43 protein-coding genes and 1 tRNA gene (2 of these 44 only partly in view) are annotated in these 57,671 nt (G+C 62.0%); 26 read left to right on the forward strand and 18 right to left on the reverse strand.

Features of this window, described 5'->3' with window-relative positions:
* The 4 genes from QPW08_RS06730 to QPW08_RS06745 form a co-directional block, all read left to right on the forward strand.
* A protein-coding gene (locus QPW08_RS06730; RefSeq protein ID WP_284124963.1) for a TrbI/VirB10 family protein crosses the window boundary here: on the forward strand, window positions 1–507 show its final stretch. Its footprint begins 615 nt before the window's first position; the window shows 507 of its 1,122 coding nt (coding positions 616–1,122); the start codon falls outside the window, past its left edge; its stop codon occupies window positions 505–507.
* A 10-nt stretch (window positions 508–517) separates the two neighbouring features.
* On the forward strand, window positions 518–1,519 hold the full coding sequence (gene virB11, locus QPW08_RS06735; protein ID WP_284124964.1) for a P-type DNA transfer ATPase VirB11: 1,002 nt from the start codon (window positions 518–520) through the stop codon (window positions 1,517–1,519).
* Window positions 1,520–1,682: 163 nt separating this feature from the next.
* The gene (locus tag QPW08_RS06740; protein WP_284124965.1) at window positions 1,683–1,991 is read left to right on the forward strand and encodes a DUF4212 domain-containing protein; all 309 of its coding nucleotides are present in this window, start codon (window positions 1,683–1,685) and stop codon (window positions 1,989–1,991) included.
* A complete protein-coding gene (locus QPW08_RS06745; RefSeq protein ID WP_284124966.1) occupies window positions 1,991–3,766 on the forward strand; it encodes a sodium:solute symporter family protein in 1,776 nt (591 codons plus the stop codon). The genes QPW08_RS06740 and QPW08_RS06745 overlap by 1 nt, the downstream gene beginning before the upstream one ends.
* A gap of 141 nt (window positions 3,767–3,907) precedes the next feature.
* Here the strand turns inward: QPW08_RS06745 and acs are convergent, their stop codons facing one another.
* Entirely contained in the window at window positions 3,908–5,857 is a 1,950-nt protein-coding gene (acs, locus tag QPW08_RS06750; RefSeq protein ID WP_284124967.1) for an acetate--CoA ligase, read from the reverse strand.
* Window positions 5,858–6,104: 247 nt separating this feature from the next.
* Here acs and QPW08_RS06755 point away from each other — a divergent pair, with 247 nt between their 5' ends.
* The 3 genes from QPW08_RS06755 (at window position 6,105) to QPW08_RS06765 (ending at window position 9,336) form a co-directional block, all read left to right on the forward strand.
* Entirely contained in the window at window positions 6,105–7,925 is a 1,821-nt protein-coding gene (locus tag QPW08_RS06755) for an alanine--tRNA ligase (RefSeq protein ID WP_284124968.1), read from the forward strand.
* Window positions 7,926–7,993: 68 nt separating this feature from the next.
* Window positions 7,994–8,380, forward strand: coding sequence for a hypothetical protein (locus QPW08_RS06760; RefSeq protein WP_284124969.1), 387 nt, complete (start codon window positions 7,994–7,996; stop codon window positions 8,378–8,380).
* Window positions 8,377–9,336: a FecR family protein gene (locus tag QPW08_RS06765; protein WP_284124970.1), complete on the forward strand. Its 960-nt coding sequence runs from the start codon at window positions 8,377–8,379 to the stop codon at window positions 9,334–9,336. Before QPW08_RS06760 ends, QPW08_RS06765 begins: the two co-directional genes overlap by 4 nt.
* A 6-nt stretch (window positions 9,337–9,342) precedes the next feature.
* Here QPW08_RS06765 and QPW08_RS06770 read toward each other — a convergent pair whose 3' ends face one another.
* Complete coding sequence (locus tag QPW08_RS06770) at window positions 9,343–11,571, reverse strand: CHASE2 domain-containing protein (RefSeq protein ID WP_284124971.1); 2,229 nt, start codon at window positions 11,569–11,571, stop codon at window positions 9,343–9,345.
* Between the two features lie 154 nt (window positions 11,572–11,725).
* Here QPW08_RS06770 and QPW08_RS06775 point away from each other — a divergent pair, with 154 nt between their 5' ends.
* Genes QPW08_RS06775 through QPW08_RS06790 form a run of 4 tightly spaced genes read left to right on the forward strand, consistent with a single transcriptional unit; the run spans window position 11,726 to window position 20,923 of the window.
* On the forward strand, window positions 11,726–13,090 hold the full coding sequence (locus QPW08_RS06775; RefSeq protein ID WP_284124972.1) for a multiheme c-type cytochrome: 1,365 nt from the start codon (window positions 11,726–11,728) through the stop codon (window positions 13,088–13,090).
* Window positions 13,087–15,036 (forward strand): heme-binding protein, encoded by a 1,950-nt coding sequence (locus QPW08_RS06780; RefSeq protein WP_284124973.1) that lies wholly within the window; start codon window positions 13,087–13,089, stop codon window positions 15,034–15,036. Before QPW08_RS06775 ends, QPW08_RS06780 begins: the two co-directional genes overlap by 4 nt.
* A gap of 2 nt (window positions 15,037–15,038) precedes the next feature.
* Window positions 15,039–16,886 carry a hypothetical protein gene (locus tag QPW08_RS06785; RefSeq protein WP_284124974.1) on the forward strand — a complete coding sequence of 616 codons (1,848 nt, stop codon included), beginning with the start codon at window positions 15,039–15,041 and terminating at the stop codon, window positions 16,884–16,886.
* Entirely contained in the window at window positions 16,886–20,923 is a 4,038-nt protein-coding gene (locus QPW08_RS06790; protein ID WP_284124975.1) for a hypothetical protein, read from the forward strand. The genes QPW08_RS06785 and QPW08_RS06790 overlap by 1 nt, the downstream gene beginning before the upstream one ends.
* 6 nt (window positions 20,924–20,929) lie before the next feature.
* On the opposite strand, the gene QPW08_RS06795 is transcribed toward QPW08_RS06790, so the two are convergent.
* The 4 genes from QPW08_RS06795 to QPW08_RS06810 are packed head-to-tail and all read right to left on the reverse strand — an operon-like array spanning window position 20,930 to window position 26,903.
* On the reverse strand, window positions 20,930–21,778 hold the full coding sequence (locus QPW08_RS06795) for a metallophosphoesterase (protein WP_284124976.1): 849 nt from the start codon (window positions 21,776–21,778) through the stop codon (window positions 20,930–20,932).
* Between the two features lie 19 nt (window positions 21,779–21,797).
* Window positions 21,798–23,558 (reverse strand): cytochrome c3 family protein, encoded by a 1,761-nt coding sequence (locus tag QPW08_RS06800; RefSeq protein ID WP_284124977.1) that lies wholly within the window; start codon window positions 23,556–23,558, stop codon window positions 21,798–21,800.
* Between the two features lie 10 nt (window positions 23,559–23,568).
* The gene (locus QPW08_RS06805; protein ID WP_284124978.1) at window positions 23,569–24,450 is read right to left on the reverse strand and encodes a hypothetical protein; all 882 of its coding nucleotides are present in this window, start codon (window positions 24,448–24,450) and stop codon (window positions 23,569–23,571) included.
* Window positions 24,450–26,903: a cyclic nucleotide-binding domain-containing protein gene (locus QPW08_RS06810; RefSeq protein WP_284124979.1), complete on the reverse strand. Its 2,454-nt coding sequence runs from the start codon at window positions 26,901–26,903 to the stop codon at window positions 24,450–24,452. Before QPW08_RS06810 ends, QPW08_RS06805 begins: the two co-directional genes overlap by 1 nt.
* A 109-nt stretch (window positions 26,904–27,012) precedes the next feature.
* Here QPW08_RS06810 and QPW08_RS06815 point away from each other — a divergent pair, with 109 nt between their 5' ends.
* Entirely contained in the window at window positions 27,013–27,930 is a 918-nt protein-coding gene (locus QPW08_RS06815) for a tetratricopeptide repeat protein (protein ID WP_284124980.1), read from the forward strand.
* Window positions 27,931–27,933: 3 nt separating this feature from the next.
* Here the strand turns inward: QPW08_RS06815 and QPW08_RS06820 are convergent, their stop codons facing one another.
* Together QPW08_RS06820 and gdhA are read right to left on the reverse strand one after the other, a co-directional pair.
* The gene (locus QPW08_RS06820) at window positions 27,934–28,473 is read right to left on the reverse strand and encodes a Pycsar system effector family protein (protein ID WP_284124981.1); all 540 of its coding nucleotides are present in this window, start codon (window positions 28,471–28,473) and stop codon (window positions 27,934–27,936) included.
* The gene (gene gdhA / locus QPW08_RS06825; protein WP_284124982.1) at window positions 28,470–29,825 is read right to left on the reverse strand and encodes an NADP-specific glutamate dehydrogenase; all 1,356 of its coding nucleotides are present in this window, start codon (window positions 29,823–29,825) and stop codon (window positions 28,470–28,472) included. The genes QPW08_RS06820 and gdhA overlap by 4 nt, the downstream gene beginning before the upstream one ends.
* A 178-nt stretch (window positions 29,826–30,003) precedes the next feature.
* On the opposite strand from gdhA, the gene QPW08_RS06830 reads away from it, so the two are divergent.
* From QPW08_RS06830 to QPW08_RS06840, 3 genes are read left to right on the forward strand one after another with little or no spacing between them, the layout of a single operon-like run.
* Window positions 30,004–31,572, forward strand: a complete 1,569-nt coding sequence (locus tag QPW08_RS06830) for a toll/interleukin-1 receptor domain-containing protein (RefSeq protein WP_284124983.1) — start codon at window positions 30,004–30,006, stop codon at window positions 31,570–31,572.
* Window positions 31,547–32,341: a nucleotide synthetase gene (locus QPW08_RS06835; protein ID WP_284124984.1), complete on the forward strand. Its 795-nt coding sequence runs from the start codon at window positions 31,547–31,549 to the stop codon at window positions 32,339–32,341. Before QPW08_RS06830 ends, QPW08_RS06835 begins: the two co-directional genes overlap by 26 nt.
* 9 nt (window positions 32,342–32,350) lie before the next feature.
* A complete protein-coding gene (locus QPW08_RS06840; RefSeq protein ID WP_284124985.1) occupies window positions 32,351–33,835 on the forward strand; it encodes a TRAFs-binding domain-containing protein in 1,485 nt (494 codons plus the stop codon).
* On the opposite strand, the gene QPW08_RS06845 is transcribed toward QPW08_RS06840, so the two are convergent.
* Both QPW08_RS06845 and QPW08_RS06850 read right to left on the reverse strand, forming a co-directional pair.
* Window positions 33,829–34,482, reverse strand: coding sequence for a Crp/Fnr family transcriptional regulator (locus tag QPW08_RS06845; protein WP_284124986.1), 654 nt, complete (start codon window positions 34,480–34,482; stop codon window positions 33,829–33,831). The two genes, QPW08_RS06840 and QPW08_RS06845, sit on opposite strands and share 7 nt — an antisense overlap.
* Before the next feature lie 67 nt (window positions 34,483–34,549).
* On the reverse strand, window positions 34,550–36,073 hold the full coding sequence (locus QPW08_RS06850; protein WP_284124987.1) for a tryptophan halogenase family protein: 1,524 nt from the start codon (window positions 36,071–36,073) through the stop codon (window positions 34,550–34,552).
* 243 nt (window positions 36,074–36,316) lie between these two features.
* Here QPW08_RS06850 and QPW08_RS06855 point away from each other — a divergent pair, with 243 nt between their 5' ends.
* From QPW08_RS06855 to QPW08_RS06890, 8 genes are all read left to right on the forward strand, one after another.
* Window positions 36,317–39,712, forward strand: coding sequence for a TonB-dependent receptor (locus QPW08_RS06855; protein WP_284124988.1), 3,396 nt, complete (start codon window positions 36,317–36,319; stop codon window positions 39,710–39,712).
* Window positions 39,713–39,811: 99 nt separating this feature from the next.
* Complete coding sequence (locus QPW08_RS06860; protein WP_284124989.1) at window positions 39,812–40,795, forward strand: glycoside hydrolase family 16 protein; 984 nt, start codon at window positions 39,812–39,814, stop codon at window positions 40,793–40,795.
* Window positions 40,796–40,797: 2 nt separating this feature from the next.
* Window positions 40,798–41,862, forward strand: a complete 1,065-nt coding sequence (locus tag QPW08_RS06865) for a LacI family DNA-binding transcriptional regulator (RefSeq protein ID WP_284124990.1) — start codon at window positions 40,798–40,800, stop codon at window positions 41,860–41,862.
* The gene (locus QPW08_RS06870) at window positions 41,862–43,082 is read left to right on the forward strand and encodes an MFS transporter (RefSeq protein ID WP_284124991.1); all 1,221 of its coding nucleotides are present in this window, start codon (window positions 41,862–41,864) and stop codon (window positions 43,080–43,082) included. Before QPW08_RS06865 ends, QPW08_RS06870 begins: the two co-directional genes overlap by 1 nt.
* Before the next feature lie 225 nt (window positions 43,083–43,307).
* Window positions 43,308–45,542 (forward strand): glycoside hydrolase family 3 protein, encoded by a 2,235-nt coding sequence (locus QPW08_RS06875; protein ID WP_284124992.1) that lies wholly within the window; start codon window positions 43,308–43,310, stop codon window positions 45,540–45,542.
* A gap of 118 nt (window positions 45,543–45,660) precedes the next feature.
* Window positions 45,661–47,247, forward strand: coding sequence for a sodium:solute symporter family transporter (locus QPW08_RS06880; RefSeq protein WP_284124993.1), 1,587 nt, complete (start codon window positions 45,661–45,663; stop codon window positions 47,245–47,247).
* Window positions 47,248–47,379: 132 nt separating this feature from the next.
* Window positions 47,380–47,946, forward strand: a complete 567-nt coding sequence (locus tag QPW08_RS06885) for a phage tail protein (protein ID WP_284124994.1) — start codon at window positions 47,380–47,382, stop codon at window positions 47,944–47,946.
* Between the two features lie 32 nt (window positions 47,947–47,978).
* Window positions 47,979–48,545 carry a phage tail protein gene (locus QPW08_RS06890; protein ID WP_284124995.1) on the forward strand — a complete coding sequence of 189 codons (567 nt, stop codon included), beginning with the start codon at window positions 47,979–47,981 and terminating at the stop codon, window positions 48,543–48,545.
* Between the two features lie 117 nt (window positions 48,546–48,662).
* On the opposite strand, the gene QPW08_RS06895 is transcribed toward QPW08_RS06890, so the two are convergent.
* From QPW08_RS06895 to QPW08_RS06925, 7 genes are all read right to left on the reverse strand, one after another.
* Window positions 48,663–48,815, reverse strand: a complete 153-nt coding sequence (locus tag QPW08_RS06895) for a hypothetical protein (RefSeq protein WP_284124996.1) — start codon at window positions 48,813–48,815, stop codon at window positions 48,663–48,665.
* A gap of 16 nt (window positions 48,816–48,831) precedes the next feature.
* Window positions 48,832–50,688, reverse strand: coding sequence for an asparagine synthase-related protein (locus tag QPW08_RS06900; RefSeq protein ID WP_284124997.1), 1,857 nt, complete (start codon window positions 50,686–50,688; stop codon window positions 48,832–48,834).
* Entirely contained in the window at window positions 50,685–51,176 is a 492-nt protein-coding gene (locus QPW08_RS06905; protein WP_284124998.1) for a lasso peptide biosynthesis B2 protein, read from the reverse strand. Before QPW08_RS06905 ends, QPW08_RS06900 begins: the two co-directional genes overlap by 4 nt.
* Before the next feature lie 2 nt (window positions 51,177–51,178).
* Entirely contained in the window at window positions 51,179–51,478 is a 300-nt protein-coding gene (locus QPW08_RS06910; protein WP_284124999.1) for a PqqD family protein, read from the reverse strand.
* A gap of 4 nt (window positions 51,479–51,482) precedes the next feature.
* Entirely contained in the window at window positions 51,483–52,352 is an 870-nt protein-coding gene (locus QPW08_RS06915) for a sulfotransferase domain-containing protein (RefSeq protein ID WP_284125000.1), read from the reverse strand.
* A complete protein-coding gene (locus QPW08_RS06920; RefSeq protein WP_284125001.1) occupies window positions 52,349–53,332 on the reverse strand; it encodes a phosphoenolpyruvate carboxykinase (ATP) in 984 nt (327 codons plus the stop codon). The genes QPW08_RS06915 and QPW08_RS06920 overlap by 4 nt, the downstream gene beginning before the upstream one ends.
* Before the next feature lie 158 nt (window positions 53,333–53,490).
* Window positions 53,491–53,567: transfer RNA gene (locus QPW08_RS06925), tRNA-Pro, on the reverse strand.
* Between the two features lie 220 nt (window positions 53,568–53,787).
* On the opposite strand from QPW08_RS06925, the gene yajC reads away from it, so the two are divergent.
* The 3 genes from yajC to secF are packed head-to-tail and all read left to right on the forward strand — an operon-like array spanning window position 53,788 to window position 56,733.
* Window positions 53,788–54,111, forward strand: coding sequence for a preprotein translocase subunit YajC (yajC, locus tag QPW08_RS06930; protein WP_284125002.1), 324 nt, complete (start codon window positions 53,788–53,790; stop codon window positions 54,109–54,111).
* A gap of 31 nt (window positions 54,112–54,142) precedes the next feature.
* Window positions 54,143–55,741, forward strand: a complete 1,599-nt coding sequence (gene secD / locus QPW08_RS06935; protein ID WP_284125003.1) for a protein translocase subunit SecD — start codon at window positions 54,143–54,145, stop codon at window positions 55,739–55,741.
* A gap of 11 nt (window positions 55,742–55,752) precedes the next feature.
* Complete coding sequence (gene secF / locus QPW08_RS06940; protein WP_284125004.1) at window positions 55,753–56,733, forward strand: protein translocase subunit SecF; 981 nt, start codon at window positions 55,753–55,755, stop codon at window positions 56,731–56,733.
* On the opposite strand, the gene QPW08_RS06945 is transcribed toward secF, so the two are convergent.
* Window positions 56,734–57,671, reverse strand: partial view of a glycosyltransferase gene (locus QPW08_RS06945; RefSeq protein ID WP_284125005.1) — the 3' portion only. The gene runs 244 nt beyond the window's last position; only the last 938 of its 1,182 coding nucleotides appear in the window; its start codon lies off the right edge, out of view — the gene reads right to left on this strand; the stop codon is at window positions 56,734–56,736.

Consider the following 57,671-nt stretch of genomic DNA (forward strand, 5'->3'; position numbering starts at 1 on the left):
ACGTTGATCCCGGCGGTGCTGGAAACGGCTATCGATACCGATGTGCCGGGCTATGTCCGTGCGGTGGTGAGCCAGGACGTGCGCAGCTTTGACGGCAGGAACGTGCTGGTGCCGCGCTCGAGCCGCCTGATCGGGCAATACCAATCGGGCGTGCAGGGCGGGCAGAAGCGCGCCTATGTCATCTGGACCCGGCTGATCCGGCCCGATGGTGCGTCGGTCAATTTGCAGTCCCCTGCCGTGGGCTTCGACGGCACCACGGGCCTCAAGGGCGATGTCGACGGGCGCTTCTTCCAGCGCTTCGGCTCGGCGCTGCTGCTGTCGGTCGTGGGCGGGCTGTCGACCATCGCCAGTGGCGGTGCCTCGGTGGTGATCGGCGGGGCCGGCAACGGTGCGGCGGCGGCGGCAGTGCAGCAGGACAGCCAGGTCGGCCCGCGCATCCGCGTGCGGCAGGGCGAGCCGATCCGTGTGTTCACTGCGCGCGACCTCGACTTCTCGCCGGTGATGTGAGCCACGATCCATGGCTGCCGACGTCCATCCCTTTGCCAAGTCCGAACCGCTCGCGGCGGACAAGAGCGTCTATCTCGAGGCCTATCTCGAGCCGTTCCGGCGCTGGCTCGATCGCGACACGGTCACGGAAATCCTCGTCAACGGGCCGGGCGAAGTGTGGATCGAGGATGCCGCGCATCCCGGGATGCAGCGGGTCGAGACGCCGGAGATCGATGACCGGCTGGTACAGCGGCTGGCCGAACAGGTCGCCCGGGTCAGCCATCAGGGCATTAACCGCGAACACCCGCTGCTGGGCGCGACGCTGCCTGACGGAGCGCGCATCCAGTTCTGCGGCCCTCCTGCCAGTCGCAGGCACTGGGTCATGGCGATCCGCCGCCATCGCCGGCTCGACCTGCCGCTCGATGCCTATGATTCCGGTCCGCTCAGTCCCCCGGCGCAGGAACGTATGCCCGATGCGCAGGCCGAGCCTATCGCGTTCCTGCGCGAAGCCATCCGCCAGCGTCGCACGATTCTGATCTCGGGCGGAACAAGCACCGGCAAGACCACATTCCTCAACGCCATGCTGGGCGAGATCCCGCGCGAGCAGCGCGTGGTGCTGGTCGAGGATACGCCCGAGCTCAAGCTGCCGGGCGAGAACGGCGTCGGCCTCGTCGCGGTGAAGGGCGAACTGGGAGAGGCCAAGGTCACCGCCAACGAACTGTTGCAGGCGGCGCTGCGCCTGCGCCCCGACCGCATCGTGCTGGGCGAATTGCGCGGGGCGGAGAGCGTCAGCTTCCTGCGCGCCATCAACACCGGGCACCCAGGCAGCTTCTCCACCATTCACGCCAACTCGATCACCGGCGCGCTGGAACAGCTGGCGCTGATGGTGATGCAGACTGGCATCGGTCTCAGCCGCAGCGACACCATCGCCTACGCCGCCAGTGTCATCGACATTGTCGTCCAGCTTGGGCGAGACGAGGATGGCAAGCGGGCCATAAGCGAAATCGCGATGGCCAAGGACTTGCTGGACTGACGGCACCGCCACGACAGCTTGCCCGCTAGTCCGGGCCCGTGTTGCGCCCGGAGACCGGAGAAAATCGTAGGACAATCCCACCGTCTCCCCGGCAAACTCTCAAACCCGATTGCAATTCCGCCTTCAGGGCAACAGGATCGCTCCTGAAGAATGGGAGGGGACCATGGCCGATACGCCTGACAATGACAGCAACCACGCGCGCGCATACTGGCGCGCCAACATCCGGCTGTTGCTGACGCTCATGGCGATCTGGTTTGCAGTCTCTTTCGGAGCCGGGATCCTGTTCCGGCCTTTCCTCGACCAGTTTATGCTCGGTGGTTTCCCGCTCGGCTTCTGGTTCGCGCAGCAAGGATCGATCTACGTCTTCATTGTGCTGATCTTCTATTACTCGTGGAAGATGCATCACCTCGAACAGGCGTTCGACCTCGACGATGACGACGAAGAGGCAGCGGCGATGGAGGGCGATGCGTGATGGAAACGCAGACCCTTATCTACCTCTTCGTCGGGCTCAGCTTCGCGCTCTACATCGGCATCGCGATCTGGAGCCGGGCGGGTTCGACATCGGAATTCTACGTTGCTGGCGGAGGGGTCAACCCGGTCGTCAACGGCATGGCCACCGCCGCCGACTGGATGAGCGCGGCGAGTTTCCTCTCGATGGCAGGGCTGATCGCTTTCATGGGTTATGACGGCTCGGTCTATTTGATGGGCTGGACCGGCGGCTATGTGCTGCTGGCGCTGTTGCTTGCACCGTACCTGCGCAAGTTCGGACAGTTCACTGTGCCGGACTTCATCGGCACGCGGTACTATTCCAACTGGGCGCGAACTGTCGCGGTTATCTGCCTGATATTCATCAGTTTCACCTATATCGCCGGGCAGATGCGCGGGGTCGGGATTGTGTTCAGCCGGTTCCTCGACGTCGAGGTCGAACTCGGCGTGGTGATCGGCATGGCGATCGTCTTCGTCTATGCCGTGCTCGGCGGCATGAAAGGGATCACCTACACGCAGGTGGCGCAATACTGCGTGCTGATCTTCGCCTACATGGTGCCCGCGTTTTTCATCTCGATGATGGTGACTGGCAACCCGATCCCGCAGTTGGGGCTGGGCTCGACCGTCAACGACGGGTCGGGGATGTACGTCCTGCAGAAGCTCGACCAGTCGCTGCAGATGATGGGCTTCGGGGCATACACCGCGGGGTCGAAGTCGATGATCGACGTGTTCTGCATCACCGCTGCGCTGATGGTCGGCACAGCGGGCCTGCCGCATGTGATCGTGCGCTTCTTCACGGTGCCGAAGGCCAGCGACGCGCGCCGTTCGGCAGGCTGGGCGCTGGTCTTCATTGCGCTGCTGTACACCACGGCCCCGGCGGTCGCGGCCTTTGCCCGGATCAATTTCAACGAGGCGGTGCACCAGACCGCCTATGAGGACGCGCCTGGCTGGTTCACCAACTGGGAGGCTAACAACCTCATTGCCTGGCGTGACAAGAACGGCGACGGCAAGATGCAGATTGCCGCCGGCGATGCCTTCGAAGGCGCGCCGGTCTTTGCCGAGGATACGGTCGGCAATTCGGGCGAGCGGCTTCTCGACAATGCTGCGACCGACAACGCCAACGAGGTCTATCTCGACCGCGACATCATGGTGCTGGCCAATCCGGAAATCGCAGCGCTGCCCGGCTGGGTGATCGCGCTGGTGGCGGCGGGCGGGCTCGCGGCGGCGCTCTCGACGGCAGCGGGACTGTTGCTGGTGATCTCGACTGCGGTGAGCCATGATTTGCTCAAGTCGACGTTCAGGCCGCAAATATCCGAAAAGGGCGAGCTGTTGGCGGCGCGTATCGCGGCGACGGCAGCGATTGTCGTGGCCGGGATCCTCGGCATCTATCCGCCCGGCTGGGTGGCACAGGTGGTGGCCTTCGCCTTTGGTCTTGCGGCAGCGAGCCTGTTCCCGGCGATCTTCATGGGAATCTTCACCAAGAGCATGAACCGTGAGGGCGCGATTGCCGGGATGGTGGCAGGTTTGGCCTTCACCTTCCTCTACATCGCCTACTTCAAGCTGTGGGAGCCCGAGGCCAACGCGGCGGAGAACTGGCTGCTGGGCATTTCGCCCGAGGGGATCGGCGTGGTCGGGATGTTGATCAACTTCGCGGTGGCGATTGCTGTGGCGAAGGTCACGGCGAAACCGCCCGCTGAGGTGGATGCACTCGTCGAGAGTATCCGCGTCCCGAGAGGGGCGGGGACGGCTCGATCCCACTGAGTTCCAGCTGATGAGGTCTACTCCATTCGTCATGCTGAACTTGTTTCAGCATCCCTCTCTCAACCTGTACCGACATCGGCAGAGGCGAATTGGATCCTGAAACAAGTTCAGGATGACGGGATTTTCAGGTCGGGAGTGGTGTCAGCGGTTCTTCCGCCCCTCGATCAGCGCGTCGACCACGCTCGGGTCCGCCAGCGTCGAGGTATCCCCCAGCGAGCCGAAGTCGTTCTCGCCGATCTTGCGCAGGATCCGCCGCATGATCTTGCCGCTGCGGGTCTTGGGCAGGGCCGGGGTGAAGTGCAGGTGGTCGGGCGTAGCGATAGGCCCAATTTCCTTGCGCACCCATTGGCGCAGTTCGGCAGTCAGCTCGTCTGACTCTTCGATACCTTCCATCAGCGTCACGTAGCAATAGATGCCCTGGCCCTTGATATCGTGCGGGAAGCCGACGACAGCGGCCTCGCTGACCTTGGGATGCAGCACCAGCGCGCTTTCGACTTCGGCGGTGCCCATGCGGTGGCCGGAGACGTTGATGACATCGTCGACCCGGCCGGTGATCCAGTAGTACCTATCCGCGTCGCGGCGGCAGCCATCACCGGTGAAATACTTGCCCTTGTAGGTGCTGAAATAGGTCTGCACGAAACGCTCGTGATCGCCGTAAACGGTGCGTGCCTGGCCGGGCCAGCTGCGGGTGATACACAGATTACCGCTGGTGGCACCTTCCAGAACACCGCCTTCGTTATCGACCAGCTCCGGAACGACGCCGAAGAATGGCTTGCCCGCGCTGCCCGGCTTCATGTCGTGCGCGCCGGGCAGGGTGGTGATCATGCAGCCGCCGGTCTCGGTCTGCCACCAGGTGTCGATCACGGGCAGTTTCCCCTTGCCGACGGTGTCGTGGTACCAGCGCCACGCCTCCGGATTGATCGGCTCACCGACACTGCCGAGCAGTCGGATCGACGAGAGATCGTGTCTGGTCACATATTCGTCGCCTTCGCGCATAAGCGCACGGATGGCGGTGGGAGCGGTGTAGAAGATGTTGACCTTGTGCTTGTCGCAGACCTCCCAGAACCGATCGTGGTCGGGATAGTTGGGCACCCCTTCGAACATCAGCGCGGTCGCACCGTTCTGCAGCGGGCCGTAAACGACATAGCTGTGCCCGGTGACCCAGCCGATGTCGGCGCTGCACCAGAACACCTCGCCTTCGCGATAGTCGAAGACATAGCGGAAGGTCGTCTCGGTCCAGACCGAATAGCCACCGGTGGTGTGGAGCACGCCTTTCGGCTTGCCGGTCGAGCCCGAGGTATAGAGGATGAACAGCGGGTCTTCCGCGTTCATCGGTTCGCACGGGCAATCCTCGTCCACGCCTTGCGAATATTCGTGATACCAGTGATCGCGTCCGTCGATCATGGCGACATCGCCGCCGGTGTGGCGGATGACCAACACTGCCTTGGCCGCAACCTTCTCCAGCGCGGCATCAACATTGGCCTTGAGCGGGATGGTCTTGGAACCGCGCAGGCCTTCGTCGGCGGTCACGATCCAGTCGCTCTGGCAATCCTCGACCCGGCCCGCGATGGCATCGGGCGAGAAGCCGCCGAAGATCACCGAATGGATCGCCCCGATCCGCGCGCAGGCCAGCATGGCATAGGCGCCTTCGGGGATCATCGGCATGTAGATGGTGACCCGGTCACCTTTGGCGACCCCCATCTTCTTCAGCGAATTCGCCATGCGGATGACTTCGCGCTGGAGCTCGGCATAGGTGATCCGGCGGACGGTGCCATCGGGGCTATCCGGTTCGAAGATCAGGGCAATCCTGTCGCCCCGTCCGGCGGCGACATGGCGGTCGACCGCGTTGTGGCAGATGTTGAGCACGCCATCCTCGAACCACTTGATATCGACCGGGTCGTAGCTCCAGTTGGCGATCCGGGTCGGCGGCGTAACCCAGTCGAGCCGCTGCGCCTGATCGGCCCAGAAACCGTCGGCATCCTCGAGGCTCCGGGCATACATGGCGTTGTATTGCTCAAGCGTGCAGTTGGTCCCCTCCGATGCGCTTTCGGGCTTGCGGACCCATTCGGAATGGCTGGCTGCGTCGCTCATGGTTTCCTCTCCAGATGCCGTGTCTGGCTGCCAGCCATAGGACAATTCGGGGGGCTGTCGATAGGGTCAAGTCATGCCACGCGGCCAGGCCGGGCAGGCAAGAGGCTTGCATCATGTGTGCACTGCACCAATCTAGCCATCAGGCCCCCTTGTGCCCCTGCTCGACAGGCCCGGATAATGCCGCTAACGAGCGCCGACCAAGGGCGGCTGACGAAGCCGACCAACCACTTAGAAAACGTACCGAGACATGACCGATACATTGATGACACGCGAACTGACGACTGCCGAACTGCGCTCGAAGTATCTCGAGTTCTTCCGCGCGCGCGGCCACGCGGTCATTCCCAGTGCCTCGCTGGTGCCCGATGGAGACGGTTCGGTCCTGTTCACTACCGCAGGCATGCACCCGCTGGTGCCCTATCTGATGGGCGCGCCGCACCCGGCTGGCACGCGGTTGGCCGATAGCCAGAAGTGCGTGCGCACCAACGACATCGAGGAAGTTGGCGACCTTACTCACCTGACCTTCTTTGAAATGCTCGGCAACTGGTCGCTGGGCGACTACGGCAAGAAGGAATCGATTGGCTGGAGCTACGAGTTCCTGACCGGTGAAGAGCACCTCGGCATTTCGAAAGACCTGATCTGGGTCACGGTGTTCGAAGGCGAAGACGGCGTCCCCCGCGATGAGGAAGCCGCCGACATCTGGCGCTCGCTCGGCTTCCCGGATGACCGCATCATCTTCCTCGGCCGTGAACACAACTGGTGGGCGGCTGGCCCCGAGGGCCCGTGCGGACCTGACACCGAGATATTCATCGACCGGACGCAGACGCCATGCGCTGAAGGGGCCGACAAGTGCCTGCCCGGCGTATGCGATTGCGGCCGCTGGTTCGAAGTGTGGAACAATGTCTTCATGTCCTACAACAAGCAGGGCGAGGACTTGCTCGACCTGCCGCGCAAGAACATCGATACCGGCATGGGGATGGAGCGCACGCTGGCGGTCCTGAACGGTGTCGAGAGCGTCTACGAGACCAGCTCGCTCAAGCTGATTGTCGATCGCATGATCGCGCTTTCGGGCAAGGCCCGAGACGAAGTCTATGGCGATGAGCGACTGCTCAAGGCTGTGCGCGTGCTGTCGGACCACCTGCGCACCGCGACCTTCATGATCGGCGACGAAATGAGCGTGCGCCCGTCGAACACAGGGCAGGGCTATGTCCTGCGCCGCATCATTCGCCGCGCTGTGCGTTATTGCGACGTTCTGGGCGTCGAGCCGGCTGACTGGGTCGAAGCGGCCAACCTGGTGATCGACGACTATGGCGATCACTACGAAGAGCTGGTCAAGGCCCGCGAAACCATCCTCGCCGAGCTGGGCGGTGAGAAGGATCGCTTCTCCGCCACGCTCGCCAAGGGCACCAAGATGCTCGAAAAGGAAATCGAGCGGCTGAACGCGGAAGGGAAGACTGTCCTCGAAGGCGATGTCGGCTTCCGCCTCTACGACACCTATGGCTTCCCGGTGGAATTCACCGTGGAACTGCTGGAAGAGGCCGGCCTTGCGCTCGACATGGATCGCTTCGAAGCGGCCTTTGCCGAGCACCAGGAAAAGTCCAAGTCGGAAGCGGCCAAGAGCGGGCTGGCCGACGACAGCGAGGAAAGCGTGCGCTATCACACCGCCACGCACCTGCTGCATTCGGCCTTGCGCAAGGTGCTGGGCGATCATGTCCACCAGCGCGGTTCCAACATCAATCGCGACCGTATGCGCTTCGACTTCAACTTCGAACGCGCCATGACGAAGGAAGAAGTCGCCGAGACCGAAGCGCTGGTCCAGAAGTGGATCGACGAGGACATCCCGGTCGAGACCGAGGTTGTGACCGTCGAGCAGGCGCGCGAAAAGGGCGCTATCGGCTTGTTCAACGACAAGTATGGCGGCGAAGTATCGATCTACCAGATCGGCGATGCTTCGCTGGAGTTCTGCGGCGGCCCGCACGTCAAGCGCACGAGCGAGATCGGCACCTTCAAGATCAAGAAGGAACAGTCGTCTTCGGCTGGTGTCCGCCGCATCCGCGCGTTGATTTCCTGACGGAATTTTCCGCTCCCTTGCCGATGCGCAAGATTATGTGACATACCTGCCTCCGACAGGAGGGCAGGATGGCTGGATTTGTTGTCCGCACGGGAATGATCGGTGCCGGTTTGCTGGGTGCAGCCGTCGCCATGGTACCGCTGCAGGCGGAAACTCTCGAAGAGCTGGATGCGATTTCGGATATCTCGGCCAATGAAGAGGCCGGGATCCAGGCTGCGCGCGACCAGGCGGATCGAGGCGAATTGCTTGACGCGCTCGCCACGCTTGAGCGGGTGCTGGCGGAGTATCCCAAGTCACGCGAGGCGCGACTGATCCATGCCATATATCTGTGTCGGATCGACGATGTGCAGGGCGGGCTTGTCGAGATCGGCAAGCTGAAGACAAAGGACTATGGTAAGGACTTGCTCGCTGAGGCGCGGGCGATGTGCCGCCAGGGGCAAGGAGGCGCGTCGTGAGCTACCGTACTCCCAGAGCCATCGTCGCTGCCCTGTGCAGTACAGCGCTTGTCGTGTCGCCGGTCGCTACCAACCCTGCATGGGCCCAGCGGACCGAAGTGGGCAATGCCGCAACCGTCGTTGGCAGCGTGACCATGAGGGTCGACGGCAAGGGCAAGGATCGCAAGGTCCAGCGCAAGAACCGTATCGCCTGGGGCGATATCATCAGCACCGGCAAGAAATCGCAGCTGCAGATCCTCTTGCTCGACCGCTCGAGCTTCGGGGTAGGGGCGCGAACTCAGTTGCGGATCGACCGATATGTCTACGATCCGAATGAAGAGCGCTCATTTGTCTCGACGCTCATCAAAGGCGCGCTGCGCTTCTTCTCCGGGCGACAGGACGGGCAGAAATCAGGCGAAGTGAATACACCGGCTGGGCGGATCGGGATTCGCGGTACTGCGGTTGACATGCTCGTGGGCAAGCGAGCCATGGAGATCGCCGAAGCGCAAGACTTTGCCCGCAATGTCGATAGCGACAAGGATGAAGCGACGTTCGTCGTGCTGCGGGGACCAGGCGCCAATACCGAAGGCGGACTGACCCCTGGAGTAGTCGACGTAGAAGGTGCCGGGGTCGTGGTAACCCTCGATAGCCCGGGGCTCGCGGCCTATATCCCGCGCGCGGGTGCTGCACCGATCGGTCCTTTCCGCATTTCCGACAGCGGCCTTGCCGACGTGCAGGATGAACTGGCACCGGAGGTGGCCCGCGCTGCCGAAGGGGGTAGCTTCCTTGAGAAGCTCATTCCTTTCGCGATCGGTGCCATTACGCTGGGGGCAATTCTGAGCGGGCGTGACAACGACCAGCGGCAGCCAACCAACCAGCGGCCCAATCCGGATATCCAGGACAGTTCGCAGCCACCGCAGCAACGGCAACCGCAGCCAAAACCGACCTCCAGTCCCAATGATCCGGGCGGCGGCTAACCGATCCTATTTCTCGGTTGCGACATAGACGCCGTCCCAATCGGAGGAAGGCGGAGTAGCTTGCATCCCGGCGATACGGCTCTTGAACAATGCGGCTAGCTTGGGAATGCCAGCATCGGCATAGAGACTCGCCTGTTCGCGTAGCAGCTGGACAGCTTGGTCCCATTGCCGTGTGCGATACGCCTCGAACATTGCCGTATGCGCCTCGACCAGCTGTTGGAACGAAGCGGTTGCGGCCGCGTTCTCGTCACCCAGTAGTGCGAAGATTTGCTCATTGCCCGCGCGCCCGACGACGCGGACCCGATCGATCGGGAACATGGCAAAGCCGTCGAGTTCAGCTGCCAATTGTTCACCCACGATGATCGGTACGCCATATTGCTTGGTCAGCCCTTCAAGCCGCGACGCGACATTCACTGTGTCGCCGATCAATGAGTAGGACAGGCGTTGTTCGGAACCCATGTTGCCGACGCAACACAAGCCTGAATTGAGTCCGATGCCGATGCTGACATGGTCAGGCCACACGCTTCCTTCGACCCTCGGAGCCTCACGGTTCAGAATCTCGAGCTTCGCCACCATCGCCAGTGCTGCCCGCGCGGCATTGCGATGATGATCGGGATCGTCGAGCGGGGCGTTCCAGAAGGCGAGGATCGCATCGCCGATATACTTGTCGAGCGTCGCTTTGTGAGCGAGCAATATGTCGCTCATTGGGGTCAGGAAGCGGATCAGGAAGCCGATCACCTGCTGCGGCGTGTACTGCTCGGAAATACGCGAAAAGCCACGAATGTCGCACATCAGCACGGTCATTTCGCGTTCCTCGCCGCCCAGTTCGAGTTTGCCCGGATCATCGGCAATCTGGCGCACGAGTTCGGGCGACAGGTAGCGATCGAATGCCGAGTGAATGTAGCTACGCTGACGCTCTTCGCGGTAGTACACTGCGACGGTCTGCACAGTGTAGACCAGCAATAGCGCTAGTATGGGGTAGGTCGGATCGAACAGGTAGCGTAGCTGGGTGAAACCGAGCCAGCTGCCTGCCAGCACCACCGCAATTCCGCCAGCCGCAGCCAGTGCTCCCATCACTGCGCCAAGGCGCGGGAGCAACAGGGCAAATCCGATCCCGAGAACGAGGACTAGCAGCAGTTCGAGCCCGAACGCCCAGTCCGGCCGTTCGAGGAAATGGCCGGAGAGGATCTGGTCCATCGCAGCTGCATGGACCGTGACCCCGGCAATCCTCTCGCTCAAGGGAGTTGAAACGAGGTCCTGCAACCCCGCCGCGCTGCCTCCGACGATGACGATCTTGCCCCTGACCGAGGCCGCCAGTTCCGCATAACCGAGCTGACCACCGATGATCGACCACGCGGGCAAGGCTGGCTGGGATCGCGCGGCAGGGAAGTGGACCCACATCTCGCCCGCATCGTTGACGGGGATCTCGATGTCACCGAGCCTCACCGCGACTGCTGCAGAATCGCCTGGTGTGGCTTCGCCGCTTCCATCGCTGGCAAGGAGGTTGGGCGATCCAACATCTGAGACCACCCGCGCAGCCTCCAGCGAGAGGGAGGGTATCAACTGGCCGCGATGGATCGCCACCAGCGGTACGCGGCGCACGATCCCGTCCGGGTCGCTTTCAAGGCTGACGAATCCGTTGCCAGCTGCGGCCTGCTCCAGCTCGGGGAGAGGCTGGAGCGATCCGGCGTATGTAGGGAGATAAGCGGTCGGCAGCGTGCCGTGCAGGGTAATCCCGGCCTTGGGCTCGATATCGCGTCCGCGCTTCTCGCGATCCAAAAAGAACCCGGTCACAACCGGTACGGTCGTGAAACTATCGGCCATCTGTGCGTCATGGGCAGGCATGGTTGCCAGCTCCCGGCCCATAGCGGTGTCTTGCAACCGCGCGGCAATGGCTTCGGGTGAGGTCCGGTCGGGTTCGGAGAACACGATATCAAAGATGACCGCCTTGGCCCCGGCTTTACCGAGCCGCTCGGTAAGCGTGGCGATTTCGGTCCGCGGCCAGGGCCACTGGCCCAGCCGGTCGATCGAGTCCTCGTCGATATCGACCACGGTCACGGCCTGATCGTTGTCTGTCTCGCGTGGAGCGAGCACCTGGTAGGCGTCGAACACCTGCATGCGCACGCGGGCCAAGGGAGCAGGATCGGACATTTGAAGCAGCACGACCAATGCCAGCACGGCAAGGCCCAGCAGTCCTGCCCCTCTTTCTCCCAACCGTCCTAAAAACGCCTTCATGCGTTCGGTCCCGCCCTGTCTCAACTCGGCAGCCTATGGCGCTCGCGAATTGAAAGCAAACCATGTGGAACGATTTGTGTTTCTGGCCCACCATCGTGTTGTTGATGGTGTAAAACCTGTGCTAGCCGTTGGGCTTCAATCTCGGGGGGCGGGAATGACGAGCCGATCGGCATCTGGCAAACGGGTTTTTGCGCAGCTGGCAGCAGTGCTGCTGCTGACGCTGTGGCTCCCTGCATCGCAGGCCAATGGCAATGCCCGCTTCGAAGGGGTCGCCACCTGTGCCGGATCGACCTGCCACGGCCGTGCTGAGGGCAATGGCGCAGTGGTGCGGCAAGATGAGATTGCCACCTGGCAGGAACCCTCTTCGCCCAGCGGTGCGCATAGCCGGGCCTATGCGGTGCTGGCGGGCCGGCGCGGCCAGCAGATTGCGCGCAGCCTCGGCCTCGGTTCGGCGACGTCGGCACCGGAATGCCTCGGCTGCCACACGACTTTTGTCCCCGAGGCCCAGCGCGGACCGCGTTTCCAGGTGACCGACGGGGTTGGGTGCGAAAGCTGCCACGGTGCCTCCGAAGGCTGGCTGCCGACACATTATGCCCGACCGGCGACGCATCAGTCTAACGTTGCTGCCGGCCTCATTCCGCTGGAGCAGCCGCAGGCGCGCGCGCGGGTCTGCCTCGATTGCCACTATGGTTCGGCCAAGATCGGCCAGTTCGTGACCCATTCGATGATGGCGGCGGGGCATCCGCGCATCTCGTTCGAGCTCGACCTGTTCAGCGCGTTGCAGCAACATCACGATTTCGACCTTGACTATGCCGACCGCAAGGGCCGGCTAGACAGTGTCCAGCTCTGGGCGGTGGGCCAGGCCGAGGCGGTGCGGCGTTCGACCAGCCTGTTCGCGCAGCCGGACAAGGGCATGCGCGGCATGTTCCCCGAGTTCTATTTCCTCGACTGTCACAGTTGCCACCGGCCGATCAATGACGGGCCGGAGCGTACGCTGACTTTCGAGACCAATCCGGGCCGCCCGATCCCGTTCGGCAATCCGCCGTTCAACGATGAGAACATCATCATGCTCACCGCGGTTTCGCGGGTGCTGGCCCCGGGCGCGGCGGGCGGTTTCGAAGAAGCCAGCAAGGAGTTCCATCGCGCCATGGGGCAAGGCCGGGCCAAGGCGCAGGAAGCGGCAATTGCGCTGGGCGCGCGGGCGGGGGCTCTGTCCGATGCGCTGGCCAGCCGTTCCTATGGCGAGAGCGACACCTTTGCGGTTATCGCCAATATTGCGCGCGATGCGACGTCGGATCGTTTCACAGACTATGCCGGTTCGGTGCAGGCGGTGATGGCGGTCGATACGTTGCTCAACGCGCTGGTGCGCGAAGGGCGTATCTCGATCGGCGCGGCGGCGGGTATCCGTACCAATATCAACCGCGCCTATGACGCAGTCTCCGGCCCCAATCGCTATCGCCCGGCGCAATTCCGCAGCGCGCTGAAATCCGCCACCGTCGCGATCGGATCGCTCAAATGAGCAAGTGGAGCGGGTTCAAGACGTTGGTGCTGACACCGGCCCTGGTTCTCGCAGCTTGCGGAGGAGGCGGGGGAAGCAGCAACGGCGGCGGCAATTCCGGCAATACCCCGCCTCCGCCGCCACCTGTCGGCAATGCGAATTACTCGGTACCACCCCTCGAATCGCTCAATGCAGCAGACGTCGGCAATGTCATTGCCCGGGCGGCGGCGCAAGCGGATGCGCAAGGGGCCAGTGCGACCATCGCCGTCGTCGACCGGGTCGGCAATGTGCTGGGCGTGTTTGCCATGCCGGGCGCAGGCACGACCGCGATTATTCCTGATGCGCCCAACGGCAACAATGTGGACGCGCAGGGGTTAACGATTCCAGCGGCAGGCGCGGCGATCGCCAAGGCGATTACCGGAGCTTACCTCTCTAGCGGAGGCAATGCTTTCTCCACCCGCACGGCGAGCATGATTGTGCAGCAACATTTCCCGCCTGCACCGAGTACGGCGGGGTTGGAAAGCGGGCCGCTGTTCGGGGTCCAGTTCAGCCAGCTACCCTGTTCCGACCTTTCCGCGCGCGCCAGTGACGGAATGATTGGCCCGCAACGCTCACCGCTGGGCTTGGCGGCCGATCCTGGTGGTTTCCCGCTCTACAAGAACGGTGTGGTCGTGGGTGGCGTGGGAGTGATCGCCGACGGGGTCTATGGTTTCGATCCCAATGTGCTCGACACCGATGTCGACGCAGATGAGCAGATTGCCCTGGCCGGGACCGTGGGGTTCGAAGCGCCGGTGTCGATCCGAGCGAACCGTATCTTCGTCGACGGGACTTCGCTTCGATACACCGATGTCGGTTACAGCCAGATTTCCGATGTCAGCGGTGCCAGCTTTGCCGGGACCGCTGGGGCACTGGTTCCGGTGACAGGCTATTACGCCGGTGGCGGGCTGTTGGCTGGTGCCGCTTATGGCACGGAGGCTTCGGGCATAAGGCAATCGACCGCCGCCGAATTTTCCAATGTCGATGCTTTCGTCCTGTCAAACGGGGCGGGCAGCAATCGCTACCCGGTGCGGGCTGGGACCGACGGCGCGGATATCGCCAACCCGATCACTCAGCCCGAAGCGACCGCCATCCTCGAGGAAGCCTTCACCATCATGAGCCGGGCTCGGGCGCAAATCCGCCAGCCGACCGACAGCCGCGCGCAAGTGACAATTTCGCTGGTCGATACGCGCGGCGAAGTGCTGGGCATCGTGCGCTCGCCTGACGCGCCGATCTTCGGCATCGACGTCAGCTTGCAGAAGGCGCGCACAGCCAACCTGTTCTCCGGCCCCTTCGCCGCTGGCGACTTGCAGGCGGCAGCCGGCGAAGTGCCGCAATTCGTCACCCGGCTTCGCACATTCCTGAGCGATCCCAGCGCTTTGACAGGGACATTTGCCTTTGCTGATCGTTCCGGTGGCAATTTGTCGCGACCCTATTTTCCCGATGGGGAAGTCGGCACCGCCAATGGCCCGCTGTCGCGCCCGATCGCGCAATTCAACCCGTTCTCGACCGGGCTGCAATCAGCGCTGGTGGTCGGCAACCTTGCCCAGCACCTGGGCTTCGTCACCGGCGCTGCGGCGGTCGATACCCCGCGCTTCTGCACCACGCTGCCGCAAGTGGCGCCCGACCATCCGCGCATTGCCAACGGCATCCAGATCTTCCCCGGCTCGGTCCCGATCTATCGCGGCAATACGCTGGTCGGCGGGATCGGGGTTTCCGGCGACGGGATCGACCAGGATGACATGATCAGCTTCCTCGGACTGCACAATGCGGGCCAGAGGGTCGGCGGCGAGGGCAATGCGCCCAAGGACATCCGCGCAGACCGCATTTCCGTGGTGGTGGGCAACCGGCAGGTACGGTTGCGGTACGTGAATTGCCCCTTCGCGCCGTTTCTCGACACCGCCGACAACAACGTCTGCGAGGGGCTGTAGGCGTGTCGGCAATCCTGCTCCCCCTGCTGGCACTGGCGCAACCCGAATTGCCGCCGACTGATGCGGAGCTACCGGCGGAGGAGGTGAAGGGTGAACCCGCGTGGGAGGAAGAGCCGCCACCGGTCGATCCCGAGATCATCGATGGCCGCCGCCGCCCCGACTACACCGGCCCGCTGCCGGGCCCGGTGACGCAGGACAATGAAGGCGCGGTCCGCGCGCCGCCGCCCGAGGCCTTTCCAACCGACCAGATCCCGATCCCCGATCGCTGGCGCCTGATCGAGAGCCTCGGGTTGGCGAAGGAGAAGTGGTGGGACCCGTACAACCAGAACACCTACAAGGGTGACCGGCCGATCAACCCCGACAAGGTGCCATGGCTGCCGATCGAGGGGCACGACTGGTTCTTCGTCGTCAACGCCGTCAGCGACACGGTGATCGAGCCACGCACCTTTCCGATACCCGTGGGCGTGCAGACGACCGAGGACCCGGACCGGGTCGATGTGTTCGGCGACAAGCTGTCGACAGTATTCGCGCAGACCTTCATCGTCGGGGCTGCGCTCTTGAAGGGCAGCACCAACTTCAAGCCACCCGATGTGGAATACCGCGTCACGCTGGCGTTCAACATGAACTATGTCGACGTGCCGGAGCGGCGGGTACTGTTCGTCGAGCCGTCGAAGCCCAGCCACCGTTTCGATCACTTCGTGGGCGTGCAGGAGCTGTTCTTCGACTACCACTTCCGCAATGTCTCGACCCGGTATGACTTCGATTCCGTACGGATCGGGATCCAGCCGTTCCAGTCGGACTTCCGCGGCTTCCTGTTCAACGACCAGCAGTTGGGCGTGCGTTTCTTTGGCACACGAGACAATAACCGCTTCCAATACAATCTGGCTGCCTTCTGGCGGCTGGAGAAGGACACCAACAGCGGCCTCAACGCCGTGCTGCAGACCCCTCGCGATGACTTCCTGTTCGTCGCCAATGTCTACCGGCAGGATTTCCTGATCCCGGCGCTGACCAGCCAGATCACCGTCGCCTACAACCGCAACCGCGAAGGTGACGACATCCAAATCGACGACAACGGATTTCCCGTCCGACCGGCGCTGCTGGGGGACTTGCGCGGGCGTGACTATGACGTGGTCTACCTTGGTTACAACGCCGACGGGCGGATCGGGCGGATCAACGTGACCGCCAGCGCCTATGCCGCGCTGGGCGAGGACCGGAACAGCTTCTTCACTTCGGAACCGACCGACATTCGTGCTTTCTTCGGTGCGGCCGAACTCAGCTACGACAAGGACTGGATGCGTTTCCGCCTCTCGGGGGCCTATGCCAGCGGCGACAGCGATCCCTATGACAACGTCGATACCGGCTTCGATGCGGTATTCGAGAATCCGGTCTTCGCCGGGGCCGACACCTCCTACTGGATCCGCCAGACCATTCCCTTCGCGGGCGGGGGCAGGGCGGTTTCCGTCAATGGACGCAACGGCATCCTCAATTCGCTGCGTTCTTCCAAGGAACAGGGGCAGTCGAACTTCAACAACCCGGGGCTGATGCTGGTGGGGGCCGGGGCCGATTTCGACCTCACGCCCGAATTCCGGCTCTCCGCCAATGCCAACCACCTGTGGTTCGAGAATACCGCGACGCTGGAAACCCTGCGCAACGAGGGCTCCATTCCGAAAGATATCGGTTGGGACCTCTCCGCCGCTGCGATCTGGCGGCCCAAGGCAACGCAGAACATCGTCGCGCGGCTTTCCGCCGCCGCGCTGGTTCCGGGGGCCGGGTTCAAGGACCTGTTCACCAGCCTCGGCGGGCCGAGTCATTACTACTCCATCCTCGCCAATGTGATCCTGACCTACTGATGCCTGCCTATCGCCATATCGCCCTCGTGCTGGCCCTCGCGGTGTTCACCCTTGCCGTGTTCGGCGGGCAGATCCGCGCGGCCGAAGGCGAGAAGGCGGTCGAGCGCGACTACAGCCGCGTGATCGTGCCACCGGCCCCGGCGCGGCAGTCTGTGGCAGATATGGACGCCAAGTCCGAAGGCTGCGTCTCGTGCCACACCAAGTCCGATGCGCCGACCATGCATGTGACGCCTGCCGTCCGGCTCGGCTGCACGGACTGCCACGGCGGCGATGCCAGCGTGCGCGGGAACCCGAACCTGCCGCATGATCACCCCGATTATGTCAGCGCGCGCGACCTCGCACATGTGCTGCCGAAATACCCGGAAAGCTGGCACTTCCCGTCCTCCGCCAACCCCAAGCAGAGCTACGCGCTGCTCAACCGCGAATCGCCGGAGTTCGTGAAGTTCATCAACCCCAGCGACTATCGCGTCGCGCGCGAAGCCTGCGGGGCTTGCCACATCCAGACCATCGAAGCGGCTGAGCGCTCGATCATGGCGACCGGTGCTATGCTGTGGGGCGGGGCGAGCTACAACAACGGCATCCTGCCCTACAAGAACTACCTCCTCGGCGAGGCCTATACCCGCGAGGGCGAGCCGGCCAAGATCGTCGCCCCCGGTGACCCGCCGGGATTGGTCACGGAACGTCAGCAGGCACGCGGCGCGCTGGCTGAGCTGTATCCGCTGCCGACCTGGCACGTGATCCCGCCGGGTGACGTCTTCCGGGTGTTCGAACGCGGTGGGCGCACGATCAATTCGCAGTTCCCGGAGATCGGCCTGCCCAACCCCTCGGGCCAGATCCAGCGGCTGGAGGAGCCGGGACGGCCCGATCTCAAGCAGTCCAACCGCGGCCCGGCCACCGGGCTGCGCGTCGCGATCCCGGCGCTCAATATCCACAAGACTCGGCTCAACGACCCCTTCATGTGGTTCATGGGCACCAATGAGCAGCCGGGCGACTATCGCCACTCGGGCTGCGCCAGCTGCCACGTCGTCTATGCCAACGATCGCGAGCCGCGCCATTCGCTGGGCTATGCCCAATACGGGCGTGACGGGCAGTCGATCACCGTCGACCCGACAATTGCCGGCAAGCTCGAGCCCGATGATCATGACGACGGTCACGGCGCGCTGCGCAAGCCCGGCGAGGACCATGACGATGGCGAGAAGGGCGGCAAGAAGGAGAAGGGCCACCCGCTGAAGCACGTTTTCACCCGGGCCATTCCGACCTCGCAATGCATGGGCTGCCACATGCACCAGCCCAACGTCTTCCTGAACAGCTACCTCGGCTACACCATGTGGGATTACGAGAGCGACGCGCCCTTCATGTGGCCGAAGGAGCAGAAGTATCCCACCGCCGAGGAAGTGCGGACAATCCTCGACCGCAACCCTGAGGGCGCCGCGCCGCGCGGCAAGTGGGGCGATCTGGACTTCCTGCGCAATGTATATGACTTAAATCCTCAGCTGAAGGACACACAGTTCGCCGACTATCACGGCCACGGCTGGAATTTCCGTGCCATCTTCAAGCGCGACCGCGAGGGGAACCTGCTCGATGCGCAGGGCAATGTCGTCGCCCCCGACGATCCCGAGAAGTGGCGCAAGGAAGGCGAGGACACGTTCGTCCAGCCAGGCACCAATCCGGGCAAGACCGTCCACCTGATGTCGATCCACGCCGAGAAGGGCATGCAATGCGCTGACTGCCATTATGCGCAGGACAGTCACGGCAACGGCCTCATCTATGGCGAGGTCGCCAATGCGATCGAGATCGGCTGCAAGGACTGCCACGGCACCGCCGATGCCTATCCCACGCTGCTGACCAGCGGCCCCGCAGCTCCGCCCAAGGGCAATGATCTCACGCTGCTGCGCAACCCCGATGGCAAGCGCCGCTTCGAATGGATCGATGATGCGGGGGGCAGGCGGAAGCTCATCCAGCGCTCGATCGTCGACCCGGATCTCGAATGGGAAGTGAGCCTGGTCAAGAACGTGGTCGATCCGGCCAGCCCGTTCTTCAACGCCAAGGCTGCACGGGCCAAGCTGATGAGCCGGGCCGGGGCGGAGACCGGCAAGTTCGAATTCGGGACCGGCATTGCCGAGGAAGACCGCGCCCACCGCGAGCCCGAGATGGCGTGCTTCACCTGCCACCTGTCATGGACGACCAGCTGCGGCGGGTGTCACCTGCCGATCGAGGCCAACTGGAAGAGCAAGGTCCATCGCTACGAAGGCGAGACCACGCGCAATTTCGCGACTTACAACCCGCAGGTGGCGCGCGACCAGATGTTCCAGCTGGGCAAGCACCAGACCACCAAGGGCAACCAGACCGCGCCAGTGCGTTCCTCCAGCGCGCTGGTGCTGAGCTCGACCAATATCAACCGCGAGCGAATCTACATCCAGCAGCCGCCGGTCTCAGCCATCGGCTTCTCGAGCCAGGCCTTCGCGCCGCATTTCCCGCACACGGTCCGCAAGACCGAGACCAAGACCTGCTCCGACTGCCACCTGTCCGACAAGGACGATAACAACGCCATCATGGCGCAGCTGCTGTTGCTCGGCACCAATTACGTCAATTTCACCGGGCTCAACGCCTGGACCGGGCAGGAAGGCGGCTTCTCCGCCATCCGCGTGACCGAGTGGGAGGAACCGCAAGCGGTGCTCGGCTCCTACCTGCACAAATACGCTTACCCGGACTACTATCGCCAGTTCGTCGAGGACAATGGCCGCGAGCTCAAGGACTGGACGCGCGGCAAGACTTTCGACGAGGACCTTGGCGGCGAGACCCGCGCCTTCGAACAATTCGCCAATGTCCACGAAGGCACCAGCGATCGGGTCGGCTGCCTGCAATTGCGCGGCGAATACATGTTCGTGGCCGAAGGGAAGGGCGGCTTCCGCGTCTATGACGTCGCTTCGATCGCCAACAAGGGCGTGTCGGAACGGATCATCACCGCACCGTTTTCGCCGCTGGGGCACAACACGCGGGTGAAGACCACCAATGCCACCTGCATGGCGCTGGCGACCAACCAGCCGATCAACCCGCTACGCAATACCGAGGCGATGCGGCAGGCGAACCAGGAGCAGCCGTTCCTGCCGATCTATTCCTACGCTGTAGTGACCGATGCGGTGGAGGGGCTGGTGCTGGTCGACGTCAACACGCTGGCAGACGGGGAATTCCGAAACAACCGGCTCCGGCGCGAGAAATTCGCCGATGGAGCCGATGCATGGAACCCCGATGGCGTACTCGCCGGTGCGCGGCACGTGCAGCTTGCAGGCGAGGTTGCCTATATCACCGCCGATGTCGGATTGGTGGTGGTCGACCTTTCGAACCCGCTCGATCCGCAGTTGGCGGCTGTGCGCGAGCTCCCCGATGCCCGCGCCAGCGCGATCCAGTTCCGTTACCTTTGGGTGACCGATGCCGAGGGACTCAAACTGTTCGACGTGACCAAGCTGCGTGATCCCGTAGCGGTGCCTGAAGCGAGTGTGCCGCTGGCCGATGCGCGGCGGCTATACCTCGCCCGAACCTACGCCTATGTCGCGGCCAAGCAAGAAGGGCTGGCGATCATCAACATCACCAATCCGCTGAAGCCCAGCGTGTTTGCCAAGGTGACGCTAGACGGGCGGCTCAACGATGCCGAGGACGTGATCGTCGCCTCCACCAATGCCTCGCTGTTCGCCTATGTCGCGGATGGCCGCAACGGGCTGAAGGTGCTGCAGCTGACCAGCCCTGACAGCCAACCCAATTTCTACGGCTTCAGCCCGTCGCCAGCACCCGAGCTGATCGCCTGGGCGACGACGCCCGATCCGGCAATCTCGCTCAGCAAGGGGCTCGACCGCGACCGCGCGGTCGATGAGACCGGTGGCCAGATTGCGGTGTTCGGCCGGCTCGGCTCGCGGCCCTTCAAGCGCGACGAGATGGAAAAGCTGTTCCTCACGAAGTCAGGCGTGCCGTGGAAGGTCTCGGACGAGCCGGATCTGAGCGCATGGGTCAGCGACGGGGTGCCCTACAAGACCTCGCCCTGACGCGTTCTACTCGCGCTCGGCGAACATCTCGAACATCATTGGTTGCAGGTGCGGCTCGTAGGTCGCCAGCGTCTTCCACTCGCCAACGAATTGGTGATGGGTCACCAGCTGGCCGTCATGCCATCGGTGCAGGGCATAGCCCGGCGGCTCCTTCGACACGAGATCGCGCCGGTCGGGGTGATCCTTGTCCACCGGTCGCAAGTCGAGCGCGATGGTCGGGGCGACCGAAGGCGTGACGCTGAGCGGAATCCCGCGAAAACTGGTGTAGAACGGGCGGTGCAAATGCCCGCAGCGGATCGCTGCGATCTGGTGCTGGCCGGTCACCACTTCGCCGAAGCGGGCGATCCACGCTTCATCGGGGCTCGGGTCCATCCAGTCGATGCCTGAGATCACCGGCGGGTGGTGCATGAAGATCAGAGTCGGTGTGTCCGGCTGCTCGGTCAGACGGTCTGCCAGCCACTGCGCCCGGTTGTCGCAGAAGGCACCGCCGTGGCGGCCCGGCTCGAAAGTGTCGAGGCAGATGACCCGTAGCCCCTCGCGCTCGATCACATAGTGGACGAATTCGCCGTCTTCCGGACAATCCGGGAATGCCTTGCGCAGTGCACCGCGGTTGTCGTGGTTGCCGGCCATGGGGAACACCGGGAAGGGGCAATCGGCAAAGGGCGCAGCGAGCAAGCTATAGCTTTCCGCGTCACCATGCTCGGTCAGGTCGCCGGTCAGCAGCAGCAAATCGGGCGTGTTGGGGTGGCCGAGCAGGTAGTCGAGCGTGGTGCGATAGCGGCGATAATTCATCTCCGCTTCCCCGGCACCGCGCTCAAAGCCGATATGGATGTCGGTCAGTTGCGCGATCAACATGGCCTGCTCCCTCCCGCCATCACTGCCTCATCCGTTCGAGTATGGCGACGATGTCGCGGCGCTTGTCCGGGTGGTCCTTGGGGGCAGGGCCGTTGGGTTTGTGATAGGAATGGCACATTGCGCAGCTCGAAGGGACTTCTGCCTTCACCGCATCCTCGCCCAGATGGCAATCGCGGCATATTGCGAGACCGGGCAGCAGCAAGTCCTCCGAAGTCTTTGACTTTTCTGCATTGTGGCAGTCGGCGCATTCCTCTTCCTTGTGCGCGTCGTGGCTGAAGGCACCATGCATCAGGAAACGGTCGGGCAGGTTGACCGGCATTACGTCGGGCCGCCCGTTCTTCGTCGCGGGCAAGTGGCATTCGCCGCACACGCCACCCGCTGCCAGCGCGCGGTTGACGCCGACCAGCGATCCGCCGGGGCGACCGAAGTTGGAGTAATACCGCCCGCCTTGGGCGAATTCACCGGGACGCTTGCGTCCGGTAGCGACGGGCGGGCGCGGCGCACGGTCCATGGCCAGTAACTGCGCACGCATCTGCGCGACGTCACCATGGCGCAGGGTGCGGAATATGCCGCCGACACGGTCGAACACCAAGCTGTGGCAGCTCTCGCAATTGTCCTCCATCTCGATGGGCTTGAAACCGATCCCGTCGGGATTGGGGGTGTGGCAATTGGAACAGGTGAGGGGCTCGCCATAACCGCGACCGCGCCCCAGGCTGATTGCCATCCTCGCCGCACCACCTTGCGCTGCAAGATGGATGTCGTGCGGGAATTTCAGCCCGTTCATTTCGCGCGGCTGGTCGGCCAGCGAGATTCGCACCGGATCTTCCTGCATCAGCCTGGTGAAGACCGCCGGCTTGAACTGAGGGTGGGCAGTGCCGAAATCGCTGGCATTGCCGAGCGCGGTATCAGTGAGGCGCGTATCGAGGCTGTCATGGCATTCGGCGCAGAACATCTGGCTCGCCGGTTCCATCCGGGTCGGGCCTTCATGCTCGGTGTGGCAGGTGGTGCAGGCTCCGGGGCCTTCCTTGCCGAAGACGCCAGCGATCTTCCACAGCAAGGCATCGCCGGTGCCAAACGGCGCGCGTCCCCTGGCAATCCGCGGAGCCTCAGCATGGTCGGCGGTCTCTTCATGGCATGAGAGACAGGTCTCGTCGCGGACCGACACGAAAGCATCAACATGGCAGGCCTCGCAATTGTCCTCCAGCCCATGATGGGCCAGGCTGAGGCTGCCAGTGCTCCAGCTGGCGTCCAGCGCGACCTGGCCCGGCTCATCATAGTCGGAATCTATCCGTTCGCGGGTCAGGTGGGTGAAAACGGGGACGGCCAGCAGTACCAGCAGGATCGCAAGCGAGAACGCCCATGACAGCGCACGCTTGCTCGGCAGTGCACTGGCCAGCGCGAAACTGCGCAAGACATCCACACTGGCGGCATCGCCCTCAGCCTGGCGGACGGTGATGCCGATGGTACCATCGTCTTCCTGCGCGATCACCAGTCGGGAAGAACCCAACTCCAGCTCTGCCCCTTCGACCGGATCGACGCTTGCGGAAGTGACTGTCCGGCCATCTAAGCCGAAACCGAGCGTGCCGACAGACTCGACTGCCAGCTTTCCACCAGCCGCTGGCTCGATGGTGACATGCCGCTGTTCGACGGCAAGGTCGGGCAAGTGGATATCGTTTTCGGCCGCGCGGCCGATGGTCAGCGCACCTTTCTCGATCTCGCGTTCGCGCACGATTTCGCGCCCTGAGGCGGTGTGATCGATTGTGCGGATCAAAAACGCCATTTCTGCCGCCTCACCAGTAGTAGAACACGCTGACAACATGCGCGGTCAGCGCGGCCAGCAAGGCGATGGTGGCGGGGACATGCACGAACAGCCACACCTCGAGCAGGGCCTTGGTGCGCAGCTGGCGGCGAATCTGGCCGAGCTGGGCGGCACGGCGGCGGAGCAGGGCACGGACGCGGTCTAGTGGGTCGGCGCCATCGCCCTGCAAGCGATAATTCTCCGGCAATGCTTCGAGTGCGTGCGTGGTTGCGCAGCGGGGATAGCGCCCGGTCAGGCGAGCCCACGCGCTGTGGGCGAAAGTATCCTGATCCAGCGCAGCGATTACGAGATCAGTCTGGTCCCGCTCAAGCGGCTGGGCTGCTTGCTCCAGCTGCCGGTCGATCGCGGCCAGCGCCTCGACCATCTGGGCGCGAGTCATTTCCTTGCGGTTCGAACTGAGCTGTGTCGGCAGCAAGGCATAGGCCGTGACACCATAGATCCCAGAAATGATGACGATAATCATCAATGCCCAGGCCAGCGTATGGACATTCCAGCCGAGTTGGAAGCCGGTGTGCAGCGTACCGATCACGATCAGCGCGAGGCCGAGATAGACATGCGCAGAGGTCCACGCCTTCAGGCTCCAGCGACCTTCGGTGATGTTGCGCTTGCGGATGCCCAGCAGGCTCAGCCACACGATCAGCAGCAAGCCGATCGTACCGAGGGTATAGCCGTACCAGCTGCCGCCATTGTGGCGCGGTTCCACGTCGACCAGTGCGTAACTGAGGAAGGCCACAACGCACAGCGCCGTCGCAATCTTGAGCCAGCGCCAGCGCCGATGCTTGAGGAAGCTGACATGGTCGGCATCGCGCCGCCGCTCGTCCTCGCGAAACCGTCCCTGCGATACGCTGGCCATTACTCGACGTCCTCGGTCAGCTTGGTGACGGAAAGGAACTTGTCCGGCGCTACGCGGATCGCCGCGCCGGTCGGGCAGGCCCGGACACATGCCGGCCCGCCTTCGATCCCCGCGCACATGTCGCACTTGATTGCCAGCTTGGCCTGCTCGGTCCCGACCTTCTCGGCTTCCTTCTTGCGCCAGCCATAGCTCGCTTCGCCGGGGCCGGGGCCACGGCCGAACAGCAACCATGACAGCAGCCCGGGCTTCTTCGGCGGTTTGGCATCCATCCGGATCACGCCATAGGGGCAGTTGCGCTGGCAATTGCCGCAACCGATGCAGGTGTCATCGATGAAGACTTCGCCATCGGGCCCGCGCTGGATCGCGTTGGGCGGGCAATCGGCCATGCAATGCGGGTGCTCGCAGTGGCGGCAGCTGGTCGGAACGTGCAAGTGAGCATAGGTCCGCCCGGCCTCGCGATCGAGCCGAGACAATCCGTCATGGCTGTCTGCGCAGGCCTTCTCGCAATTGTCGCAGCCGATGCAGAGCTTCTCGTCGATCAGCAGCACATCCGTTGCTTCACCAATCCCCTCGTCCACGAGGAATTGCGCGGTCTCCGAATACATGTCGCCGGCGCTGTCGAAGCTGTCCTTGCGGCTCTCGACGAAGGCGTTGACCTTGCGGCGGCTTGCCATGTCGGCGGCTGCTTTCTCGCGCAGGCGCGGATTGCTCTCTAGCAGCGCAACGAACGCTTCGCCCGGCAAACGGATGACTTCGGACTTGATCGCAGCTTTCACGCTGGCGGTCCGCGGCATGCCGTCAATCGCCGCCATCTCGCCGAAATAGGAGCCCGCCGGGAGATAGGAGAGGAACACCGGGCGTCCGCCAATCTCCTTCTCGACCAACATCGATCCGAGCCGGACGATAAAGACATCCTTGTCGTCATCGCCTTCGGCCACCACCGTTTCTCCGGCCCGGACCTGCTGGATATCTGCCGACGCGACCAATGGCGCGACATCTTCCTTGGTCAGGCCCGATCCGAACATCTGCAGCAATTGGCGCTCGATGGAGATCGCCTTCACTTCTTCTGCCGCTGCCGGCGACGTCGCTATCAATTTGAGTGCGGCAGTTCGCGAGAGCTCTATGGCGACGACAGGTTCCGCCGCGCGAATTGTCGCACCGCGCCTGCGGCCGGAAATCAGGCCGACTTCGCCAAAGATCGAACCTTGTTCGATCGGTACCGTGATCGAGGGGTCATCGGGATCGACCTCCACCAGCACCGAGCCTTCTGCAATGGCGAAGAGAGAGGATCCGGGCTCGTTCCGGGCGAAGATAGTCTCACCGGTCGCAAAAGCCTGTACCTCGCTGTCCAGCATCAGCTCGCGCAACTGCAGCTGCGAAAGACCCTGCAGGATGGAAACATTGCTACCGAAGATGGTGAGCCACTCGTGCACCGGGCGAGTGCCTGGCAACCGAGCGAATTTCTCCGCCAGGATCGGCTCATCCGCCGGCTTCAGCTGCGCATTGCCGTTGAGGAATTCGATCACGTCGTAGCCCTGGTTCATACAGTGCTTGATCAGGGGATAGCCAGCCAGCGCCCCAATAACGTGAATGCCGCCCTTGGTGGTTTCAAAGGTCGGGGTGAGCTTGGGAAAGGCACTGCGATCCTCGCTAGTGAACTCTACGCCTATTGCCTCGACAAAGCCGCGCGGTGGTTGCGAGCCGGTGCGGGCAATGATCCGGTCGCAGCGGATCGTCTCCTGCCCGTCGCGGGTATCCAAGACCAGCTCGCCCGCACGAATCTCAGCGGGAGTCGTCTCACAGCGAATGATGATGCGTCCGGCTTCGCCTGCTTCCTCCAGCAGTTTGACGTTCGCTGGTTTTGCTCGAGCAAATTCCGGACTTCGATTCAGGATGGTGACGATGTTGCGCTGGGCCGGATCGGCTGCGAGGCCGAGGGCATTCTCGATCCCGGCATCGCCCGAACCGACCACGGTGATATGCTCGTCGAAATACTCGCCCGGATCATCGAGCTGGTATTGGATATGCGGCAGGTCGGCACCGGGGGAACGGAGCTTGTTGGGATTGCCCTGTGTGCCGATGGCAAGGACTACTGCCTCAGCGGCTATTGTATCGCCGGTCTTGAGCTCGATCGTGAAATTGCCGCTTTCGCCTTCGATCGCCGTCACTTCGGCGTTGAGCATTACATTGATGGATTGCCCGGCAGCCTGTTCATCCCAGGTGTCGAGAATGACTTCGCGCTTACCGGCCTCGAAAACCAGGTCGCTGCGCAGCACAAGGTTGGATGGCGTCGCCATCACGTGCTTGCCCTTCTGGTACTTGTAGATCGTGTCGGAAAGGTGGTCGGTCTTCTCGATCAGGACATGGCTCATGCCCAAGGCAGCAGCACGCGCGGCAGCGCTCAGGCCGGCCGGTCCCGATCCGACGATTGCCACGCGAAAAGCGTCCGCCAATCCATCCCCCTTTCCTTCCCGATGGACCCGCACACCGGCATCATAGGGTAAAACGTCCCTCGTGCCAGAGTGAATTGCCGCTCATGAACAGGGCTGCTACGCCAAATACATGGGAGCGGAAAAGGACAGGGCGGCAAGCAGGCCCAGCCAATCAAGGATCGGTATTGCGGTGCTGGGCGTCGCGGCCGTAGTGGCCGTGGTTTCAGTCGGTTACAACCTGCGGGGCGATGGCGGTGCTGCGGATACCGCCGGCGCTAGCCAGGAATTCCCGACATCGATCGATGAGCTGCGGGCAGCAGCCGACGCTTCACCGAGCGACGCCAGGCCATGGCAGGAACTCGGGTTCGTCCACTTCGAGCGTGGCGAGTTTGCCGAGGCTGCCGAAGCCTATGAGGGTGCTGTAACTCGCGATGACGGGCAGGCGGTGCTTTGGTCTGCACTGGGTGAAGCGCGGGTCATGGCGAGTGAACGCGATCCTTTGCCGCCAACCGCTCTGGAGGCGTTTCGCAAGGCGTTGGCGCTCGATCCGGAAGACCCGAGAGCGCGCTACTTCCTGAATGTGCAGAAGGACCTCGAAGGCGACCACCAAGGCGCAATCAAGGGTTGGCTGGATCTGCTGGCCGACACCCCCGCAGGTGCGCCATGGGAAGAGGACCTGATCCGTACCATTCAGCAAGTCGGGACTATAAACGGTATCGATGTAAATGCGCAGCTGGGAACCGCGATGGATGCGCGCCAGATTGCCAAACCTTCGAGCTTGCCCGGCCCGACGCAGGAGCAGGTCGCTGCAGCGGGCGCGATGCGTCCGAGCGACCAGCGCGAAATGGCCGAAGGCATGGTCGCCCGGCTCGAACAGCGGCTGAAGGGCGATCCCGGCAATCTCGACGGTTGGCTGATGCTGATCCGCAGCCGCATGACCCTGGGCGAACCTGACAAGGCCAAGGCAGCGCTCGAAGCCGCGACCCGGGCCAATCCTGACCATGCAGCCAATTTACGGGCGGAAGCCGGGAAACTCGGCGTTCGCTAGCCTCTAAAGGTGGCCCAGCTGTTCGAACAGGAAGGCGAGAAACGACAGCACGAGTCCGGCCAGGAATATCCGGTAGGACCAGCCCAGCAGGCGGTACTTCTTGCGCTGAAGCACGTTGCCGTTCTGGTAGATGTCGCGAAGCATCAGCCGGAACATGCGCTCGTCGGTCTGCAATTCATCGATCACGCGATCGGCAAACTCTTCTTCCTCCATTCCTGAAAAGACGCCGAAGAACAGGATGTTGGGATCGGTGTCGGATACGGGCCTGGAGCCGAATGTCGGCAAGACAGCCATCACCGCAAGGCAAGCCGAAACGAAAGCGAATGTACCAAGCAGGACCAGCGAAATGGGAATCGGTCCACGGCTGGCTATGCCGACGGTGAGCGTGAAGACCACGAAGGATGCGCCCATGAGCAGGTTGGCCTTCTGGTCGGCCATCTGGCTCAGCTGCAGATTGGCGATGGATACCGTGCGCACCAGATGGACCGCCTGCGGGGCGAAAGTGCGCTGGGTGTCGGGAGCCTTTGGGGTTTCCTCGTTCATACCACGCCGAACGCGAGCATGGCATCAGCCACTTTCTTGAATCCGGCGATATTGGCACCTTTCACATAGTCGACATAGCCGTCACCCTTGTCGCCATAGGTGACGCATTTCTCGTGGATGCCTTCCATCAGATCGGTCAACATGTCGCCCAGCCGACCGTGGTCCCAGGATATGCGTTCGGAGTTCTGGCTCATTTCCAGGCCGGATACGGCCACACCGCCTGCATTGGCCGCCTTGCCCGGACCATACATGATCTTGGCATCGTGGAAGACATGCACGCCTTCCAGCGTCGTCGGCATATTGGCCCCTTCGGAAACCGCGATCACACCGTTGTCGACCAGTTCCCTGGCCTCTTCTTCGTTGAGCTCGTTTTGCGTGGCGCAGGGTAGGGCGAGCTCGCATGGCACGTTCCAAGGGCGCTTGCCATCATGGAAGGTCGCATTGGTGAAATGATCGGAATACTCGGAAATCCGTCCGCGCCTCTCGTTCTTGAGCCGCTTGATCCAGTCGATCTTTTCCTGGTCGATACCGTCGGGATCGTGGATGAACCCGCCGCTGTCGGACATGGTCAGCACCTTGCCGCCCAGCTGCACGATCTTTTCCGCCGCGTGGGTCGCGACATTGCCCGAGCCTGAGATCACGGCGGTCTTACCGTCGATATCGTCGCCCTTGTGCTTCAGCATGTTGCGGAGGAAATAGACCGCGCCATAGCCGGTCGCCTCAGGCCGCATTTGCGAGCCGCCATACTCCGTCGCCTTGCCTGTCAGCACGCCTTCCCAGCGGTTGGTGATGCGTTTGTACTGCCCGAACATGTAACCGATCTCGCGCCCGCCGACGCCGATATCGCCCGCCGGCACGTCGGTATCGGGGCCGATATGGCGATAGAGCTCGGTCATGAAACTCTGGCAGAAGCGCATCACTTCGCTGTCGCTCTTGCCCTTGGGATTGAAGTTCGAGCCGCCCTTGCCGCCGCCCATGGGCAGGCCGGTAAGCGAATTCTTGAAGGTCTGCTCAAAGGCGAGGAACTTGAGCACGCTTTCGTTGACGCTGGGGTGGAAACGGATACCACCCTTGTAGGGCCCGATGGCGTTGTTGTTCTGGACCCGCCAGCCGCGCTGGACGCGGATGCAGTGATTGTCGTCTTCCCAGCATACCCGGAAGCTGACCACCCGGTCCGGCTCGGCGATCCGGCGCAGGATCTGCGCTTCGTGGTACTCTTCCTTGTCCGCAATGAAGTCGAAGATGTCCTGGGCGACTTCCTGTACCGCCTGGACGAACTCCGGCTGGTGCGGATTGCGCTTTTTCACGCCGTTCATGAACTGGTCGAAATCGACGTGGTCCGAAACTGCCATGATCCTCCCCCTCGGTCATCATCTAGATTGCCAAGCGACCACTGCCACTATCTGCCCTATCGGCGACAGGTGCAAGGCTGGGAATAATTCTGAATCCTTCCCGCTTGAACAGGCAGCTTGCATTTTGCGTCGAGCTCGCCTCAACTGGTTAATACTTCCAACAAGCCGGGGTGGGGTAGTGGAAGACGAGACAGGGGATGAAAACGTCGCGCCGCAGTTCAGCGCGTTTGTAAGTTATAGCCATGCGGACGCGGCGATCGTGCGCAGGCTGCACAGCCAGCTCGAATCCTATCGCTTGCCGAAAGGGTTGGGCGAGGTCGCTACCCTAAATGCAGAACGCGGCAAGCTGGGAAGGGTTTTCCGTGATCGCGAAGACTTCTCTGCCGCAGAGAACCTATCCGATGCGGTTTGCGCGGCACTGGATCGGTCGCAGGTGCTGGTTGTCGTTTGCTCGCCCGATGCGAAGCAATCGAAGTGGGTGGGGCAAGAGATAGCCTATTTCCGGGCCCACCGTCCCGGCATGCCGATCCTTGCAGCCCTGGTGCGGGGGGAGCCATCTGAAGCGTTTCCTGCCGCGTTGACGGAAAGTGGGGCTGAACCGCTTGCGGCCGACCTACGCAAGGAAGGCGACGGCTGGAAGCTGGGCTTCCTCAAGATTGTCGCCGGGATTGCCGGTGTCCCGCTCGACGCGCTGGTCCAGCGCGACAGCCAGCGCCAGACCCGCCGCGTGATGGCCGTCACGGGCATGGTGGCGGCGCTGGCCTTAATCATGGCCGGCATGACGATCATCGCACTCCAGGCGCGCAACGAAGCGCAGGCCCAACGGGCTGAGGCCGAGGGGTTGGTGGAGTACATGATCACAGATTTGCGGGAAGACCTGCAGGGCGTGACCAGCCTTTCGGTCATGGGCAGGGTCAACAAGCGAGCGCTCGAGTATTATGCCAAGCAAGATCTTTCGACGCTTGCCGCTGAAAGCCTCGAACGTCGGGCTTTCCTCCTCCACGCGATGGGCGAGGACGACGAAAAGGCCGGCAAGCTCGACGACGCACTGGCAAAGTTCGAGGAGGCCTTCCGGACGACCGAGGCATTGCTCGACCGCGACCCGGGCAACCCGGACCGGATATTCGGGCATGCGCAGAGCCAATACTGGGCCGGCTACATTGCCTATCTCCAGAAAAACTGGACCAAGGCGTCGCAATACTGGAGCGGCTACAAGCGCCACTCGGAGCAACTGATCGAGGGCGGCAGCGCGAATTTCCAATGGGTGATGGAGGCCGGATATGCCGCCGGTAATCTTTGTACGCTCGAGCTGGACAGGAAAGGGTCGCTCGAGCTGGCCGAACGGGAATGCCAGGAAGCGATCGGGCGGTTCGAAGAGGCTTGCAAGATCAAGCCGGGCCAGCGCTCCTGTATCGAGGCACAGGCCAATCGCTATGCCTGGCTGGCAGACGTTTCAGGCAGGCGTGGCGATTTCGGCAAGGCGTTGGCGACGCGCCTGAAGGGGGAAGCGCTGATTGAAGGATTGAGAGCGTCCGATCCCGACAATCTCGACCTGACAGACCTGTGGGTCGCAGCCCAGATCGCCATAGCGCGAACCGAGCGCTCGTTGGGGCGGGGGCAAGCCGCCAGTCGCCGATTGCAGCGGGCACGGCAGGAGATGCTGAGGTTGATTGCGATCGATCCCGACAACGCCAGCTGGCGCTCGAAACTGGAAATGATCGATGAAACAGGAGGTGGGAATGAGTGACCAGATTGCGCTTTCAGAGCTCAAATTACGCGAGATCGCCGCAGAAGATATCGGGAGTATGGGTGTTGGCACCCTTTTTTTCGAAGGCGGCGACAATGGCCCGATACATTCGTCCGGCGCAAGTTCATGGATCACATTCGTCCCGTTCGGCAATTACGAAGATCATGTCCCAACGCGAGTGTCGGCGCGCTTGCTGGAGATCAAGGGCAATGTTGCGAACCTCGCGGTCGAATTCACCCATGGTTCGGAACGTGCATCAACCAATCCGCCGCAAACCAAAGCTGAGCTCGACCTCTTGCTCAAGGATGAGTTCAACAAGGACGCTTTCAAGGGTCGCAAGCCAATGGGACCGCGCCCACCTGTGCCGCCAATCAAGGATCGTGAAACTTCGCTTTCGCTTGCGAGCGATGAGTGGACCTTGGTGATCATCCGGTTGCCCCACAATGCCAAATACCAATTCAATCGGCGCGGAGCCCCCTTTTCCGCGATTGGGGAACACATCAGTCGTTTCGGTGAAACCGGCAAGCTGGACACAGCGGGCAACATCATCAGTCAGCGAAAGATTGTCGAGAAAGACAGGGCAGGCAATGAAGTGATTCACGATGGCTGCAAGACGGCTTATTTTGTGATCAAGGGGATGGAGAACACCATTACGCCCTTCAACGTCCATCTGGACATAGTGGGCAAACACTCGACAGGTGAGGACTATCATATCCCCATTATCGTTGACCCCGATGTCAGGCACCCGGGTGGGAACGGGGATCCTTGAGCATTTGATATGGGGACTGCCCATACACAGATCCTTCGTCTCGCCCGTGCCGGCAATCCGGTGCGGGCGTGGCGCTTGTTCGAGGAACGAGGGCTGGGCGAGACTACAGAAGACCCCAAGGTCCTCACCCTCAAGGGTCGGTTGCTCAAGGACCTGGCCCGACTGGCTGTAGGGGATGAGCGGCAGAGCCGCTTTCGCGAAGCCTCGCAGGCTTATCGCGCTGCGTTTGCCATCGATGGAGACAGCTACCCGCTGATCAACGCCGCCATGCTGGAGTTGATGGCCGGTGACATTGCCAGCTCGCAGCGGCTCGCGCGGCAGGTGCTCGAATTGCTCGAGAGCGACCCGGAGCAAGGGGAGAACGCCTATTGGCGCGAGGCCACGCGCGCAGAGGCGCTGCTACTGCTGGCGCATCACAAGGAAGCCGAGTTATCCCTCCGTGCCGGGATCGCGCGACTTCCACTGGCATGGGAAGACCATGCCGCGACGATCGGTCAATTCGAGAGCATCCTGGCGGAGCAGGGAGCGGACAACGGGTGGCTCGATTCCTGTCGACCTCCGAGCGCGCTGCACTTCTGTGGCATTATCGGACTGGACGAAGGTGACCCCGATCTTGCCGACATGCTGGCCGCTGCGCTCGATGACCTCAAGCCCGGCTTTGGCTTTGGTGCCTTGGCGGCCGGTGCCGATATCCTGATTGCAGAAGCGCTGGTCGCGCGTGGCGCTCGCCTTCATGTTACTTTGCCCGGTTCGGTTGAGCAATTTCGGGCGGTTTCAGTGGAGCCCTATGGAGCCGGTTGGGGGCCGCGCTTTGACGCGCTGCTTGAGCAGGCTGAAACGCTCGACATACTCGACGCCGCGATCGATAATCATGACCTGCCGCTGGCTGAGGCGGTGGGCATGGGCGATTTGATCGCCATGGGGCAAACCCTGCGCCATGCGAGCATGTTCAGGAGCCGCGCCGTTGCACTCACCATTGTCGGTCAGGGAGAGCTTGCCCGGCCACATATCGAGGCATGGACGAAGACCGCGGTGCCCTTGCGACGGATTGAAACACTCCGGGTCGCGAGCCCCGTACGATCGCTGGGTGAAGCGGGAGAGCAAGACTTGCGCATGCACGCAGTGGTTGCTGCTTCGGCAGTCCCGGCGAGTGACCTGGCACGGGACCACGGCCTCGTGCCGGTAGTCGGCGCATCAGATGTGATGCTGGCAGATGTGGAGGCTGCGCTGCGCCTGATCGAAAGCCAACCCGACGGCCCCTGTGCCATCTCTATCGGGCTGATGTCCGAAACAAATATCGACACCGCCCTTGTTGCACGAACCAGGCAGATGCTGGCTGCGGCACCGGCGGGATCGATAGTAGCTGACCGTCAGTCGGCAATGATTTGCCAGGCATCGAACCCGGATCTCAGGCTCGAGGAACTGGGGGAGCTGTCTTCGCTCTCAGGTCCCGTTTCGTTGTGGTCGCTGAGCCCGGCGAGGCCCGGTCAGTAGACGAGTTCTTCGAGCAAGCGGCGCGACCGGATGGCGAGCTGTGCTTCGCTACGCTCGACGATCCCGCGCCGTTCAAGCGCGCTGATGGCACGTGAACCTGTCTCACGGGTGGTCTGTGCCGTGAGAGCCAGCGCGGAGATGACCGGGGGTGGGGCAATATTGTCACTATTGCCAGCCAGACGCAGGAGCTCGCGATAGACGCGGCCGCTGGCCGACAATGTTACCCGCGCCGATAGGCGGTCGAGCACTATGTCGAGCTGGCCGGAGAAGATTGCCGCAAGGCCCGGCCCAAGGTCGGGATGCGCGTCCATCAGCCGGCGAAGGTCACGGGCTTCTACCTGCAGCGCGGCCACCGGCCCGAACGCGCGCGCATCATAGCCAATGTCGTCTTCGTCAGGAAAGGCACCGACCAATTCCCCCGGACCGAAAGAAGAGATCACCGTCGCCTGCCCATCGATGGAAACCGCCTGCAACTGCACTGTGCCGCTCAAAATCAGCCAAAGCTGCGAATTGCGGTCACCCTGGTGCATGATGAATGTTCGTGCCGGATAGTTACGTGCGACCATGGCGCCGGCCAACGCCGCAGCAGACGGTTTCGAACAACCGAGGACTGCCTGCAAAGCCGATGTTCGTTCGTCGGTGTCCATGCGCCCCTGCCATCAAACCCAGCGCATCATGCAAGGAGCGTCAGGGGTGGTCAATTGCCCGCAACGCTCAAGCGGCTTCCTTCGCCGGGCAGTATTGCGCCAGGAACTGTTCATGGCTGGGCATGCTGTCCACGGCAAACCGGATCGATTTTTCCATTTCGTCCAACTCGGCCTTGGTCTTTGCCAGGTGCAGCGTGTCGGCAATGGCATTGTGGCCGATCATCGGAATCCGCTGGCCCATCATCACCGCGGCCCAGCTTGTCTCCGTGAACAGTTCGTCTTCCTCGCGGAAGATCTGGCCATTGGCCTTGAACAGCTCGATCTTCTGCGTGAGCGTATCGGGCACATCCATCGTGCGGCAGTAGTTCCAGAATTCCGAATCGGTCCTCTCCGTCGCCTTGTAGTGCAGGATCAGGAAATCGCGGATGCGCGCGTATTCGCGCTCGGTCAGGCGGTTGAAGGTGTCGCGCTGGGCATCGGTGATACCATCGAGCGAAAGCATCGAGATCAGCTTGTCGACACCGGTGTTGATCAAGTGGATCGAAGTCGACTCAAGCGGCTCCATGAAGCCGGCAGCAAGGCCGAGCGCGACAACATTCCTGTTCCAGAATTTCTTGCGATGGCCGGTCACGAATCGCAGGTGATTGGGATCGGCAGTCGGTTTCCCTGCCATGTTCTGGACAAGGATATCGGTGGCTTCATCCGCTTCCATGAAACTGTCGCAATAAACATGACCATTGCCATTGCGATGCTGCAGCGGGACTTGCCATTGCCAGCCAGCGGGATGCGCGGTGGCCTTGGTGAAGGGCGGGGGCGGGCTGCCGTCGTCGCGGTTGCAGGGCAGGGCGACTGCGCGGTTGCATGGGAGCCAGTGCGTCCACTCGGTGTAGCCTGTCTCCAGCGCCTGTTCGATGAGCAAGCCGCGGAAGCCCGAGCAATCGACGAACAAGTCGCCTTCCAGGACCTGGCCGCTGTCGAGCTGGACGGAGATCACATCGCCACTTTCGGGATCGAGCTTGGCGTCGACGATCTTGCCTTCCTGTCGGACTACGCCGCGAGCTTCAGCATATTTGCGCAGGAATGCGGCATAGGCGGTGGCGTTGATGTGATAGGCGTAATTGACCGGTGGCAAGTCATCGCGGGCACCGTTGCGGGTGTAGTCCTGCGTACGCGAGAAGCGTCCGAAATAGGCCGCCATGGTTTCCACATTGAAGACCTGGAGCGGGCGCCTGTCGCCTTCCTGCCGGAGCCTGTGCCAGACTTGATGGAATGAAATGCCACCCATGGAATAGCCGTAGGCGCCGAATGGGTGGATATAGCTGTCACCGACCTGGCCCCAATTGACGAACTGGATACCCAGCTTGAAGCTGCCCTGGACTGCAGCGAGCATTTCATGCTCCGGAATTTCCAGCAGTTCGTTGAAATTGACGAATGGCGGGATGGTTGCTTCGCCCACGCCGACGGTGCCGATCGCTTCGGATTCGACCAATGTGATGTCGACGAGATTGTTATTCTTGAGTCGCGAGAGCGCCGCAGCTGCCATCCAGCCAGCGGTGCCGCCGCCTACGATGATGATATTCTTGATCGCCATGGTGGTTCTTCAACTATCCCCGTTTGCGGCAAAGGCTATCGCGCGGCGCGCCTCACTGCAATCGTGCGAAAAGGTATGCCGCCTAACGATTGTTGCTAGCATGCAACAGGGCCATTGTGAACGTTCATTTTGAGGCTTGTGAACGATCACAATTAGGTCTAACTGAAACTCGAGGAGCAGCATATTCATGCGCTCCGTGGGGATTCTTGTACCACAGAGGTACAGGATGGAACTTGAGGGAGGATGGCTTTGTCACGCCGCACCACTGATACGAATTCCGTTTCGCGCCGCGTTCTTGCCCTGGGGACTGCTTCCAGCATCGCACTGTGCGCGACGCTGGCGACGCCTGTATATGCGCAGGACGCCGAGGAGGAGCCTGCGGCCGAGGGTTCGCAGGATGATTCGAACATCATCACTGTAACGGGCTTCCGGGCCTCGCTGCAGAACTCGCAGTCGCTCAAGCAGAATGCCGACACGTTTGTCGATGCGATCACGGCGGAAGATATCGGCGCGCTCCCGGATCGCTCGGTCGCCGAGGCGCTGCAGCGTGTTCCCGGCGTGAACATCGGCCGGTTCGAAAAGACCACCGACCCCGACCGCTTCTCGGTCGAGGGCACCGGCGTGATCATTCGTGGCCTGCCTTACACGCGTTCGGAACTGAACGGTCGTGAGATTTTCTCGGCAACGGGCGGTCGTGTCCTCAGCTTTGAAGATGTTTCGCCGGAGCTTCTGGGCCGCGTCGAAGTCTTCAAGAACGTCACCGCCGACATGGTCGAAGGTGCGATCGCTGGTACGGTAAACCTCGTCACCCGCAAGCCGCTTGACAACCGCGGTGTCCACATCGCCGGTTCGATCGAAGGTAACTATGGCGACCTGCGCGATGAGTGGTCGCCGACCTTCAACCTGCTGGGTTCGGCCACGGTTGATTCCGACAAGGGTACGCTGGGCGTCCAGTTGGCCTATTCCAAGTCCAAGCTGAAGAGCCGCACCGACGCGACTCAGATCGCCGACCCTTGCTACCGCGATCCGTCCTACTCGGGTGACTGTTTGCGCGTGCTGACGCTGACCTCGGGTGGCTTCAGCAACCAGAACTTTGACGAAAGCAACTTCCCGCCGGCTGGCGCGGTGGTTGTTCCGAAGGGGGCTGGCGTCCGCACCACCGACCTCGATCGCGAGCGCGAGGCATGGGCGGCTGTTGTCCAGTACGAAAACCCGACCGGCGACTTCCTGATCACCATGGAATGGCTCCGCTCGGAAACGAGCTTCGACACTGAAGAATTTGCCTTCATCGCGCCGCCTGCGGCCGATGTCGATGGACTGTTCCCAGTGCCGCGCGCGGGCAGCACGTGGACTTTCGATGACAATGGCGTCTTCCAAAGCGGTGTCCTGACCCAGCGTCCGGGCGATGCTTACGCCACGCCGTTTGGTTGGGGTGGTCTCAACGTCGAAGCTCTGCGTTTCGTGCGTTCGACCAAGTCGGTGACGGAAGACTTCTCGTTCGACCTTGACTGGAGCATCACGGATCGTCTGCGCGTGAACTTCGAAGCCCAGCATATCGACGGCAAGCTTCGCCGCGATTCGGTCTTCGGTGCGACACGGACTTGGGCAGATGTTGCTCTCGATCTCTCGGGTAATACGCCAAGCGTCGAGTTCCTCGCGCCCATGGGTGCGCCCGACGACTATTTCACCAGCGGCTTCTACAGCTACTACTGGTTCGGGCTCGACAGCCGCGAGAAGAACGAAGGTGAAATGGACAGCCTGCGCTTTGATGCCGAATACGACATCAGCGACGAGGGCTTCTTCAAGAGCGCCCGTTTCGGTGCCCGCTGGGCCGATCGCGACCGCACGACCCGGAACACCAACTTCAGCACCTGGGGTAACCTGTCAGCTCCGTGGGCTGGCCGTGCGGGCTGTGCTCCGTGGGGCGAAGGCCCAGGCTGTTTCCAGGGTCCGGGGCCGTACGTCCCCGACTGGTCGGGCTTCACTCCGGGGCGCTTCTACACTGGCCTTCCGGGCCAGGAATTCGCGATCGCAGGCGGTGTCTACACCGATGAGTTTCCGGACTACTCGAGCTTCCGTGCACCGTTCGGTGACGGGTTCCAGCGGGGCAACACGCCGATCCCGGTTCCGGGTGGCGGTTCGTGGTTCTTTGGCGGGGATGACTTCCTCGGCGAATACCTGGCCGGCATCACCGACCAGCAGATCGAAGAGATCCAGGCAGCTGGTGTTTCACCGGAGCGCTTCAACTACGGCGTAAACGGCCGTACGCGCCAGGATCCGTTCAACCCGCTGCCGGGCAACACGGTCCCCTGTGACATCGAAGGCTTCTTCTGCCCGACCGAAGTTTCGACCGTGGGTGAAATCACCAAGGCGGCTTATGCCCGGATCGATTTCGGGACCGAGTTCAGCAATGGCTGGGTGCTCGATGGCAACTTCGGCATGCGTTACGTCGAGACCAAGATCGATGCGCCATCCATCATTGCATACCCTGATCCGGGTCGCTTCGATGATGTCGGCAACGGCGGTAATGGCGACGGTGTCGTGCAGGTTGCCGAAATCCAGACGAACTGTGCTGGACCGGTGCGCATCCCGGGCGCCGTCAGGGGCTATTGCGATCCAGCATTTGCACCGCGGCTTGCTGAATTCGCCGCAGCTCACACTGGCGAGTTCATTCGCCTAGATCAGAAGATCACCTTCGATCAGTGGCTGCCGAGCTTCAATGCCAAGCTCGATGTGGGTGGCGGTTTGCTGTTCCGCGCGGCCGTCTCGAAGGGTATTTCGCGGCCCGATTTGCAGCTGCTCGCAATCAACGGCGCAGTTGGTGACAACACCGGTGCCCTGCTGGAAGCCGGCACGCTCACTACGGGGCCCTTGTTCACTATCCGAACGGGCAACCGCAACCTGCTCCCGGTGAAGTCGTGGAACTTCGACCTTTCGGCCGAATGGTACTTCGACGATGTCGGATCGCTTACGGCTTCGGTCTTCCTGAAAGACATCTCGGGGATCGTGAGCAATGGCTTCGAGGTCCGCGAACTGAACGGTGCCTCGTCGCCGACAGCGGAATATGTCTTCCAGGGTCCGTTCAACGACCAGAGCGGCCAGCTCAAGGGCTTCGAGATCGCGTATCAGCAGACGTGGGACTTCCTCCCCGGCTTGCTGAGCGGGTTCGGCGGCCAGTTCACTTATACCTATGTGGATGGCTCGGACTTCTCCAACCCGAACCTTGCTGCGGTGGGTCAGTCGTCCGTCACTACCGGTACGAATGAACTTGGAGGCGGTGCGTTTACGGCGGGTCAGCCGCTCGCCGGCATCTCCAAGCACACGATCAACGCGACACTGTTCTACGAAAAGGGTCCGTTCGCTGCCCGTGCAGCCTACAACTGGCGTTCGGCATTCCTGATCACGCCGCGGGACGACATCATTCCGTTCTCGCCGATCTGGCAGGAATCCACTGGTCAGCTCGATGCTTCGGTCTTCTATGCGGTGACCGACAACATCAAGGTGGGTGTCCAGGCCGTGAACCTGCTCGACGAAGTGACCCGGACCTCGCAGGTCGTGAACTTCGACGGATTGCGGGTCCCGCGCTCGGCGTTCCGCAATGACCGACGCTACACCTTGATCGCTCGCTTCGACTTCTAAAGTCGATGCAATAGAGGGACAGGAAATGGGCGGGCCCTTGCTTGTAGCGAGGGCCCGCTCTTTAATTTAGGGCTTAAGGCAATCGGGAGGGACAATCCGATGACCAAAGCATTCCGCCTTCTGGTCGCGTTGACTCCGGCGCTTGTTTTGAGTGCCGGCTGCAATGCCGCGGGAGACGATATGGTCCAGCCTGCGCAAGATGGCTGGGAGATGGTCTGGTCCGACGAATTTGACACCGACACAATCGACCGCAGCAAGTGGGACTTCGACATCAATTGCTGGGGCGGCGGCAACAACGAGCGACAGTGCTACACTGATAGTCTGCGCAACGCGGCGATCGTTGACGGTGTGTTGGTGATCACTGCGCTGAAGGAAGAGTCGAAAGGTCCTGCCCTGCCGTTGCACATGCGCGCCGAAGCCGATGATCCGGACGCTACGGCGACCAAGCCCTATTCCAGTGCGCGCATGGTCACTCGCGGCAAGGCGTCCTGGAAATACGGCAAGTTCGAAGTTCGTGCCAAGCTGCCCCAGGGACAGGGCACCTGGCCGGCAATATGGATGTTGCCTGAAGGGGATGCCTACGGCGGTTGGGCCAAGTCAGGGGAGATCGACATCCTCGAAGCGGTTAATCTTGGCGTGGAATGCGCGGCTGAGAAAGGCTGTGAAGAAGGTGGCGAAAACACCATTCTCGGCACGCTTCATTTCGGCGGTGCCTGGCCCGACAATGATTTCGCCAGCACGGAGATCAGCTATCCGGCTGTGCTCGACAGGGAATTCCACACCTACGGTGTGATCTGGGGCGAAGGCATCTTCGTCTGGACAGTAGACGGCAAGCCCTTTGCCACCAAGCGCGCGGAAGACTGGTTCACCACCAAAAGCGACGATCCCAATGCGCCGTTCGACAAGCCGTTTCACCTGATCCTCAACCTCGCCATCGGGGGCGGCCTGCCGGAGGAGCGCGCGTTGGGTGGCGTCGATGAAAGCGGTTTTCCCAAGACCATGGAAGTCGACTGGGTTCGTGTCTGGCAATGCGGCGAGGACCGCGATAAAGGCACGGCCTGCATCCTCGGGAGGGATGAGTAAAAATGGCCAGACGGCGACAGGCAGTCACGATCAAGCACGTGGCGGCGGATGCGGGCGTGTCCTTGCAGACCGTCAGCCGCGTCATCAACGATGGGCCCAATGTACGGCCCGAAATGAAGGAACGCGTCCAGGCGTCGATCGACAAGCTGGGCTATGTCCCTTCGATCGCTGCCCAGCGAATGAGCGGCTCGCATTCCTACCTTATCCTCGCACTCAATGACCGAGAGCGGACCATTTCGGAATGGGCAGCGCGGCAGGGTAGTGACTGGGTCAACCAGATGTTGCTCGGCGGCATGCTGCGCGCCAACGAGCTGGGCTACAGAATGATGGTGGAGCTGGTCGACACCCATGCCGACCAGATCGAGCGCGAGCTCGCCAGCACCATCGCCTCGCTTCAGCCCGATGGTGTCATCCTGACCCCGCCGCACTCTGAGAATCGGCAGATTACCGAGATGCTGGCGAGCAAGGGCATCCCGTTCGCCCGGATCGGTTCAACTGCGCCGGGGCCGGGCATTGCCATGACCATGGGCGATGAAAGCAATGCCGCCATGGCGACCGATTACCTGGTCAACCTCGGCCATGAACGGATTGGGTTTATCTCCGGACTTTCCGAATACTCGCTAAGCGGATGGCGCGTCGATGGCTGGACCCGGGCAATGACAAAGGCTGGCCTGCCAACATCGGGATTGCTCGCCAAGGGCGACTTCAGTTTCGACTCGGGGATCAAGGCCGCCCGCCAATTGCTCAGCCTGGCGAAACGACCCACCGCCATCATCGCCAGCAGCGACCAGATGGCCATGGCAACGCTGAAAGTTGCCGGCGAACTGGGCATAAATGTGCCGGCTGACCTGTCTGTCATCAGCTTCGATAACACTCCGATCGCCAATTTCACGCAGCCCACGCTCACAGCGGTTGATCAGCCAATTGCGGAAACGACATCGCGAGCGGTCGAACTGCTGATCGAGGCTGCTCGTGAAGGGAAAGTGCCCGACGCTCCGGTGCGTGTTCGCGGCACGCTGGTAGAGCGAGGCTCGACTGCCCCGCCGCGTCGGCACGACAACGATTGATGCCAGGGACAGGGGCTGTGCCGGAAACGCGCCAATCGACGCGCTTCCTGCTTCTTTATGCCCTCGCTGCGGCGGGCGGCGCGGTCGCCTACGTCCCGTTCCTGACCGTGTTGCTCCCGGTGCGCGTTACAGCGTTGGCCGGTGAGGCTGATGTCAGCTGGCTTGCCTATGTCACGCTTGGTGGAGCGCTCACGGCAAGCGTGGCGAATATCCTGTTCGGATGGCTCAGCGATCTGACGCGCAATCGCGTTCGCTGGATTTTGACCGGTTTGGTGCTGTCGAGCAGCATGTTGATGGCCATCCCGGTTGCACAAAGCCTGACCGTTCTGATCGGCACGATCGTGCTGTGGCAGCTGGGGCTCAACATGATGCTTGCGCCGCTTGCAGCCTGGGCGGGTGACTGCGTGCCTGACGGTCAGAAGGGTTTGCTTGGCGGCTTGCTGGCTTTTGCGCCGGCGCTCGGCGCCGCTTCTGGAGCGCTGGTAACAATTCCCGGGCTGGCCGATGCCGAAACTCGTCTCGTAATGGTGGTTTGCCTCGTGGCCGCGCTGGTGCTGCCGGTCGTCTTGTTCGGACGGCCGAGACCGATGCCGCAATTGATGGAGGACAGTGCGCCTGGCGGCGAGCAGAGCGATCGTCCCGTCGCGCTCAAGAGCCGCAGCGCTGTCTTGCGCATGTGGCTGGCTCGCTTGTTGGTGCAGATCGCAGAGGCAGCATTGTTTGCCTACCTGCTGTTCTGGTTCCGCTCCATCGATGCCGGTATGGGCGATAACCACACGGCACGGATTTTCGCGATCGTCCTTGGCATCGCGGTGCCACTGGCGATCTTGGTTGGGCGCTGGTCAGATATTCGCGACCGACCCATCCTGCCATTGGCGCTGGCCTCTGTCCTATCGAGCGGAGGCTTGATCGTAATGGCGCTCGCGCAGACATTGACAGTCGCGATCGCCGGCTATGTGCTGTTTGGCCTCGCCGCTTCGGTTTTCCTGTCTTTGCATACCGGACAGACCTTGCGTGTCCTGCCGCGCGCTCGGCATCGCGCACGTGATCTGGGCATCTTCAACCTGACCAACACCGTGCCATCCTTGATCATGCCCTGGCTGACGCTGGCGCTGGTCCCGGTGTTCGGGTTCTCGGGGCTTTTCTGGCTCCTCGCAGCCCTTGCTGCGCTGGCTGGTGCCCTGCTGGCGAGTCTCACCCGACTTTCACCGATTTCGTAATTTTGGGCCTTGCAATTGAGAGGCGGGCCTGTAACGTTGAGAACGTTCCCAATTCGGGATTTGGAGGGGATTAGGATGCTTTGCCGTCAGTGGCTTGTTGCGACGTGTGCTTCGATTGCGCTGGTTGGGTGTGCCGGGACTGGGTCGATTGAAAGCGCTGCGTCGCCGGCGGTTGAGACCGTACAGCTGAATGAAGAAGAGCAGGTAGCCGCGTTGCTTGCGCGCATGAGCATAGAGCGCAAGGTCGGCCAGCTGATCCAGCCGCAAATCAATTCCTTCACAGCTGAAGACATGGAGCGGTATCGTTTCGGCAGCTACCTCAACGGCGGCAATGGCGGCCCCTATGGCGATGAGTTCGCGCCTGCCTCTGAATGGCTGCGCCTCGCGGACGAGATGTGGGTTGCTTCGACACGGCCTCTGCCTGGTGACGAGCCGATTATCCCCACCATGTGGGGGACGGATGCGGTCCACGGCCACACCAATGTCGTCAAGGCGACCATCTTTCCGCACAATATTGCCCTCGGCGCAACCGGCGATCCGGAGCTTGTCCGGCTGATTGGTGCAGCTACCGCAACCGAGATCGAGATTACCGGCATCGATTGGAATTTCTCGCCGACCGTCGCTGTTGCGCGTGACGATCGCTGGGGGCGGACCTACGAAAGTTATTCCGAGGATCCGCAGGTCGCGGCCAGCATGGGCAAGGCTTTGCTGGAAGGTTTGCAGGGCTCCAGGGGTAGCGACGATTTCCTCGGCAAAGGCCGGGTGATCGCCACGGCCAAGCACTTCTTTGGCGATGGCGGGACTGCGCAAGGTATCGATACCGGCGACGTCAACGGCGATATCGAAGAACTCAAGAAGATCCACGCCGTTCCTTACCCCGTTGCGGTCGATGCCGGGGTGCAGGCAGTGATGGCCAGCTTCAACTCCATCAACGGCGTCAAGATGCACGGGAACAAGCCGTTGCTGACAGATTACCTGCGCGGAGAGCTTGGTTTTGACGGACTCGTGGTTGGTGACTGGAACGGCCACGGCCAGATCAAGGGCTGCACCGTCACGGATTGCCCGCAGGCGCTGCTCGCAGGCCTCGACATCTACATGGTGCCCGACGATTGGAAGCCGCTGCTGGAAAATCTAGTTGCGCAAGTGAACGATGGCACGATCCCGATGGCCCGGCTCGATGAAGCGGTCGGACGGGTACTCAAGGTCAAGTTGCGTGCGGGAATTCTTGGTCCGGATGCCAAGAAGCCATCGGCGCGGGCCAATGCCGGTCGCTACGACAAATTGGGCTTCGCTCCCCACCGGGCCGTCGCGCGCGAAGCGGTGGCGAAGTCACAGGTCATCCTGAAGAACAATGGTGTCCTGCCGCTCAAGGCCGGAGCTTCTATCCTCGTCGCTGGCACGGCAGCCGACAGCATTGCGCAGGCTTCGGGTGGCTGGACACTGACCTGGCAAGGCGGTGCCGAGCTGACTAACGCCGATTTCCCGGGTGCAACGTCGATCTGGGCAGGCATCGAGGAGGCGGCAAAGGAAACCGGCGGAACAGCCTCATTATCGGCTGACGGTAGCTTTACGACGAAGCCCGATGTTGCCATCGTCGTGTTTGGCGAACAACCCTATGCCGAATTCGCAGGAGACCGAAAGACGCTCGTGTTCGATGACCATGAGGGTCTCGAATTGCTTCGCAAGTTCGGCGAGCAAGATATTCCAACCGTTGCGGTTTTTCTCTCCGGTCGCCCGCTCTGGATGAACCGGGAGATCAACGCTTCGACTGCTTTCGTGGCATCCTGGTTGCCGGGCAGCGAGGGGGCTGGCGTGGCCGATGTCCTGTTCGGCAAGCGGGAAGCTACCGGCCGCCTATCGTTCAGCTGGCCGGCTGACTGTGGCGGCACGCCGGTCAATTCACCGGCTGGTGCGCAGTTCCCGTTTGGCTACGGCCTTTCGCAAAGCGATGCGCAGCCCGTCGGGGCGCTGGATGAGACCTGCGGGTACCTCGATCAGGGCCAGTCGGCGGCCTGGTATGACATGGGGCGCCTTGCCAATGGCATCACTGCAATTGCCGGTGGTGCGGCTCTGCCCAACTTGCGCGGAGAGGGCGGTGGGGTCGTTTCCCGCGGGGTCGACAAGGAGCGGCAGGAAGATGCGCGCGAGGTCACATTTGGCCCGGGCGCAACCTTGTCAATGGCGCAGGAAGGCGAGGGCGGAGGAGACTTCCGCATCCTCTACAACCTCGCCAACGCGCCAGCAGGATCGGTCACGCTTACGGTGGGTGGCAATACCGTTGACATCACCCGCCAGCTGCAGCTCAGTGCAGGCAAGGGTTGGCGTGAAATGATCATCACCGAAGACTGTGCGCCGGGGCTTGGCAACAGCCTGTCGATTGGCACTGACGCGCCAATGGTGATGCGGATTGCGAAGATTGTCCGGCAGGACATGCCGGAAGGGACGGAATGCTCTTTCTGAGGAAGGGCGGATGAATTCGAATTCCAATGGACGCTGTGCGGGATTGCGCTAGTCCATTGCCAACAAGGGATTGAGGCTCGGCCGTTGAATGCCGATGCCCGTGGGGGAGGAATAGGTCGTGACGCTCGAAACCATCGATATCGTCATCATCGCGCTGTATGCCGTCGCGCTGCTCGGCATTGCGTTGGTGGTCAGCCGCGAGCCAAAGGGGCACGAAAAGAATACCGAAGACTACTTCCTCGCCGGGCGCGCGCTGCCGTGGTGGGCAATCGGCGCGTCGCTGATCGCCTCGAACATTTCGGCCGAGCAGATCATCGGCCAGTCGGGGCAGGGCTATGCCGTCGGCATCGCTATTGCCGCCTATGAATGGCAAGCGGCTATCGTCCTGATTATCGTCGCGAAATATTTCCTGCCGATCTTCCTCAAGCGGAAGATCTACACCATGCCGCAATTCCTCGAGCAGCGGTACGGAGAGGGCGTCAAGACCCTCATGAGCGCCTTTTGGGTCGCGCTTTATACTGCGGTCAACCTGACGACCGTCCTGTGGCTGGGCGGCCTGGCTGTCACCTCGTTGACGGGTTGGGGCGTCATGGGGGCGATGAGCGCGCTGGCCGCTTTTGCCGTGCTCTATTCGCTATATGGCGGTCTCAAGGCGGTCGCGCTGACGGACATCATCCAGGTCGTCATCCTGATCCTGGGCGGCCTTGCCATCACCTGGATTGCGCTCGATGCGCTTCCGGGGGCTGACGGTGCGATGGCAGGTCTTGGCTTGCTGATGCAAGAGATGCCGGGCCACTTCGAAATGATCCTGGACGAAAGTCATCCTGCTTACGGCGATTTGCCGGGCATCTGGACTTTGCTGGGCGGGCTGTGGGTGCTGCACTTCAGCTACTGGGGGTTCAACCAGTACATCATCCAGCGCGCGCTGGGGGCTGAGAGCCTGCCGGAGGCGCAAAAGGGCCTAGCCTTCGCTGCCTTCCTCAAGATCCTGGTTCCTTTCATTGTCGTCATCCCGGGGATCGCCGCGGTGATGTTGGCACAGGGCGGCATACTCGATGGGGCGGCGCTAGCCGAAAAATCGGACCGTACCTATGGGGAGCTGATGAGCTTTGCACCCGCTGGTCTGCGCGGACTGGTGTTTGCCGCGCTGATCGCTGCGGTGGTTTCGTCTTTGGCGTCGATGATGAACTCGATCTCGACCATTTTCACAATGGACCTGTATCGCGCGGCCAAGCCGGACAAGCCTGAAAAGCACTATGTCATGGTCGGGCGTGTTGCAGCGTTTGCTGCCATGGGCCTTGCGCTACTGCTGGCACGTCCGTTCATCGGGGGCTTCGAAAGCGGGTTCCAGACAGTCCAGGAATACACCGGTTTCATAGCGCCGGGGGTGGTCGTCGTCTTCCTGCTCGGCTTCTTCGACAAGCGCAGCAATACGGCGGGTGCCTTCACGGCGCTGCTGGGTTCGCTGGTGATCAACGTCGCGCTCAAGTTCGGCATGCCGGACGTGCCGTTCATTATCCGTATCTGGGGTGTTTTCCTTGTCGCGCTGGTCGCCGCTGCCGTCGTATCGCGGCTGACTGCACCGCCTGAGGAAGAACGGACAGTGAAGCTGGGTGATATCGCCTTTGCCACCACTATGCTGTTCAACACTCTGGCGTTGCTCGTCGTTGCGATGCTTCTGGGCCTGTATATTTGGCTTTGGTGAGAAATTAGTCGAACTAGCCTGCCTAGAAATTCGTTACATTTGACGCCTTTGTCCTATTTCTGACACTTTGCCAGTGTCATAAACAACCAGAACGTTCCGCAATTCTGCGGGAAGATTTGGTGGGGAGGACTTATGTCAATTTCAGATCCGACGCTTGGCGAGATTTCAATGTTCGGTGCCAACTGGGCACCACGGGGCTGGGCGCTATGCCAAGGCCAGTTGTTGCCGATCAGTTCGAATCAGGCGCTGTTTTCGATTATCGGGACGATTTATGGCGGCGACGGCCGCACCACTTTCGCCTTGCCGGACTTTCGCGGTCGTGCGCCGCGCGGCCAGGGAACCGGGCCGGGCTTTGCGCCGGTCATGATTGGCGAACGCAGCGGTCGTGAGAACGAAACGTTGTCGGTCATGAACATGCCGAACCACAGCCACCCGCACACGCACACTGCCAGCGTTCATGGCGAAGCGCGGCTTGCCAACGAAGCGTCACCGACCGACAATGTGTTCGCTCTCGCCAACGCCAATATCTACCATGATGTGGACTCGGGACAGCAGGATGTCCTGATGCATGCCAACACCGTCACTCTGGCACAGGATGCCACACCAGCCGGTGGCAGCATGCCGTTCTCGCTGATGAACCCTTATCTTGGGGTCAATTTCATCATCGCCCTGACCGGTGTCTATCCGAGCCGGAGCTAATCCAGCCGAGATTGCGAGAATGAGGAAATCACATGTCTATCTATGATCCAACAATAGGCGAGATCACCATGTTCGGCGGCACGTTTGCGCCGCGGAGCTGGGCGTTCTGCAACGGGCAACTTCTGCCCATCTCGAACTACACGGCACTGTTCTCCATCATCGGCACCATCTACGGCGGTGATGGCCGCACTACGTTTGGCCTGCCGAACCTGCAGGGACGGACGCCGCGCGGACAGGGTACCGGCCCGGGGCTTCAACCCGTTGCCATTGGGCAAGCCAGTGGTGCCGAACAGATATCCCTTTCGGTCAACAACCTGCCCAGCCACACGCACCCGCATACGCATGCGGCGTCGGTTCATGGTGAAGCGCGGCTCGCGGATGAGTCAGCCCCGACAGACAATGTCTTCGCGCTGGCAAATTCGAATATCTATCACGATGTCGACGAGGGACAGCAGGATGTCCTGATGCATCCCAACACGGTGACACTGACGACGGATTCGACACCGGCAGGGGGAAGTATACCTTTCTCCAACCTCAATCCGTTCCTGGGGACGAACTTCATCATTGCTCTCGAGGGAATCTTCCCCAGCCGTTCCTGACGGCTTCGGCACAAACTAAAAAGGAGCGGTGCCCGATGGCCCGCTCCTTTTTTCATGTCCAAGCATTGGACAAGATATCGCATCCAATCGGGGAGCCCGCATTTGCGAGCACCCCTATCAGGATGGCGGAGTGTAGTAGATAAGGACTTCCTGCGTGAAGGTGGCAGGTCCCGTCGCCGTCTGGTCGGCGTCGAGGCAGGTCAACTCCGGCTTGCGATAGGGCCGCTTGGCGCTGTTTTCGAGCTGCTTGCTAGAACCGTGCTGCGTCATGGATCCCCCGTGGAGTTCAATCGAGTTGCTTCAACCATTCGGAAAGCACATCAATCCTTCGAGCCAGTTCGCGGGAATACGCATCGTTCCCAGTCAAACTGCCTTCGGCGGAAGACCCGTTATTTTTAAAACCGCCAAGTTTTCCGTAACTTTCGCAATCAAGGATAGACTTGAGTCGGGATGGCAGCAAGTCGTAATTTACAAAACTAACCGGATCATTGGTGGGTCTTGCATTCTCGCGCACCGGTCCCATCGATTTGCCATGCCAGATAATGCTGTCTGGCAAGCGGCCGATCTGTGAACGGCGGTGGAGCAAGCGCCCGGTTCCGGCCTGATGCTTTTCTATGCCCGGGATAGCGAGGTATGTTTCGATCAGGTCCCTGTCGAGCAGGGGCCATCGATATTCGATGCCGTAGCTGGCCGCCATGGCGGAGCAGGATTCAAGTCGGCCGGAGACATAGGCCCGAAAGGCCCGGCGCAATACAGTCTCGTTGGGTGTTCTGCCTCCGGCAATTGCGCCTCTTCCACGCTGGAAATCCTCTAGCGCGTGCTCCTCTCTGTACGCCCTAGAGAATGGTGTTGCATCGAGCTGGGCCAAGAACGCCTGTGTTGCATGCTGCGGGGATGCCAGGCGCTGCCGCACGAAGCGAACCAGGCCTCGCCCCCGGCTTGTCGGAGTGTCGCCCAAGGCGCGCAAAAAAGCCTGAAACTGACCGTGTGCAAGTAACTCGGCCAAGACTTCGCGTCCTCCCGAAGTCACTATTTCATCTCCGCCGAACCCCGACAGCAATGTCCGGACCCCGTGGTCGCTGCAGGCTTCATACACCGGCGCATGGAATGTGGCGTTGGCATGCTCTGCGGGAAACCCGAGCATCGCATTGCAGCGGTCCATCGTTGCGAGGTGCCATGCTCCCTGAGCTGGCTCGAGGGACACGTGGCCGGACAAACCGCAATGGTGAGCGACGCGTTCCTGGGCCGACGCGTCTTCTTCAAACATCAACAGGCCATAGGTCTGAAATCCCTGCTCCTCGCAAGCGGGGGCAGCGCTGGCCACGATCGACGAAGAATCGAGCCCACCCGTCAATTCTGCACCGACTGTGTGAACTGATCGGGTCCGACGCATCACGGCCTCGTCGAGGCTCGCTCGGTATCGGCCCACCTGTTCTTGCGATTGCTGCGCAGCAAAGGGCTGTGGATCCTCGAAAGCGAAGTAACGATGCGGTTCGCCGGTCTTGCCGGCTTCGATGATCAGCTCATGGCCTGGCGGCAACCGATAGACATTCGTGAAGGCGGTGCGGTGATGGTCGTGCGAATAGCCAAGCAGGAACTTGCCGATCCATGCATCGCTGGGCGTGACGTCGGGCAGTCGCAGGGCGGGAAATAGCGCGGCAGTGCTGGCCACAGCAAAAAGCTCACGGCCGTGATAGGTAAACATCGGTCGTGTACCGATTGGGTCACGTACGCACCATGTCGTGCTGGTGGCGGGATCGAAGATCACGAAGGAAAAATCGCCGATGAGCCGGATTGCCGCTCCGGTGCCCCAGGCTCGATGGGCGGCCAGTACCAATGCGGGATCGGTAAGATCCCTGCGTTCTTGCAGCCTCAGAGCTGCACACAGCTCTGCGCGATTGTCGAGCCGGATCCATCCAACGCATACGCGGCCTGTTTCCATGCATCGCGCAGGCGGGCTCTCGTTGAGGCTCTCTGGCGTATTGTGGCGCACCGCTTGAGCGAACATCGCCTGTTCGCTGCACCAATGTCCCGCCTTGTCAGCGACGTCGAATGGATCGAGCAGGGCTTCCAGCCGGGCCGGGTCGATCCAGTCCCGGGGAGTGCGACTGCCCTCGCCAGTAACGATCCCGGCAAACATCATGGCAGGCTGCGTGGAGCGAAAGTGGCGACGATGCGGTACTCTGGCAAGACAGGTCCCCCGGTCACCACCCTGTCTCCGGCGACGATCCATGCATGTGCTTTCATCGGTGCTGCCTCTGGTGTCTGTTCGCCCGGGGCAAGGCCGAAATGAACGCAGTGAGGGACGCCACGCAGTTTGAGTAGCACGCTCGCAGCCATCGCCTGAGGCAGGCAAACCGATTCCCACGGAGTCAGTGCTGCTGTGGCCCTCACGGAGCGGCCGATGCTGCGGGCAGCCCGGTCAGATGCCTCAGTTACACCAGGTGCCGGCTGACCCTGGCTCACAACCTTACCCAGGACTCGTACATAGAAGCGAAACGGCAGGAACAGGATGGCGAGGCGAGCGAGGCCAAGGAGGACAAGAGATGGCAGGACGAGCAGCTTTTCCGGCCAGCTATAGCCACGGGCGCTCCTGATCTTGTTCCGTAACCGGGTGAGGGGGCCACTCATGTCTATGCAACCCGTTCGATCAGGCCACGACGCAGCAGGTCGGTAAGAAAGGCTTCGATGTCGTTTTCAAGCTCTTCGCGATCGGGTGAATCGAACCTGCTTGCCACGTGATCGATTGCAGTCTTCAGGGAATTGGGCCTTTCAAGCAGCGTCCAAACTGCTCCGCCGACTTCGTCCAAGGCGAAGTAGCAACCTTCGCGCGTGTCCATCATAACGGTCTGGCCGTCCATCTCGACCGCTTCCAGGTGCGGATTGCGCTGCAGGAGCGTATCGGGTGCGGGAGGGGTGGGAGGCTTGGTCATGGCACTACCCGACCAGCGGCCTGCCGGCATCGTCGCAATATCCGAAGCGCTGCATTACCGCGCGGTGGTCTGCAACAATTCGGCCAATCTGGTGTTCGGTCAAGCCTTGCTGCCAGTCACCGGCTACTCCCTTGCGGAAGAATTGCGTGGCCGCCATCGGCTTCTCGCGGAAGCGGTTTGCCTCCTCCTGCGACTGCAGCTGCTCGAACCGGGTGGCGGTGATGGCTGCGGTCAGCTCTTTCGACGAGGGGGTCAAGCCAAGGTGACGGGCGATTCTTCCGAACGACAAATGCGGATCGCCGAGCATGTCTTCATAACGGACGACCAGCATGTCGAAGTCCGGATTGTCGACCCAGCTCGTGACATGCTGCGACCAGCTGAGGAGCACCTGCGGGACATGCAAGGTGATCCCGCCGTCCGGGTCGGATCCCATCTCCAGCCCCGGTTTGCCCATGGCACCGATGGTCTTGTCGACGTCCCAGCCGAGATGGTGCGAGAACGACAGGACTACATCGAGCGGGTTGCGCACGAGGTAGATACCCGGACCGCTCGCTTGCGCGCAGGGCAGCCATTCCCCGGACGGTGTCTTGCGACAGGCATCGTGAATCTTGTGAAACTGGCTGCGGCTGGCGCGTTCCGCGCTCCAGCGGTAGACCGCCGGGCGCAGGTCGAGAATTTCGTCTGGCAGGAGCTCCGACGAGGGAAAGCCCAGCGCCTGGTCGATCCAAGTCCGGTCGCTGGCGATCGTGCCGCCGGCAATGGCGTTGAAATCGGCGGTTCCGGCGTGTTCTCCGGTCAGTTGCGACAGCAGCAGCCGCAACCAGGTGTTGCCTGACTTGGGATAGGAAGCCAGCCAGTGGATCTGCGCGCTCACTCGGTTGCCCCGGCGATCACGAGATCTTGCAGGATATGATCGGCATAGCTTTCAACCGACATGTCTTTCACCGGGCGGCGGACGCGCCTGAAACGGCACTGTGCCGAAAGCGCGGCGGTTCTCGCGAGCAAGGCCGTGTTGTGCCCGAACCGCTGCAGGTCGAGTGAACGGACAGCGCAGTTTCTCAGGACGCTTAGTCGCTCCGCCCCCTTGATATCGGCAATCTCCACGTCTTGCGCCGTATGGACAAGCAACTGGTAGATCGCGCTGACGGGGCGATACGACTGTTCTGGCAAGGCTTGAGGGCAATGAAACCGTTCGAGACCTGGCCGCGAGCGTTGCAATGCGGCAATATCCAGTCCTGCAGAATGAGCACAATCGCGTGGCAGGGTCAGCGTCGGTATTCCCGGCAGAGTCTTGGCATCATCGCTGACCAGCGCGACATGATCAGAAAGCACTTCCATCCCGCGCCTGGCGAGCTCTGCTGCCACTGCAGACTTGCCGGCAGCGGTCGGCCCGATCAGCAGGATTGCTCCCGCGTCTGTGGCAACGCTTGCTCCGCGCAAAGTAGTAAGGCCGGCCAGCATGGCGGCGCAGGGCAGGGCGCTATTGATGACAAAGCTGGCGATGCTGGCGTCGTCGGCGCTGTTGGCCGGTTGATACGCGATCCCGCGCTCGCGGCAGATGTGGAACCGAACAAGACCAGGAACCGTGAAATTGATCCAGCGATCTCCCGCCGTTGCAAACGGCCCGATCGCATCGCCACCTTGGTCGATTGCCCCTGTCTGCCGGATAGCAAGGGACGTCCCTGTGCCATCTGCGCCTGCAACCGGCATCGGCAAGGGCAGGTCGGAATGAATGGCGAAACCGCAGGCCTGATAGTGATGCAAGGTTATGCCAGCCCCGTGCCAATCCGACGATTGCGACAGGATAGAGCGATTGCGACACGGGGCAAGCGCCGAGCGTTTGTCAGATGACATTGTGGGTTTGAATGTAATGTCCACTGGTCGGGAAGACAGGATTGTCCTCGCCGCTGTAGCGGCTCGTTCGTCTCGGCTGCGCCTCGACACCGAACAGGTTCGATCCTGTTCATCGCTAACCGGGGGGTGAGTGCGATATCGAAATGGATGTGATCCACTGGTCGGGAAGACAGGATTCGAACCTGCGACCCCCACACCCCCAGTGTGATGCGCTACCAGGCTGCGCTACTTCCCGAGCAGTGGAGGCGCGGCCTATAGGGTTGCATGCGGCCGTAGGCAAGCTCCGAAACCTACGAATTCATCCGCGCGATTGTGCGCATTCGCGTTGCTCAAATGCACCACTCTTGCTAACCGCCGCGCCAGTTTGGGCGTGAAGCCTTGGCGAGAGGCCTGCGCCTCACCATCTGCCAGCTTCCACCCGCCAAGGGTTACACAATTTTCCGCAAGGGTTTTCCATGGTCGACCTTCTTTCCGCTGCCGCTGCCACGGGCGCTACCCCGCCGTTCTGGATCCAGATCCTGCCGTTCGTCGGTATGGGCCTGATCTTCTGGTTCCTGATCATCCGCCCGCAGATGAAGCGGCAGAAGGAGCACCAGGAAAAGATCGGCGGGCTGAAGAAAGGCGACAAGGTCGTTACCGCCGGTGGCCTGGTTGGCAAGATCGTCAAGGTTGACGAGCACTATGCCGATGTCGAGCTTGCGCAGGGGGTGAAGGTCAAGGCTGTCAAGAGCACCATCGGCGATATCATCCCGCCGGGCGGCGCGGCGGCCAACGACTAGACTGAAGATTAAGGGACGGGACACGAGGCACATGCTCGAATTTCCACGCTGGAGAAAGGTCTGGCTCTGGGGCCTGACGCTCGCGTTTATCGCGGCGGCACTTCCCTCGCTGGTCTCGACCACATCGATCCGTTGGCCTGAGAGCCTGCCGAGCCCGACTGTAAACCTCGGCCTCGACCTTGCCGGGGGTAGCCACATCCTGCTCGAAGCCGAGACCCAGCAGGTGGCGGCGCAGCGGCTCGAGAACATGGAAGAGGCGGTGCGCAATGCGATGCGCAATGCCGAGCCACGGATTCGCATCGGCGATGTCTCGACCGCGGGTGGGCGGCTGAGCTTCCTGCTCGATGATCCTTCCGATATCGACCGTGCGCGCGAATTGCTCACGCCGATCGTGAATGGCAATGGCCTAACCCGCGAATGGGAGCTTACCGTCGTCGATACCAGCCGCATGGTGCTGACGCCGACGCAGGCGGGCCTCGAACAGGCGGTGACCGATGCGATGGACAGCGCTACCGAAGTCGTCCGCAAGCGTATCGACGAACTCGGCACCCGCGAGCCGACCATTATTCGGCAGGGCGACACCCGTATCGTGGTGCAGGTGCCGGGCTTGCAAAACCCGGACCAGCTCAAGGACTTGCTCGGCCAGACCGCCAAGCTGGAGTTCAAGATGGTCGACGAGACCGCGCTTGAAACCGATATCCAGCAGGGCATCGCCCCTCCGGGCAGCCAGATCTTTCCTTTTGCCGCCGGAACCCCGTCCGAAGGCCGGTCGGTCGCCGTCCGTCGCCTTGGCGGCATCAAGGGCGACAATTTGATCGGCGCCCAGCAGAGCTTCGACCCACAAACCAACGAGCCGGTGGTCAACATCCAGTTCGACCAGCAGGGTGGCCGCCGTTTTGCTGACCTGTCGACTCAGAATGTCGGCAAGCTGTTTGCCATCATCCTAGACGGTGAGGTGCTGTCGACACCTTCGTTCCGCGAACCGATCCTGGGTGGCAGCGCACAGATCTCCGGCAGCTTCACCGTCGAAAGCGCCAATGCACTGGCGATCTCGCTGCGGTCGGGCGCACTGCCGGTCGACCTTGCGATCGTCGAAGAACGTACCGTGGGGCCGGACCTTGGTGCCGACTCGATCCGCAAGGGCCTCATAGCGATGGCTATCGGCTCGTTGCTGGTCGTATTGCTGATGATCGCGACCTATGGCCGCTTCGGTGTTTATGCCACCGCTGCGCTGGTCATCAACGTGCTGATGATCCTGGGCATCATGGCGGTCCTCAACACCACGCTGACCCTACCAGGCATCGCCGGCTTCGTGCTGACTATCGGTGCGGCGGTCGACGCCAACGTACTGATCAACGAACGTATACGCGAAGAGCGAAAACGCGGGAGAAGGGTGATTGCGGCGGTCGAGAACGGCTATCGCGAAGCAAGCCGCGCCATTTATGACGCCAACATTACTAACTTCATTGCCGGTGTGCTGCTGTTCCTGTTCGGCTCCGGCCCGGTTCGCGGGTTTGCCGTGGTTCTTATCATCGGCCTGTTCACCAGCGTCTTCACCGCTGTCACCATGACCCGCATGTGGGTCGCTGACTGGCTGCGGGCGAAGCGCCCGACAGAGCTTTACGTGTAAGGAGGCGGACGATGAAACTGCTGAAGCTCGTCCCCGACGATACCAACATCAAGTTCCTCAAATGGCGCGTACCGTTTTACGTCGTCAGCTGCCTGCTGATTGCGGCCAGCTGGGGACTGGTGATGACCAAGGGGCTCAACTACGGCGTCGATTTCGCAGGTGGCCAGGAAATCCGCGCAACCTTCGTCGATGAGCCTGAAGCGCCGGTGGCGGAAATCCGCAGCACGCTGACGTCCATCGATGGCGTCGGCGATCCCGTGGTGCAGCGCTTCGGTGCGCCCAACGAGATATCGATCCGCGTCAAGCTGCCTCCGGAAGCGGAAGGCGACAAGGAATTCGCCGACCGGCTCACGCGCGAGATCACCGATGCCTTGCAGGCCGATCACCCTTCGGTCCGGATCGACGGGGTGGACTCGGTCTCAGGCAAGGTCTCGGGCGAGTTCCGTCAGACTGCGCTTTATGCCCTGCTGGCGGCCATGGGGGCGATCTCGATCTACATCTGGGTCCGCTTCGAGTGGCAGTTCGGGGTCGGCGCGCTGTTTGCATTGTTCCACGACGTCTCGCTGACGTTGGGGATGTTTGCGTTGTTCCAGATGGAATTCAGCCTGCAGATCATCGCCGCGATCCTTGCTATCATCGGCTATTCCCTGAACGACACGATCGTCGTCTATGACCGCATCCGCGAAAACCTGAAGAAGTATCGCAAGATGCAAATTCCGGAACTGCTGGACCTGTCGGTCAACGAGACGCTGGCGCGCACAGTTATGACCTCGCTGACGCTGCTGGTGGCGCTGATCCCGCTGTTGCTGTTCGGCCCGGCCAGCCTGTTCGGCCTGACTGCAGCGATTACGCTCGGTATCTTCGTCGGTACCTACAGCTCGGTCTACATGGCTGCCCCGATCCTCATCTGGCTGGGCGTCAATTCCGACAGCTTCGTGCCGACCGAGAGCGAGGTCGACAAGCAAGAGAAGAAAGTCCGCGGCGAGGCGTGATCACGCGCCGATGATTGTGTTGTAGTATTCGGCCAGTTTCGCGCCGTTGACCCGCCAGTCAAAGCGAGCGGCCATGGCTACGGTTGCGTCGCGGTCTGGTGGATCGGCCAGCAGGTTCTCGATGCCGTGGGCAATGGCCAAAGCGTTGCGTTCGACTATCAGCCCGGCCGCCCGGCTGGTGACGGTTTCGCGCGCGCCTCCGGCGTCGGTAATGACCAACGGCGTGCCGCAGGCGAGCGCTTCGACCCAGGCGTTGGCAAGGCCTTCACTCGCTGAGGGCAGCACCATCGCATCGGCGGCCGAAAGGACCAGCGGTATCAGGTCATGGTCGAGCAAGCCGAGGAAATGCACCCGTTCACTGACGCCCAGTTCGCCGGCCAGCGACTTCAGCCGCGCCTCGTCCTCTCCTTTGCCGACCAGAAGCAGCCGGGTCTTGGGTAACTCGGGCAGAGCACGGATGACGAATTCCTGCCCTTTGCGCGGGATCAGGGCACCGACGGTGACGATGAGGTGATCGTCATGCCGCAGGGCGATGCCAAGCTCTTCGGCCAGGCGCGGGCGCAGGTTCGGGCTGTGCAGCGGCCGGAACCGATCGCGGTCAAGCCCGGTATAGTGGACCGTTATCTTGTCTCGAGGCAGGCCGATCTCTGCCATGTCGTCGGCCAGGGCTTCGCACACTGCCAGCAGGCCGGCAGCTTTCTTGGCGGCCTTGCGCATCATGCGGTGGGCGTAAGGCAGGGTGCCCCAATAGTGGATATCCGCGCCGCGAGCCTTGATCGAAAAGGGCAGCTTCAGTTCGCGGGCAATCTTCGCAATGGCCGGTCCGTCAGGGTAGAAGAACTGCGCGTCGAGAATGTCGAACGGGCGCTCGGCATGTAGCCTCGTGACCAGCGGCAGGATAGCGCGGGCGATGGCTCCCGGGTTCAGGCGTCCACCCA

The organism is Parerythrobacter aestuarii, assembly GCF_030140925.1.
Lineage (GTDB): Bacteria > Pseudomonadota > Alphaproteobacteria > Sphingomonadales > Sphingomonadaceae > Parerythrobacter > Parerythrobacter aestuarii.

What these genes read in the sequence shown, in the direction of transcription:
- virB11 (WP_284124964.1), top strand. Translation starts at nt 518, where the DNA reads ATGGCTGCCGACGTCCATCCCTTTGCCAAGTCCGAACCGCTCGCGGCG.
- QPW08_RS06740 (WP_284124965.1), top strand. Translation starts at nt 1,683, where the DNA reads ATGGCCGATACGCCTGACAATGACAGCAACCACGCGCGCGCATACTGG.
- QPW08_RS06745 (WP_284124966.1), top strand. Translation starts at nt 1,991, where the DNA reads ATGGAAACGCAGACCCTTATCTACCTCTTCGTCGGGCTCAGCTTCGCG.
- acs (WP_284124967.1), bottom strand. Translation starts at nt 5,857, where the DNA reads ATGAGCGACGCAGCCAGCCATTCCGAATGGGTCCGCAAGCCCGAAAGC.
- QPW08_RS06755 (WP_284124968.1), top strand. Translation starts at nt 6,105, where the DNA reads ATGACCGATACATTGATGACACGCGAACTGACGACTGCCGAACTGCGC.
- QPW08_RS06760 (WP_284124969.1), top strand. Translation starts at nt 7,994, where the DNA reads ATGGCTGGATTTGTTGTCCGCACGGGAATGATCGGTGCCGGTTTGCTG.
- QPW08_RS06770 (WP_284124971.1), bottom strand. Translation starts at nt 11,571, where the DNA reads ATGAAGGCGTTTTTAGGACGGTTGGGAGAAAGAGGGGCAGGACTGCTG.
- QPW08_RS06775 (WP_284124972.1), top strand. Translation starts at nt 11,726, where the DNA reads ATGACGAGCCGATCGGCATCTGGCAAACGGGTTTTTGCGCAGCTGGCA.
- QPW08_RS06780 (WP_284124973.1), top strand. Translation starts at nt 13,087, where the DNA reads ATGAGCAAGTGGAGCGGGTTCAAGACGTTGGTGCTGACACCGGCCCTG.
- QPW08_RS06790 (WP_284124975.1), top strand. Translation starts at nt 16,886, where the DNA reads ATGCCTGCCTATCGCCATATCGCCCTCGTGCTGGCCCTCGCGGTGTTC.
- QPW08_RS06795 (WP_284124976.1), bottom strand. Translation starts at nt 21,778, where the DNA reads ATGTTGATCGCGCAACTGACCGACATCCATATCGGCTTTGAGCGCGGT.
- QPW08_RS06800 (WP_284124977.1), bottom strand. Translation starts at nt 23,558, where the DNA reads ATGGCGTTTTTGATCCGCACAATCGATCACACCGCCTCAGGGCGCGAA.
- QPW08_RS06805 (WP_284124978.1), bottom strand. Translation starts at nt 24,450, where the DNA reads ATGGCCAGCGTATCGCAGGGACGGTTTCGCGAGGACGAGCGGCGGCGC.
- QPW08_RS06815 (WP_284124980.1), top strand. Translation starts at nt 27,013, where the DNA reads ATGGGAGCGGAAAAGGACAGGGCGGCAAGCAGGCCCAGCCAATCAAGG.
- QPW08_RS06820 (WP_284124981.1), bottom strand. Translation starts at nt 28,473, where the DNA reads ATGAACGAGGAAACCCCAAAGGCTCCCGACACCCAGCGCACTTTCGCC.
- gdhA (WP_284124982.1), bottom strand. Translation starts at nt 29,825, where the DNA reads ATGGCAGTTTCGGACCACGTCGATTTCGACCAGTTCATGAACGGCGTG.
- QPW08_RS06835 (WP_284124984.1), top strand. Translation starts at nt 31,547, where the DNA reads ATGAAACAGGAGGTGGGAATGAGTGACCAGATTGCGCTTTCAGAGCTC.
- QPW08_RS06840 (WP_284124985.1), top strand. Translation starts at nt 32,351, where the DNA reads ATGGGGACTGCCCATACACAGATCCTTCGTCTCGCCCGTGCCGGCAAT.
- QPW08_RS06845 (WP_284124986.1), bottom strand. Translation starts at nt 34,482, where the DNA reads ATGGACACCGACGAACGAACATCGGCTTTGCAGGCAGTCCTCGGTTGT.
- QPW08_RS06850 (WP_284124987.1), bottom strand. Translation starts at nt 36,073, where the DNA reads ATGGCGATCAAGAATATCATCATCGTAGGCGGCGGCACCGCTGGCTGG.
- QPW08_RS06855 (WP_284124988.1), top strand. Translation starts at nt 36,317, where the DNA reads ATGGCTTTGTCACGCCGCACCACTGATACGAATTCCGTTTCGCGCCGC.
- QPW08_RS06860 (WP_284124989.1), top strand. Translation starts at nt 39,812, where the DNA reads ATGACCAAAGCATTCCGCCTTCTGGTCGCGTTGACTCCGGCGCTTGTT.
- QPW08_RS06865 (WP_284124990.1), top strand. Translation starts at nt 40,798, where the DNA reads ATGGCCAGACGGCGACAGGCAGTCACGATCAAGCACGTGGCGGCGGAT.
- QPW08_RS06870 (WP_284124991.1), top strand. Translation starts at nt 41,862, where the DNA reads ATGCCAGGGACAGGGGCTGTGCCGGAAACGCGCCAATCGACGCGCTTC.
- QPW08_RS06875 (WP_284124992.1), top strand. Translation starts at nt 43,308, where the DNA reads ATGAGCATAGAGCGCAAGGTCGGCCAGCTGATCCAGCCGCAAATCAAT.
- QPW08_RS06885 (WP_284124994.1), top strand. Translation starts at nt 47,380, where the DNA reads ATGTCAATTTCAGATCCGACGCTTGGCGAGATTTCAATGTTCGGTGCC.
- QPW08_RS06890 (WP_284124995.1), top strand. Translation starts at nt 47,979, where the DNA reads ATGTCTATCTATGATCCAACAATAGGCGAGATCACCATGTTCGGCGGC.
- QPW08_RS06895 (WP_284124996.1), bottom strand. Translation starts at nt 48,815, where the DNA reads ATGACGCAGCACGGTTCTAGCAAGCAGCTCGAAAACAGCGCCAAGCGG.
- QPW08_RS06900 (WP_284124997.1), bottom strand. Translation starts at nt 50,688, where the DNA reads ATGATGTTTGCCGGGATCGTTACTGGCGAGGGCAGTCGCACTCCCCGG.
- QPW08_RS06905 (WP_284124998.1), bottom strand. Translation starts at nt 51,176, where the DNA reads ATGAGTGGCCCCCTCACCCGGTTACGGAACAAGATCAGGAGCGCCCGT.
- QPW08_RS06910 (WP_284124999.1), bottom strand. Translation starts at nt 51,478, where the DNA reads ATGACCAAGCCTCCCACCCCTCCCGCACCCGATACGCTCCTGCAGCGC.
- QPW08_RS06920 (WP_284125001.1), bottom strand. Translation starts at nt 53,332, where the DNA reads ATGTCATCTGACAAACGCTCGGCGCTTGCCCCGTGTCGCAATCGCTCT.
- yajC (WP_284125002.1), top strand. Translation starts at nt 53,788, where the DNA reads ATGGTCGACCTTCTTTCCGCTGCCGCTGCCACGGGCGCTACCCCGCCG.
- secD (WP_284125003.1), top strand. Translation starts at nt 54,143, where the DNA reads ATGCTCGAATTTCCACGCTGGAGAAAGGTCTGGCTCTGGGGCCTGACG.
- secF (WP_284125004.1), top strand. Translation starts at nt 55,753, where the DNA reads ATGAAACTGCTGAAGCTCGTCCCCGACGATACCAACATCAAGTTCCTC.